Origin of the sequence: Canicola haemoglobinophilus (assembly GCF_002015075.1) — a bacterium.
GTDB classification, from domain to species: Bacteria; Pseudomonadota; Gammaproteobacteria; order Enterobacterales; family Pasteurellaceae; genus Canicola; species Canicola haemoglobinophilus.
On the sequence record NZ_MUXZ01000041.1, the window covers coordinates 1 to 57671 of the forward strand.

General features: G+C 36.1%; 53 protein-coding genes and 3 pseudogenes (1 of these 56 running past the window's edge). 30 read left to right on the forward strand and 26 right to left on the reverse strand.

Going from position 1 to position 57671, the window contains the following annotated elements; translation table 11 throughout:
• The 3 genes and pseudogenes from B0186_RS09835 to B0186_RS09845 all read right to left on the reverse strand — a co-directional run.
• On the reverse strand, positions 1–978 hold a 978-nt coding region (locus B0186_RS09835), incomplete at its 3' end, for an ATP-binding cassette domain-containing protein (protein ID WP_143411960.1).
• A gap of 9 nt (positions 979–987) precedes the next feature.
• Positions 988–2150, reverse strand: a pseudogene (locus tag B0186_RS09840) (efflux RND transporter periplasmic adaptor subunit).
• A gap of 48 nt (positions 2151–2198) precedes the next feature.
• A complete protein-coding gene (locus tag B0186_RS09845) occupies positions 2199–2741 on the reverse strand; it encodes a hypothetical protein (protein ID WP_143411962.1) in 543 nt (180 codons plus the stop codon).
• 563 nt (positions 2742–3304) lie between these two features.
• Here B0186_RS09845 and rplM point away from each other — a divergent pair.
• The 7 genes from rplM (at position 3305) to B0186_RS09880 (ending at position 7433) form a co-directional block, all read left to right on the forward strand.
• The gene (rplM, locus tag B0186_RS09850) at positions 3305–3733 is read left to right on the forward strand and encodes a 50S ribosomal protein L13 (RefSeq protein WP_078219204.1); all 429 of its coding nucleotides are present in this window, start codon (positions 3305–3307) and stop codon (positions 3731–3733) included.
• A 16-nt stretch (positions 3734–3749) separates the two neighbouring features.
• Positions 3750–4142 carry a 30S ribosomal protein S9 gene (gene rpsI / locus B0186_RS09855; protein WP_078219205.1) on the forward strand — a complete coding sequence of 131 codons (393 nt, stop codon included), beginning with the start codon at positions 3750–3752 and terminating at the stop codon, positions 4140–4142.
• 161 nt (positions 4143–4303) lie between these two features.
• Entirely contained in the window at positions 4304–4942 is a 639-nt protein-coding gene (gene sspA / locus B0186_RS09860) for a stringent starvation protein SspA (protein WP_078219206.1), read from the forward strand.
• 7 nt (positions 4943–4949) lie between these two features.
• A complete protein-coding gene (locus B0186_RS09865; RefSeq protein ID WP_078219207.1) occupies positions 4950–5408 on the forward strand; it encodes a ClpXP protease specificity-enhancing factor in 459 nt (152 codons plus the stop codon).
• Between the two features lie 105 nt (positions 5409–5513).
• On the forward strand, positions 5514–5804 hold the full coding sequence (locus B0186_RS09870) for a YcgL domain-containing protein (RefSeq protein WP_078219208.1): 291 nt from the start codon (positions 5514–5516) through the stop codon (positions 5802–5804).
• Between the two features lie 32 nt (positions 5805–5836).
• Complete coding sequence (gene xthA, locus B0186_RS09875) at positions 5837–6640, forward strand: exodeoxyribonuclease III (RefSeq protein WP_078219209.1); 804 nt, start codon at positions 5837–5839, stop codon at positions 6638–6640.
• 10 nt (positions 6641–6650) lie between these two features.
• On the forward strand, positions 6651–7433 hold the full coding sequence (locus tag B0186_RS09880) for a TIGR01619 family protein (RefSeq protein WP_078219210.1): 783 nt from the start codon (positions 6651–6653) through the stop codon (positions 7431–7433).
• Positions 7434–7488: 55 nt separating this feature from the next.
• Here the strand turns inward: B0186_RS09880 and prlC are convergent, their stop codons facing one another.
• The gene (prlC, locus tag B0186_RS09885) at positions 7489–9528 is read right to left on the reverse strand and encodes an oligopeptidase A (protein WP_078219211.1); all 2040 of its coding nucleotides are present in this window, start codon (positions 9526–9528) and stop codon (positions 7489–7491) included.
• Positions 9529–9669: 141 nt separating this feature from the next.
• On the opposite strand from prlC, the gene B0186_RS09890 reads away from it, so the two are divergent.
• The gene (locus tag B0186_RS09890) at positions 9670–10032 is read left to right on the forward strand and encodes a YbaN family protein (protein WP_078219255.1); all 363 of its coding nucleotides are present in this window, start codon (positions 9670–9672) and stop codon (positions 10030–10032) included.
• Positions 10033–10096: 64 nt separating this feature from the next.
• Here B0186_RS09890 and B0186_RS09895 read toward each other — a convergent pair whose 3' ends face one another.
• The 5 genes from B0186_RS09895 to B0186_RS09915 all read right to left on the reverse strand — a co-directional run bounded on the left by B0186_RS09895 (position 10097) and on the right by B0186_RS09915 (position 16550).
• A complete protein-coding gene (locus B0186_RS09895; RefSeq protein ID WP_078219212.1) occupies positions 10097–11326 on the reverse strand; it encodes an aromatic amino acid transporter in 1230 nt (409 codons plus the stop codon).
• Positions 11327–11393: 67 nt separating this feature from the next.
• On the reverse strand, positions 11394–12809 hold the full coding sequence (tnaA, locus tag B0186_RS09900; RefSeq protein ID WP_078219213.1) for a tryptophanase: 1416 nt from the start codon (positions 12807–12809) through the stop codon (positions 11394–11396).
• A gap of 60 nt (positions 12810–12869) precedes the next feature.
• Entirely contained in the window at positions 12870–12959 is a 90-nt protein-coding gene (tnaC, locus tag B0186_RS12240; protein ID WP_078219214.1) for a tryptophanase leader peptide, read from the reverse strand.
• A 189-nt stretch (positions 12960–13148) separates the two neighbouring features.
• Positions 13149–15287: a phosphate acetyltransferase gene (gene pta, locus B0186_RS09910; protein ID WP_078219215.1), complete on the reverse strand. Its 2139-nt coding sequence runs from the start codon at positions 15285–15287 to the stop codon at positions 13149–13151.
• Positions 15288–15353: 66 nt separating this feature from the next.
• Positions 15354–16550, reverse strand: a complete 1197-nt coding sequence (locus B0186_RS09915) for an acetate kinase (protein WP_078219216.1) — start codon at positions 16548–16550, stop codon at positions 15354–15356.
• A gap of 370 nt (positions 16551–16920) precedes the next feature.
• Between B0186_RS09915 and B0186_RS09920 the strand changes: the two genes are divergently transcribed.
• The 7 genes from B0186_RS09920 (at position 16921) to B0186_RS09950 (ending at position 22196) form a co-directional block, all read left to right on the forward strand.
• The gene (locus tag B0186_RS09920) at positions 16921–17244 is read left to right on the forward strand and encodes a hypothetical protein (protein WP_078219217.1); all 324 of its coding nucleotides are present in this window, start codon (positions 16921–16923) and stop codon (positions 17242–17244) included.
• Entirely contained in the window at positions 17245–17700 is a 456-nt protein-coding gene (locus tag B0186_RS09925) for a hypothetical protein (RefSeq protein WP_078219218.1), read from the forward strand.
• Between the two features lie 128 nt (positions 17701–17828).
• Complete coding sequence (locus tag B0186_RS09930) at positions 17829–18878, forward strand: DUF6396 domain-containing protein (protein ID WP_078219219.1); 1050 nt, start codon at positions 17829–17831, stop codon at positions 18876–18878.
• Between the two features lie 113 nt (positions 18879–18991).
• Positions 18992–19426 (forward strand): terminus macrodomain insulation protein YfbV, encoded by a 435-nt coding sequence (gene yfbV / locus B0186_RS09935; RefSeq protein WP_078219220.1) that lies wholly within the window; start codon positions 18992–18994, stop codon positions 19424–19426.
• Positions 19427–19600: 174 nt separating this feature from the next.
• Complete coding sequence (locus tag B0186_RS09940; protein ID WP_078219221.1) at positions 19601–20101, forward strand: CvpA family protein; 501 nt, start codon at positions 19601–19603, stop codon at positions 20099–20101.
• A 12-nt stretch (positions 20102–20113) separates the two neighbouring features.
• Positions 20114–21628, forward strand: coding sequence for an amidophosphoribosyltransferase (gene purF / locus B0186_RS09945; RefSeq protein ID WP_078219222.1), 1515 nt, complete (start codon positions 20114–20116; stop codon positions 21626–21628).
• Complete coding sequence (locus tag B0186_RS09950) at positions 21618–22196, forward strand: UbiX family flavin prenyltransferase (RefSeq protein ID WP_078219223.1); 579 nt, start codon at positions 21618–21620, stop codon at positions 22194–22196. Before purF ends, B0186_RS09950 begins: the two co-directional genes overlap by 11 nt.
• Positions 22197–22243: 47 nt before the next feature.
• Here B0186_RS09950 and B0186_RS09955 read toward each other — a convergent pair whose 3' ends face one another.
• Positions 22244–23140, reverse strand: coding sequence for a LysR family transcriptional regulator (locus B0186_RS09955; RefSeq protein WP_078219224.1), 897 nt, complete (start codon positions 23138–23140; stop codon positions 22244–22246).
• Between the two features lie 99 nt (positions 23141–23239).
• Between B0186_RS09955 and topA the strand changes: the two genes are divergently transcribed.
• The gene (gene topA, locus B0186_RS09960; protein ID WP_078219225.1) at positions 23240–25846 is read left to right on the forward strand and encodes a type I DNA topoisomerase; all 2607 of its coding nucleotides are present in this window, start codon (positions 23240–23242) and stop codon (positions 25844–25846) included.
• 51 nt (positions 25847–25897) lie between these two features.
• Here the strand turns inward: topA and moeB are convergent, their stop codons facing one another.
• Entirely contained in the window at positions 25898–26626 is a 729-nt protein-coding gene (gene moeB, locus B0186_RS09965) for a molybdopterin-synthase adenylyltransferase MoeB (protein WP_078219226.1), read from the reverse strand.
• Between the two features lie 8 nt (positions 26627–26634).
• Positions 26635–27849 carry a molybdopterin molybdotransferase MoeA gene (gene moeA / locus B0186_RS09970; protein ID WP_078219227.1) on the reverse strand — a complete coding sequence of 405 codons (1215 nt, stop codon included), beginning with the start codon at positions 27847–27849 and terminating at the stop codon, positions 26635–26637.
• 146 nt (positions 27850–27995) lie between these two features.
• On the opposite strand from moeA, the gene folE reads away from it, so the two are divergent.
• Positions 27996–28652 (forward strand): GTP cyclohydrolase I FolE, encoded by a 657-nt coding sequence (gene folE, locus B0186_RS09975; protein ID WP_078219228.1) that lies wholly within the window; start codon positions 27996–27998, stop codon positions 28650–28652.
• A gap of 62 nt (positions 28653–28714) precedes the next feature.
• On the opposite strand, the pseudogene trpA reads toward folE, so the two are convergent.
• The 7 genes and pseudogenes from trpA to trpE form a co-directional block, all read right to left on the reverse strand.
• Positions 28715–29517, reverse strand: a pseudogene (gene trpA / locus B0186_RS09980) (tryptophan synthase subunit alpha).
• Positions 29517–30713, reverse strand: coding sequence for a tryptophan synthase subunit beta (gene trpB / locus B0186_RS09985; protein ID WP_078219229.1), 1197 nt, complete (start codon positions 30711–30713; stop codon positions 29517–29519). Before trpB ends, trpA begins: the two are co-directional and overlap by 1 nt.
• Positions 30714–30722: 9 nt before the next feature.
• The gene (trpCF, locus tag B0186_RS09990) at positions 30723–32141 is read right to left on the reverse strand and encodes a bifunctional indole-3-glycerol-phosphate synthase TrpC/phosphoribosylanthranilate isomerase TrpF (RefSeq protein WP_078219230.1); all 1419 of its coding nucleotides are present in this window, start codon (positions 32139–32141) and stop codon (positions 30723–30725) included.
• A 12-nt stretch (positions 32142–32153) separates the two neighbouring features.
• Positions 32154–33158 (reverse strand): anthranilate phosphoribosyltransferase, encoded by a 1005-nt coding sequence (gene trpD, locus B0186_RS09995; RefSeq protein WP_078219231.1) that lies wholly within the window; start codon positions 33156–33158, stop codon positions 32154–32156.
• Between the two features lie 36 nt (positions 33159–33194).
• Positions 33195–33581, reverse strand: coding sequence for a tautomerase family protein (locus B0186_RS10000; protein WP_078219232.1), 387 nt, complete (start codon positions 33579–33581; stop codon positions 33195–33197).
• A 1-nt stretch (position 33582) separates the two neighbouring features.
• Positions 33583–34173: an aminodeoxychorismate/anthranilate synthase component II gene (locus B0186_RS10005; protein ID WP_078219233.1), complete on the reverse strand. Its 591-nt coding sequence runs from the start codon at positions 34171–34173 to the stop codon at positions 33583–33585.
• 9 nt (positions 34174–34182) lie between these two features.
• Positions 34183–35724, reverse strand: a complete 1542-nt coding sequence (gene trpE / locus B0186_RS10010; protein WP_078219234.1) for an anthranilate synthase component I — start codon at positions 35722–35724, stop codon at positions 34183–34185.
• Positions 35725–35929: 205 nt separating this feature from the next.
• Between trpE and B0186_RS10015 the strand changes: the two genes are divergently transcribed.
• Entirely contained in the window at positions 35930–36178 is a 249-nt protein-coding gene (locus tag B0186_RS10015; protein ID WP_078219235.1) for an AbrB/MazE/SpoVT family DNA-binding domain-containing protein, read from the forward strand.
• On the forward strand, positions 36178–36516 hold the full coding sequence (locus B0186_RS10020; RefSeq protein WP_115072918.1) for a type II toxin-antitoxin system PemK/MazF family toxin: 339 nt from the start codon (positions 36178–36180) through the stop codon (positions 36514–36516). Before B0186_RS10015 ends, B0186_RS10020 begins: the two co-directional genes overlap by 1 nt.
• Before the next feature lie 83 nt (positions 36517–36599).
• Here the strand turns inward: B0186_RS10020 and B0186_RS10025 are convergent, their stop codons facing one another.
• Positions 36600–37190, reverse strand: coding sequence for an FMN-dependent NADH-azoreductase (locus tag B0186_RS10025; protein WP_078219237.1), 591 nt, complete (start codon positions 37188–37190; stop codon positions 36600–36602).
• Positions 37191–37377: 187 nt separating this feature from the next.
• Between B0186_RS10025 and sohB the strand changes: the two genes are divergently transcribed.
• Positions 37378–38436 carry a protease SohB gene (gene sohB, locus B0186_RS10030; protein ID WP_078219238.1) on the forward strand — a complete coding sequence of 353 codons (1059 nt, stop codon included), beginning with the start codon at positions 37378–37380 and terminating at the stop codon, positions 38434–38436.
• 183 nt (positions 38437–38619) lie between these two features.
• The gene (locus B0186_RS10035; RefSeq protein ID WP_078219239.1) at positions 38620–39441 is read left to right on the forward strand and encodes an OmpA family protein; all 822 of its coding nucleotides are present in this window, start codon (positions 38620–38622) and stop codon (positions 39439–39441) included.
• 53 nt (positions 39442–39494) lie between these two features.
• Here the strand turns inward: B0186_RS10035 and B0186_RS10040 are convergent, their stop codons facing one another.
• The gene (locus tag B0186_RS10040; RefSeq protein WP_078219240.1) at positions 39495–40376 is read right to left on the reverse strand and encodes a fructosamine kinase family protein; all 882 of its coding nucleotides are present in this window, start codon (positions 40374–40376) and stop codon (positions 39495–39497) included.
• A 173-nt stretch (positions 40377–40549) separates the two neighbouring features.
• Here B0186_RS10040 and grxB point away from each other — a divergent pair, with 173 nt between their 5' ends.
• Positions 40550–41197, forward strand: coding sequence for a glutaredoxin 2 (gene grxB / locus B0186_RS10045; protein WP_078219241.1), 648 nt, complete (start codon positions 40550–40552; stop codon positions 41195–41197).
• A gap of 187 nt (positions 41198–41384) precedes the next feature.
• Complete coding sequence (gene thrS / locus B0186_RS10050) at positions 41385–43313, forward strand: threonine--tRNA ligase (RefSeq protein ID WP_078219242.1); 1929 nt, start codon at positions 41385–41387, stop codon at positions 43311–43313.
• Positions 43314–43399: 86 nt separating this feature from the next.
• On the opposite strand, the pseudogene B0186_RS12060 reads toward thrS, so the two are convergent.
• Positions 43400–44002: pseudogene (locus B0186_RS12060) on the reverse strand (FkbM family methyltransferase); the annotation flags it as partial.
• 61 nt (positions 44003–44063) lie between these two features.
• Positions 44064–44912 carry a co-chaperone YbbN gene (locus tag B0186_RS10060; protein WP_078219243.1) on the reverse strand — a complete coding sequence of 283 codons (849 nt, stop codon included), beginning with the start codon at positions 44910–44912 and terminating at the stop codon, positions 44064–44066.
• A 164-nt stretch (positions 44913–45076) separates the two neighbouring features.
• Between B0186_RS10060 and B0186_RS10065 the strand changes: the two genes are divergently transcribed.
• The 6 genes from B0186_RS10065 to B0186_RS10090 all read left to right on the forward strand — a co-directional run bounded on the left by B0186_RS10065 (position 45077) and on the right by B0186_RS10090 (position 51907).
• Positions 45077–45430: a YgiW/YdeI family stress tolerance OB fold protein gene (locus B0186_RS10065; RefSeq protein ID WP_078219244.1), complete on the forward strand. Its 354-nt coding sequence runs from the start codon at positions 45077–45079 to the stop codon at positions 45428–45430.
• Positions 45431–45623: 193 nt separating this feature from the next.
• Positions 45624–46934 (forward strand): NCS2 family permease, encoded by a 1311-nt coding sequence (locus B0186_RS10070; RefSeq protein ID WP_078219245.1) that lies wholly within the window; start codon positions 45624–45626, stop codon positions 46932–46934.
• An 86-nt stretch (positions 46935–47020) separates the two neighbouring features.
• On the forward strand, positions 47021–47557 hold the full coding sequence (locus tag B0186_RS10075) for an elongation factor P hydroxylase (protein WP_078219246.1): 537 nt from the start codon (positions 47021–47023) through the stop codon (positions 47555–47557).
• Positions 47558–48487 carry an ABC transporter ATP-binding protein gene (locus tag B0186_RS10080; protein WP_078219247.1) on the forward strand — a complete coding sequence of 310 codons (930 nt, stop codon included), beginning with the start codon at positions 47558–47560 and terminating at the stop codon, positions 48485–48487. It abuts the gene before it with no gap.
• Positions 48487–49251: an ABC transporter permease gene (locus B0186_RS10085; RefSeq protein ID WP_078219248.1), complete on the forward strand. Its 765-nt coding sequence runs from the start codon at positions 48487–48489 to the stop codon at positions 49249–49251. The genes B0186_RS10080 and B0186_RS10085 overlap by 1 nt, the downstream gene beginning before the upstream one ends.
• 76 nt (positions 49252–49327) lie before the next feature.
• Positions 49328–51907, forward strand: a complete 2580-nt coding sequence (locus tag B0186_RS10090; RefSeq protein WP_078219249.1) for a TonB-dependent receptor domain-containing protein — start codon at positions 49328–49330, stop codon at positions 51905–51907.
• Between the two features lie 80 nt (positions 51908–51987).
• On the opposite strand, the gene B0186_RS10095 is transcribed toward B0186_RS10090, so the two are convergent.
• The 3 genes from B0186_RS10095 to ttrB are packed head-to-tail and all read right to left on the reverse strand — an operon-like array spanning position 51988 to position 56832.
• The gene (locus B0186_RS10095; RefSeq protein WP_078219250.1) at positions 51988–55077 is read right to left on the reverse strand and encodes a tetrathionate reductase subunit A; all 3090 of its coding nucleotides are present in this window, start codon (positions 55075–55077) and stop codon (positions 51988–51990) included.
• Complete coding sequence (gene nrfD / locus B0186_RS10100) at positions 55070–56098, reverse strand: NrfD/PsrC family molybdoenzyme membrane anchor subunit (RefSeq protein WP_078219251.1); 1029 nt, start codon at positions 56096–56098, stop codon at positions 55070–55072. Before nrfD ends, B0186_RS10095 begins: the two co-directional genes overlap by 8 nt.
• Positions 56095–56832 (reverse strand): tetrathionate reductase subunit TtrB, encoded by a 738-nt coding sequence (gene ttrB, locus B0186_RS10105; RefSeq protein ID WP_078219252.1) that lies wholly within the window; start codon positions 56830–56832, stop codon positions 56095–56097. The genes nrfD and ttrB overlap by 4 nt, the downstream gene beginning before the upstream one ends.
• A gap of 211 nt (positions 56833–57043) precedes the next feature.
• Here ttrB and B0186_RS10110 point away from each other — a divergent pair, with 211 nt between their 5' ends.
• Positions 57044–57671 carry the start of a sensor histidine kinase gene (locus B0186_RS10110; RefSeq protein WP_078219253.1) on the forward strand. 1070 nt of this gene lie beyond the right edge of the window, so the window shows 628 of its 1698 coding nt (coding positions 1–628); the start codon lies at positions 57044–57046; its stop codon lies beyond the right edge, outside the window.

Consider the following 57671-nt stretch of genomic DNA (forward strand, 5'->3'; position numbering starts at 1 on the left):
GGTTTCGAACAGGTGTGGTCTATCACCAAATCCAGTTCCATTATAAATATCCATTGTATTGGTTCCCAAGGAATTGATATTTGCCAAGATTTTTTGTTGTGAACCGTTGCCTAACGCAACCACAGAAACCACAGAAGTTATAACAATAATAATGCCTAACATGGTGAGCAGCGCACGCAATTTATGCGCAATGATAGCTTGAATAGACATTTTAAAAGCTTCAATAAATTGGTCTTTGTAGTAATAAAAAGGATCTTTTTTTACTTCGGGAAACTCAACTTTGGCGGATATTTGTTCTGATTTTTTGGTATCAGCAATAATGCGTCCATCTTTAATCTCAATAATACGATTTGCAAAATTAGCCACTTCTTTGTCATGGGTCACTAAAATAATCGTATGTCCCTCATGATGTAATTGTGTCAGGATCTCCATGACCATTTTGCCACTTTGGCTATCAAGAGCGCCTGTAGGCTCATCGGCTAAAATGATTTCACCACCGTTCATTAACGCACGAGCAATACTCACTCGTTGCTGTTGCCCACCAGAAAGTTGGTTAGGTTTATTTTGGATACGTTCTGCCAGCCCTAATTTTTCTAATAAAAGTGCGGCTCGTTTTAAGCGAGTTTCTTGATCTATGCCTGCATAAATTGCGGGAAGCGCTACATTTTCAAGTGCGCTCAAGGTTGGCAGTAAATTATAACGCTGAAAAATAAAGCCAAATTTTTTCTGGCGTAAATCAGATAATTGTTCATTATTTAATAAACTGGCTTCTGTTTGCGAAATTTTATATGAGCCAGAAGTGGCATTGTCTAAACAACCAATAATATTCATCAAAGTAGATTTACCTGAGCCTGATTGTCCAATAATGGCAACAAAATCACCTTTTGTAATTTCAAGGTTAATATCTTTTAAAACTTGGCTCCGATTTTCATTTTTACCAAAGAATTTATTGATATTGTGCATTTCAATAATGTTCATATCATTTCCTTAAAACATTCTTGGTTTGCGTGTATTACCAACTTTTTCGCCATTTTCTAATTGAGAAGATATGACTTTTTCGCCTTCTTTTAAGCCCGATAAAATTTCACTGTACGTATCATCATTTAAACCAATTTCAACTTCACGTTGCTCAACTTGATTATCATTATTCAGCACATTGACGAAATAAGCATGATTTTGCTTTTGTAATGTGATAGTCGGAATAACCAGAGCATTTTGCACTTCTGTAATGCTAATGGTATTTTGCGTTGTCATACCGAGGCGTAACTTTTGATCCTGATTATCAATAATCACATTGGCATAATAATAAATAGCTTTGGTATCAGAAATACTTTCTGAATATTCATTATCTGTAAGCGTTGTTGGCGCTGGATCGACAGATGATATAACCCCTTGGTAAAACGTATCGGGTTCGGCAAGAGTGCTAAATTTGACCTTCATTCCCGACCGCACTTTACTTATATCGCCCTCGGATATTTCAAGTTTGATTAATAATTTTTGTAAATTAGCGACTTGTACGATTGTGGGCGTAGTTTGGTTAGCATTGACAGTTTGTCCTTCGGATACAGGAATAGAAATAATGGTTCCACTAATAGGCGACAGAATTTTGGTGTAAGCCAAATTTGTTTTAGCATTATTCACATCGATTTCTGCTTGTTTAATAGATGCTTGGATAGCTTGAATTTCAGCCTCAGCAATGGCAAAGGTATTTTGAGCATTGTTCAATTCATCTAAACTTGCAGATTTTTTGCATATAAGTTTGCAATTCGATTATGTGCAGATTTAGCAATATCATAAGCAATTTGTTTAGCTTTAAATTGTGCTTGATAAGAAGCAAGTTGTGCTTGGGCAGTATTTAAGTGATTAAGTTAGGTTGTGGAGTCAATTTCAGCAATAAGATCGCCTCGTTGAATTTCTTGTCCCAAAGTCACATGCATTTTCTCGATTTTTCCAGAGACTTGCGCCCCCACTTCAACTCGATTGTATGCCCTAATTGTGCCAGTTGCGATAACAGAGCGTTGTAAATCCTGACGTTTTACTGTTTCAGTGAGATAAATAATATCTTTTTGCTTAGAATAAGAGAGGTAAAAGTAACTAGAGATAGCAATAAAAGAAATAAATAAAAGTATTAAAAAGGTTTCGACGCCTATGGATAGATAATAAAAAAATCCCTATTGGAAGTCAATAGGGTTTTTAGCCTAGTTATAAATTGATGTATCTACGTGTTTGAATTGACCATTTTTAAATTTTGTTAAGTCTTCAATGATACGCTTAACATTGGTAACATCAAAAGTAATGCTTTCTATCATACAAAATCCATTCTCACCTAATACAAAACACACATCTAAGAAATTTGAATGTTGGCTTCCTGAATGGAAAGTATAAACAGAATAACCATTTATTGTTTTTGCTCTACCAATTTCTTTATCAAATTGCTCTGATCTTGACTTTGCTTTTATATCCCAATCAAGGAATTTATTCAACAAAACTAAATGTTGCTCTAATGATGTATCAGGGATAGTTACATTTGCAGTTTGAATATTGCCATAGTTATCACGTTTATACGTCTCCATTTTATAATGAATAGCTTTAGAACCATCATCAAAATCCAAAAGAGAGGCTGTAGTAAACATTGGTGTGTAATTAGATGCAACAGAATTGTATGCAAGCCCCTGTACATTAGAACTAACTTTTGTAAGTTTGCTTGCTGTTGTACACCCAACCAATAACCAATAACACACTAACCAAACCAACTAAAAATAACTTTTTCATATCGTTCTCCAATTTTATAAATAAGGAATAACATTCTACCAACTCCCAAAATTATTTCTGTGATCTATATCTAGATTATAAAATCTATGCATAAAAATACGCCATAATTTCCGCCCCATCAATCGCCCCCTCAACGTAACTTTTCGCCCTAGCAAGCTCTCTAAAATAAAAGATTTGGTTTTCATAAAGCTAATTGTATGTAATTCATCAAGAGCGCAAATTTTAAAATGATTTTATTAAGAAAATATTAAGTAAAAATGAATGAAAGTTCGTTCATTTTTGCAAATTCTAACATTTCTTTTTGCAGAAACGAAAGTTTAATTTTGTTTGAGTAAATTATTTTAATTAATCAGTACAAAAAATTCGCTTTTATAAAAAATCTCTTGTATAATCGCCCGACCCTGTGAATGTGTCGGATTTCCCACCGCACATTATTTTATCGAGATCGCACTCGAAGGGGTGAAGATTAAGATTGATGGTTGTGCTTAATGTAAGCACTGGGTATTAATATTATTTTATTGGTAATTAATTAATGAAAACTTTTGTAGCAAAACCAGAAACGGTTAAACGCGACTGGTATGTAGTAGATGCGACAGGTAAAACTTTAGGTCGTTTAGCGACTGAATTAGCACGTCGCCTTCGTGGTAAACATAAAGCTGAATATACTCCACATGTTGATACAGGTGATTATATCGTTGTTATCAATGCAGAAAAAGTTGCAGTAACTGGTAACAAAGAAAGCGATAAACTTTACTACTGGCACACTGGCTATGTAGGTGGTATTAAACAAGCGACTTTCAAAGAAATGATCCAACGCCGTCCTGAAGCAGTGATTGAAATTGCGGTTAAAGGTATGTTGCCAAAAGGTCCATTAGGTCGTGCAATGTTCCGTAAATTAAAAGTGTATGCTGGTTCAGAACATAACCACGCAGCACAACAACCACAAGTTTTAGATATTTAATCACGAGGTTAGGAAAATGGCAGAGAATCAAAACTACGGTACAGGTCGCCGCAAAAGCTCTTCAGCTCGTGTATTTATCAAACCGGGCAGTGGTAAAATTGTTATCAACCAACGTGAATTAGACGTATATTTCGGTCGCGAAACATCTCGTATGATCGTACGTCAACCATTAGAATTGGTTGAATTAACTGATAAATTAGATTTATACATCACAGTTAAAGGTGGTGGTATTTCTGGTCAAGCGGGTGCAATCCGTCACGGTATCACTCGTGCGCTAATTGAGTATGATGAAACATTACGCCCTGTATTACGTGCAGCTGGCTTTGTTACTCGTGATGCTCGTCGTGTTGAACGTAAAAAAGTTGGTTTACACAAAGCACGTCGTCGTCCACAATACTCAAAACGTTAATTTTATTTTCGTTTTATATACAGAATTGCAAGTCAAATGGCTTGCAATTTTTTTTCTTTTTTTATGGGTAAATTCCCATTGAAGTTTATGTATTACCCTATCATTTATGGTAGAATAAGCGACCTTTTTATCAATTTAATTTTTGGTCGTCGGAGGAAAAGATGACAAGCGCTGCAAATAAACGTTCAATAATGACTCTTTTTTCAGATAAAGTTGATATTTATTGCCATCAGGTTCGTATAGTTTTAGCTGAAAAGGGCGTTGCCTATGAAACAGAAACTGTGGATCCGAGTTCTATCTCTGAAGATTTAATGGAATTAAATCCTTATGGCACAATTCCTACTTTAGTTGATCGTGATTTAGTTTTATTTAATTCTCGCATTATTATGGAATATTTAGATGAGCGTTTTCCATATCCTCCATTAATGCCGGTTTATCCTGTTGCACGTGGTAAAAGCCGCTTATTAATGTTACGTATCGAACAAGATTGGTATCCAGTATTAGAAAAAGCAGAGAAAGGCTCAGAGAGTGAAAAAGCTAATGCATTGAAACAATTAAAAGAAGAAATTTTAGCAATAGCACCAATTTTTAGCCAAACTGCTTATTTTATGAGTGATGAATTTAGCTTAGTTGATTGTTACATCGCTCCATTATTATGGCGTATGCAACAACTTGGAGTTGTATTTACAGGCACAGGCAGCAAAGCGATTAAAGCTTATATGGAGCGAGTTTTCCAGCGTGATTCTTTCTTACAATCTGTTGGCGAAGCGACACCTAAAAATTTAATGGATGACAAATAGGATCGATATGTCGCAAAAAACTTTACCTAAACGCCCATATTTATTGAGAGCATATTATGACTGGCTTGTTGATAATGATTTCACGCCTTATCTCGTTGTAGATGCAACTTATTCAGGTGTAAATGTTCCTGTTGAGTACGTTAAAGATGGTCAGATTGTTTTGAACTTGTCTGCTAATGCAACGGGTAATTTCGTATTAAATAATGAAGCTATTCAATTTAGTGCTCGTTTCCAAGGTGTACCTAGAGATATTTATATTCCTATGGGGGCAGCGTTAGCTATTTATGCTCGGGAAAATGGCGATGGCGTAATGTTTGAGCCTGAAGCTATTTATGATGAATTAAATACAACTAGCATAGACGAACAGCCTTTGAGTTTTGCTGAGGCTGTCGATCAAAAGCAGCAACCTAAAAAGACTAAATTAAAAGAAAAAAATGCTGCACCTCATTTACGTATAGTGAAATAGGGCAAAATGATTATCTTTTTGAACCGCACTTGAAGTGCGGTTTTGTATTTTCTAGTTATTGAAGTTATTTTATTAGACACGGTTAAATTATATAAAAGGTGTTTTATGTTATGTGCAATTTATAAAAGTAAAAAAAAGGAAGGAATGTATCTTTACGTTGCTAAAAGGGATTTTTTTGATGATGTTCCAGAGGAGTTATTGTTTGTATTTGGAGTACCTATTTTCGTTATGTTGTTTAATTTAAATGGCCATAAATCTTTAGTTAATATTGACAATAAAACGGTTCAACAACAAATTTTAGAAAAAGGTTTTTATTTACAAATGCCAAAGCAAGAAGAAAACTTATTAGAGAAATTTAGGCAACAAAATTTTGGTAAGTTTGAAAACAATGTATAATGATCCCTCTTTTTAATCTTTTAGGAAGATACATGAAATTTATTTCATTCAATATTAATGGGCTACGAGCTCGACCTCATCAATTAGAAGCAGTTATCAATAAATATCAACCTGATGTTATAGGACTACAAGAAATTAAAGTCGCTGATGAAGACTTTCCTTATCAATTGGTAGAACACTTGGGATATCATATTTATCACCATGGACAGAAAGGGCATTATGGTGTTGCATTGTTGTTAAAACAAGAAGCAAAAGCCATTCGTAAAGGATTTTCAACTGATGATGAAAATGCGCAAAAACGTATTATTATGGCTGATTTAGAAACAGAGTTTGGACTGTTAACTGTGGTTAATGGATATTTTCCACAAGGTGAAAGTCGTCAGCATGAAACAAAGTTCCCAGCTAAAGAAAAATTTTATGCTGATTTACAGTATTATGTTGAGCAAGAGCACGATAAGCATAATCCTCTTTTAATTATGGGTGATATGAATATTAGTCCAACTGACTTAGATATTGGTATTGGTGAAGAAAGTCGAAAACGTTGGCTACGCACAGGAAAATGTTCCTTTTTACCAGAAGAAAGAGAGTGGATTAACCGTCTATATAATTACGGATTAACCGATACATTTCGTCATAAAAATCCAATGGCCCATGATAAATTTTCGTGGTTTGATTATCGTTCTAAAGGTTTCGATGATAATCGAGGTTTGAGAATAGATCATATTTTAGTAAATTCAATATTGTTAGATCGTTGTATTGATACTGGTATTGCATTGGATATTCGCGCAATGGAAAAACCTTCAGATCATGCTCCGATCTGGGCAGAGTTTAAATAAGGAAATATAAATGGAAATTGAACAAGATTGGCAAAGCTACCGCTCAACGATTAATGAGAATGCGGCTATTTTTTCGGTAAATTTAGGACTTTTTGAGCAATTTCCAGCCGTTAATCATATATGTGAAATTATTGTTCAATTTGATGTCCCTTATCTTTCGGATGACACAGGATTACCTCAATTAGAAACCTATGTGGATTTACAGCAAAATTTATTAAAAATCTCCACTCTAATTTCAGCGCAACCTAATGTTTATTATGCGGGAAATATCCTTTGTAATGGCAATGCTACACTCTATTTTTATTGTAATGATGCTCTAGATGTTACTGATGTTTTGGATTCGAGTTTCCCACAAGCAACTCATATTCAAAAGCAATTTGATCCTACCTGGGATTTGTATTTTGATTTTCTTATAATTTCTCCTTTAGAAATGAAATTAAACGCTACAACAGAGTTATTAAATACATTGAAAAATAGTGGTAAAGATCTCTCCAATAATTATCAAATTGAGCATAAATTTCATTTTTTGAATGAGCAGAATCTTTCTTCATTCCTTGAATATATATCGACAAAAGCAATGCCGCTTGGTGATATAAGACTTTCATCGGAAACTATTTCTATTCATGAAGAAGAGGAAGGTTATACTGTTAAATTAGTACAAGAACTCAGCTTGGATAATTCTTATATTTTCCAATTAGTTAAAGAATTTGATGCGTTAGCCTTTCAATATGAAGGTGATTATATTGGCTGGGAATGCTTGGATGTGTTAATTGATAAGCCACAGCTAAACTAGCTTTATTAGTAACAAAAAGCAGATCAATTGTGATCTGCTTCTTAATTTTATTACATTAGTTCATAATACCCTTATGGCGTAGCAAGGCATCTAACTTCGGTTCACGACCTCTAAAGCGTTTGAATAATGTCATCGGTTCTTCTGAACCACCGCGAGTTAAGATTTCATCTAAAAATGAATGCCCCGTTTCTGCATTAAAAATACCTTCTTCTTCAAAACGAGAATAGGCATCAGCAGATAAAACTTCAGCCCAAAGATAGCTGTAATATCCTGCCGAATATCCGCCAGCAAAAATATGACTAAAGCTATGAGGGGTTCTCGCCCAATCGACACCTTTAATGACTGCCACTTCAGCTTTAACTTGTTTTAATGTATCTAAGATTTGATTTTGTTTACTCGCATCAAAATAGTGATGTAAACGGAAGTCAAACAAGCCAAACTCTAACTGACGTAAAACAAATATTGCAGCTTGGAAGTTTTTGGCTTTCAATAATTGCTCTAATTTTTCTTTTGGTAATGGCTCTCCTGTTTCATAATGACCAGAAATAAATGCTAGCGCCTCTTCTTCCCAGCACCAATTTTCTAAAAATTGACTTGGTAATTCCACTGCATCCCAAGGAACACCATTAATTCCCGCAACATCAGCCACATCAATTTGAGTAAGCATATGATGAATACCATGTCCAAACTCATGGAATAAGGTTGTGACTTCATCATGGGTAAATAGCGCAGGTTTATCCCCAATTGGCGCATTGAAATTACAAGTAAGAGAGGCCACAGGTTTTTGAATTGTTCCATCAGCTTTACGCTTGCGACCAATACAATCATCCATCCAAGCGCCACCACGTTTATTTTCTCTTGCATAGAGATCTAAATAAAAACTTCCTCTGATTTCATTGGTTTCATCAATTAAATCAAAGAAACGCACATCTTTATGCCAAGTTTCTACATCAAAACGCTCAACAGCACGAATATTGAAAATACGTTTCATTAATTCAAATAATCCAGAAATGACTTGATTTTCAGGGAAATAAGGGCGAAGTTCCTCATCGCTAATTGAATACAAATGTTGTTTTTGTTTTTCGCTATAGAAGGTAATATCCCAAGGCTCAAGTGCGGTGATATTATAATTTTTTTCACAAAATGCTTGTAATTCAGCTAATTCTTTTTGTCCTTGTGCTTTTGAACGCTGTGCTAAATTATCAAGAAAATCTAAGACTTGCTGAGGATTTTCTGCCATTTTTGTGGCAAGAGAGAGCTCAGTATAAGTATCAAAACCTAATAGGTGAGCAAGCTCAACACGCAAGGTCAAAATTTCTTGCATCACATCTGTATTATCCCATTTCCCTGCATTTGGTCCCTGTTCGGATGCTCGAGTAACAAAAGCACGATACATTTCTTCACGTAACTTTCTATTTTCACAATAAGTCATAACAGGCAAATAACTTGGAAACTCAAGAGTAAAGCGATAACCTGTAAGCCCCTTAGATTGTGCAGATTGTTTTGCTGCTTGTAATGCACTTTCAGGCAAACCAGTTAATTCCTCTTCGTTTTCAACAATCTTCTCCCAGCCCATTGTTGCATCCAATACATTATTACTGAATTGGGCATTTAGTTCAGATAAGCGAGCAACAATTTCGCCATATCTTTGTTGTTTTTCTTTAGGTAGAGAAATTCCAGATAATTCAAAATCACGCAACGCATTTTCTATCGACTTTTTTTGCGCTACGGTATATTGTGCAAATTCTGGGCTATTTTTCAGTTGCATATAGGCATTATATAAACCTTCATGTTGCCCTAGCCAAGTGCTGTATTCGGAAAGAAGAGGTAAGCAAGCCTGATAAGCATCACGCAATTCAGGGCTATTTTTTACCGCATTTAAATGAGAAACAGGCGACCAAGCACGACTTAGTTTTTCCCCTTCATCACTTAACACTTGAATAAAATTATCCCAAGTGAAGTGCGGTTGCTTTAAGACATTTTCTATTTTTTCACGATTTTGTTGAATTAAGGTTTCAATTGCGAGTTGAATATGTTCTGGCTTAATTTTTGAAAATTGTGGTAGTTCTGAATAGGTTAATAATGGGTTAGACATAAAAAATCCTTAAATAATAGCTAGCTATTTTGAGTAAAAAGTTCTGAATAGATTGGGAATCATTTTACAAAATCAAGGTTGAAAAATCTAAAAAAAATGCGCATAATTGAAAACTATTTTTATTTTTTATTAGTTGGCTATATGAAAATTGTTTATTTAGGCTTTGGTTTTATTTTTCTAGCATTAGGTATCCTTGGTATTGTTATGCTCGGACTACCTGGTTTCCCTTTTTTATTGTTGACTGTTTTTTGTTTTAGTCGAGGTTCAGATCGTGTACATAACTGGTTTCTACAAACAGAAATATATAAAAAACACGTTCTACCTTTTAAAGAAAACAGGGGAATGTATAAGAAGACCAAATACAATATTTTGATTTTTGCCACTATTATGATGGCAATCGCTTTTTACTTTACGCCGAGTATGGTTGGAAAGGTCGTTATTCTGATAGCTTTAGTTATTAAATATTGGTATTTCTTTTTTAAAATTAAAAATTTAGAAAGTTGATTAGTCTTTAAAAAAAGAACCGCACTTTGTTGTGCGGTTTCTTTTTTGAACTTCTAAACATTATTTATCCTTTGAAAGCCGGTAACATACCAAACATGGATAGGAAGTGGAATAGTGCGGTAACTATACCAAATAGAATCACTAATAAAATAGTGACATTTCCCCCTCCAACCATAAATCCTTGTTTACCATTAGCTAATTTGCGAGATTTATAAGCTAATAATGCAGGGATAATGCAAGCCCAAATCGTTGCTACAGCTCCAGCATAACCAATGGCTTTTAAGAAACCTAATGGGAATGCAACAGACAAGATTAATGGCGGAAGGAAAGTAACAGCCCAAGATTTCGTTCTTCCAACTTTGCTATCATCAAATTTAAATAGGTCAGCTAAGAAGTCAAATACGCCCAATCCTACGCCAATAAATGAAGATAAAATGGCAGCAATAGAGAAGGCATTAATAGCTTGTTTGACTGAAGCTGATTCAATTACATTGCTTAATGCGCCTAATAACACATCTAAATTACCATCGCTGGCAATAACTGGTGCAAATTGATCTCTTGGTAAATTGCCAAAAATAGATAGAACCCAAAGTAAATAAAGCGCTAAAGCAATAGTGGTTCCACCTAAAATAGCTAGTTTAGCTTTATTTTCATTTTTATAGTAGGCTCTCATTGTGGCTACGGAGTGATGATAACCGAAGGAGGTTAAAGCAACTGGTAATAAACCCATTGCGTAAATTGCGTAGCTATTTTCAGTGCTGGAATTTGTATTAAGCAACACGGCTAAATCAATGTTTTTGGTTAAGCCAAATACGCTAAATACAAAGGAGAGTGCCATAAAAATAATTAAGATAACGGAAATACGATCGACGATACGAGTTGAATGCCAAACAAAGAAAGAGAAAACCAAGACGAAGATAATTGACCAAACTCGAGAGTCAAGGCTAATCATTTCACTTGTCAGCCCACTTAAGATACTGCCTGATGCTGTGGTGTAGGCGTAAAGGAGAATACCGCCTACAAAGTAAACAGATAAGTTATTTATAATGTTGACATTATTACCCAATAAGTTTTTGGTTACCGTATTAAAAGAAGCACGGAAATCAAAATGTTTATATGCTTCAAGTAATAACCAACCAGATAATGTCATACAAAGCATGGTAAATCCAATTGTCAAAATTGACCAAATAGTCCATGCACCAGCGCCTGATGTAGGTAAACCTAACATACCTGCACCGACACAGATACTCGCTATAATGCAAGCGCCGCCGAAAATAGAAGGTGTCTTTTGCATAATTTAGAACCTTTAAAAAATCTATAAAAAAACACCGCACTTTTAATTCAAAGTGCGGTGTCAAATTTTAAACTTCTTTCAATCTAGCCGTGAAATGACGCAATACTTTTGGCTCATAAGTAAAATCTAAGCCTTTAATATTTTTTGCATTCTCTTTCACTTGTTTAAATGCTTCGATAATGAAGTCCATGTGTGTTTGCGTATAGGTTGCACGAGGAATAGTTAAACGTAACAATTCCGCTGGGCAAGGTAATTGTTTACCTGTTTTTGGATCACGACCTAATAGGAAAGAACCAATTTCTACCGCACGGATACCTGCTACTTTATATAGTTCACAAGCTAAAGCTTGAGCAGGGAATTGTTCCGCTGGAATATGTGGTAATAATTTACCTGCATCCACAAAGGCAGCGTGTCCACCCGGTTGCTGGCAAACAACACCAATTTCTTCTAAACCTTGCACAAGGTATTCAATTTGGTTAATACGATAAGCTAACCAGTCTTGACGCATACCATCACGTAAACCAACAGCTAGACGTTCCATAGCCCCACCTTCTAAACCACCATAGGTAGGGAAGCCTTCTTGTACTACGCAAAGCGTGCGGCATTCGTTATAAACATCCTCCATTGAGCTATCTTTAAAGCAGAGTAATCCGCCCATTGGTACCATAGCATCTTTTTTCGCTGACATAGCTAAGGCATCTGCATATTTATAGCTTTCGTAAGTGATTTGCTCAATTGTCCAGTCTTTATATTCTGGTTCACGTTGTTGAATGAAGTAAGCATTTTCAGCAAAGCGAGCAGAGTCCATTACTACAGGAATGTCATATTTGCGAGCGATCTGATACATGGCTTTCATATTAGCAAGAGAAACTGGTTGCCCGCCTGCAGAGTTACAAGTAATAGTACATACAATGTAAGGAACATTATTTGCACCTACTTCTAAGATGCCTTGTTCTAATTTTTCTAAATCAAAATTACCTTTGAAATCATGTTCAACACCAGTATCAAAAGCTTCTTTAATATAAGTGTTACGAACAGTTGCGCCATTCAATTGGCTATGACCTTGTGTAGTATCAAAGAAGTAGTTAGAGAAAACCACCATTTTGCTACGATCTAAGCCTTTTTCTTGTTCACGCTTTTTGATCAAGACAGGAATATAAACTTGCTCAGCTCCACGACCTTGGTGGGTTGGAATAGTATATTCATAACCAAAGATTTCTTTAACAGCATTAGCAAGTGCGTAGTAGCTGCGGCTTCCACTATAAGCCTCATCACCTCTTAACATCGCAGCTTGCATATCTTGAGTAACGGCACCTGTGCCACTATCAGTTAATAGATCGATAAAAATATCTTCACTGTCTAATAAAAATGGGTTCATCCCCGCTTTTAAAATAGCTTCTTCACGATAAGCTCTTGTAGTACGTTTTACAGGTTCAATAACGCGAATACGGAATGGTTCTGGTAAGTGTTTAAAATTTTCCATGATGAGATCCTCAAATAATAATTGATAAAAAATGAATGTGTCTTCCCGAATAGGAACTGATTATTTGTATTGAGGAATTATGGGAAAGTAGAGGGAGAGTTTAGGATCTATCAGTATCCAAACTTGATTTGGCGATAAAACTGTTGTCACGGCTTATCCCTCTTTGTAGACATGAAATATAACTTATTTCTAACAGTAGAGATGATAATTTAAGCAAGTTTTTTGTCATCTAAAAAATGTCAAAGTTGTGATCTCAGTCAAATTTTTCAGCAAAAAAATAGGGCTCAACAAAATAGAGCCCTATAAGTGCTAAAAGTGCGGTGTTATTTTACGATGATTTTATTGTGTTGCTTGGATTGCAGTTAATGCAATGGTGTACACAATATCATCAACTAATGCACCACGAGATAGGTCATTAACTGGCTTACGCATACCTTGTAGCATAGGACCAATAGACACTAAGTCTGCAGAACGTTGCACCGCTTTATAAGTTGTATTACCTGTATTTAAGTCTGGGAATACAAATACTGTCGCTTTACCTGCAACTGGTGAGTTTGGTGCTTTAGATTTCGCCACATCTTCCATTACCGCAGCATCATATTGTAATGGGCCATCGATTAATAAATCAGGACGTTTTTCTTTAGCTAAACGAGTTGCTTCTTTTACTTTCTCAACATCAGCACCAGAACCTGAAGTGCCTGTAGAGTAGGAGATCATCGCTACTTTTGGCTCAATACCAAATGCTTTGGCAGAATCTGCAGATTGGATTGCAATCTCAGCTAATTGTTCTGCCGTTGGATCTGGGTTAACTGCACAGTCACCATAAACAAGCACTTGATCAGGTAATAACATAAAGAAGATTGAAGAAACAATCGAGTTACCTGGCGCAGTTTTAATGATTTGCATTGGTGGGCGAATTGTATTTGCTGTAGTATGTACCGCACCTGAAACAAGACCATCTACTTCATTAGCTTCAAGCATCATAGTCCCTAATACAACAGCATCTTCTAATTGCTCACGAGCAGAAGTTTCAGTCATACCTTTCGCTTTACGCAACTCCACTAAACGAGCTACATAGTTTTCACGCACAGAGGCTGGATCAATAACAGTAATACCTTTACCTAACACAACGCCTTGAGCTTCCGCAACACGTTTAACATCTTCAGGATTTGCTAATAGGATACATTCTGCGATACCACGCTCAGCACAAAGGCTAGCTGCTTTAACTGTACGAGGTTCGTCGCCTTCAGGTAATACAATACGTTTTTTCGCAGCACGAGCTAATTCCGTTAATTGGAAGCGGAATGCTGGTGGCGATAAACGGCGGGTACGAGTTGATGCGGCAACTAAATTCTCAATAAAGGATGCCTCAAATTGCTCACTAGTATATTGTTTAATATTTTCAATACGTTCTTTATCATCAACAGGCACTTCAAGATTGAAACTTTGGAGTGCTAAAGCTGTCTGCCATGTATTGCCTTCAATGCGGAAAATTGGTAAGCCGGTATTTTCAAATGCAGGTTGGCATAATTTTTTGATTTGGCTATCAATTTTATAACCGCCAGTTAATAAAATACCACCTAATTCAATACCGTTAGTTGCAGCAAGTGCTGAGGCGGCTAGTACATCTGGACGATCCGCAGAAGTAACCAATAGGCTACCTGTTTTGAAGTGTTCAACCATATTTTGTAATGAACGAGCACAGAAAGTAATACCACGGATACGGCGAGTTTTAATATCGCCTTCGTGTAAAATAGATGCACCTAAATGGTTAACTAAATCAATTACTCGAGTAGCAATCAATTCTGCATTCCATGTTACACAAGCAAGCACTTTAATTGGGCTCTTTTCAAATAGTTTATAAACTTCTTGAACATTGTTATGGCTATGTTGATAAGCATCAAAAATTTCACTCAAGTCTGGGCGAGTACGTCCAGATTCATCAATTGGTGCATTAAATTTATTAATCACAACGCCAAGTAAATTTGGATTGTGTTTTCCACCAAATTGAGATGCTGCCGCTTCGATACGCTCTTTTAATTCAGCTGGCGTTTCGGTTGCAGGCGCTGCAACTAAGACGATTTCAGCATCTAATGCTTGTGCAATTTCGTAGTTAATGCTATTTGCATAACCATGCTTACGTGTTGGAACTAAGCCTTCAACAATAATTAAATCATTGTTTTTCGCTAATTGTTGATGATTTTCAACGATTTTTTCCAGTAATACATCAGACTGATTTTGACCGATAAGATTTTCAGCAACACTCAACATAAATGGTTCAGCTGTTTCAAGTGTTGTACTTGTACGAACAATAGATGTAGTGCGGTCTAATTTATCTTCGTCTGTGCTTGGTTGTGAAATTGGTTTCATAAAACCAATTTTTGCACCTTTTTGCTCAAGAGCATGGATTAAACCTAGACTGACACTGGTTAAACCAACACCAGCACTGATAGGAATAAGGATAATAGTACGTGACATAATAAGCCTTAAATAATGTTGTTAAAAAAGAAACTGCCGAATTTATCGGCAGCTTGTGAATTTAAATTAGAAACTTAAACGAGCAGTATCTTGTGCAATAACAAGTTCTTCGTTTGTTGGGATAACCATTGCGACTGGGGTATTGTCAGCTGTAATTACACCTTCATTACCGAAACGAGCAGCTAAGTTTTTCTCATTATCAACTTTATAACCAAATAGTTTTAAATGATTTAAAGTATTTTGACGAACTAAAAATGAGTTTTCACCGATACCGCCAGTAAAGACAATCGCATCTAAATTTTCACCAATAACAGCCATGTATGAACCGATATATTTTGCTAAACGATAGCAGAACACATCTAATGCACGTTTTGCAGCATCTTCTTTGTCATAATTATCTTCAGAATAACGACAATCGCTTGTTACTTCAGTTAAACCTAATAAACCTGATTTTTTAACTAAAGTTTCTTCAATCTGAGCAACTGACATACCTAACGTATTGTGCATATAGAAAATAATTGCTGGATCAAGATCGCCAGAACGTGTGCCCATGACTAAACCTTCTAATGGAGTAAAGCCCATTGAAGTATCAATACATTCACCATGACGAATAGCCGCAACAGATGCACCGTTACCTAAATGGCAAGTAATTACATTAACTTTATCTTCAGCTACATTTAAGCGTTTTGCAGCTTCACGGCTTACAAAGTAGTGGCTAGTTCCGTGCATACCATAACGACGAACACCATGCTCTTTGTATAAAGAATATGGAAGAGCATATAAGAATGCTTCTTCTGGCATTGTTTGGTGGAATGCAGTATCAAATACGGCTACGTTATTCTCTTTTAAATGAGGGAATGCTTTAAACGCTTCTTCGATACCGATTAAATGAGCTGGGTTATGAAGAGGAGCAAACTCAGCTGCATCTTTAATACCTTGAATAACTTCATCAGTAATCACAACAGATTTAGTATATTTCTCGCCGCCGTGAACAATACGGTGACCGATAGCTGCGATTGAGTTTTTAAGATCTTCAGTTAAGATATTTGAAACGATAAAGTTTAATGCTTCACTGTGTGCTGCACCGGCACCTAAATCTGCATTACCTTTCTCACCGTTAAGTTTCCACTTAATGCGAGCATCTGGTAAGTAGAACGCTTCTGCTAAACCTGATAATTTTTCATCACCTGAAACAGGATCAAGGATAGCGAATTTTAAAGATGAACTACCGCAGTTAAGGATTAGGACTAATTTTTGAGACATACGTGACCTATCTTGAAAGTTAAGTTAAAAAAGAAATTCATTTGCTCAAAAAACACACTAAGCAAATGAATTGACATAAAAGTCTTTGACTTGCATAGAATACACTTTTCAGCTAATAAAATAAATTAGCAAAATTAAAAAATGCGACTTTAATCAAAAAAAACTGCAAATTTTCAAAAAAAATTGCTATGTAACCTCGGTTAAAAATAAATAACCTCCCTATTGCTAAGTCTTGCTAAATGATGCAAATTGCTCTAAAACTACTGGATAGATTGTCTTTTATCCCTGTAAGAATGAAATCTAATCTATATCAGCTAACTTTTCAATGACTTAAGAACCATAGATAAACTGCAACTTCGGAGGTATAAAAATGACTAAAAAATGCTATCAACACATTATTTTACTGTTATGTATTTGTAATGCTTGCTTAGTAGGCGTTATCTATTTTTTTACTAGTGAAATTGGAGTCGTGAGAGTAACAACGGAATTTGGTGTGGATTATGGAATATTTGACAAGAAAAAAGATATGCACAGAATTTTTTATATTGAACCAGTTGGAGAAAGGGATTTAAATCAATTATTAGAGGAAGCATTTAATGATTTATTAGAGTTTTGCTCTGCTGCTAGAGAAGATACAAGCATATATAAAGTGTCTTGTGGTACAGAATTGAAAAATATATTTTTGGGCAAGTAAATGAAAGCATATAAATTAATATTTTGTTTTTTAATAAGTAATTTTCTATATGCCAATGAAATTGATGATATAAAGAACGATTATTATATTGATAATGAATCATATATTCAGTTCTTGGATTTAGGGAAAAGTATTTGTTTAGATAATGTTTTAAAAAAACAAATTGGTGATGAATTTAAAAGCGATTACTTTTCTGAAAAACACTATCAAACATTGTTTTCTTTAAACTCTAAACTTAAGCGATATTACAAATGGCGAGATTTGAAAATAATACTAGATGATTTCTATAAAAAAAATATAGATAACCACATAAAAAAATACAAGACAAAAGATGAGTATTTTAAATTAAGTTATAGCTCGCCTTTGTTTATATGTAATACATTGTTCTCAGAAAGTGCTGAGTTGAAAAACTTGTATAATGAATTTATAGATAAGTATAACCTATTGAATAAATGAGCATACAGTACGTAATGGAGGGAAGATAGAGTGAGTTGCAAAGTCATTCGCCATTGCAAAAATAATGAAAAAATTGACCGCACTTTTATGCTTAAAAAGCAAAAGAGCGGTTGATTTTAGGGGAAAATATGCAAAATAAAATCAAAATCTTACCGCTTGTAACAATGCTAGCCTTAACAGCTTGTGCAGCCCAACCTCAACCCAGCGTGGCACAATCAAATCCACAATGGAAAAACCTCGAAATCCAATGTGTTCACGAAAAACGCCCAGCGATTTCGCCTGAAACCAAACAGCTCTATGATTATGCCCTTTATCAAGACTTGCATAATATGTGGAGCGGTAAAAAGGGAGATGTCATTTGGCAAAGTATCTTACCTTATTACCGCATAGCGGCAGCCAATGGAGATTATAAAGCTAATATCCGTTTACAATATTTATTAAAAACGCAACGAATAAAAACAGATAATAACATTAACGAAGTATTGGCGTTGAATGAAATGCTATCCCAGCAATTACCTGCAACAGCCTATTACAATACCTATCTCTATTTGCAATTAGGCTATGGAATCAAAACAAAAGAAAAGTTGGGGCGTTTTGCGTTTTTACGAAAAGCGGCTGAAATGGGAAGTCGAGAAGCTCAATTTGAGTTGGGAAATCTCATTTTATCAATCAAGGATGACAACAGCTTTAATGATAGAATGAAAATCTGGGAAGTACTATTGAGTTGCTCGTCAAACCAAGGCTTTAGTGAGGCTGGTGAATCGCTCGGTATCCTATATCAAGATGATAAAAAATACTTAAAGGCAATCCAGTATTATCATCAAGGAGTAAAGAATGGTAGCAGTATTGCGGGCAGAATGTTAAAAAAAGGATTTAGCGGTAAATATCCTAAAGAACACTACGATTATTTGGGGAATATCCGAGATTTAGAGCGTGCCAAACGCTATGAAATGATCGAAGATTTCCTTTTCAGCTATGATTATTTATTTCCAACCGTTCCTGATTTAGATGAAATCGTTCCTCTGCCTCCAGCTAAACTACCACCTTGGGACGGAAAAATCGCTTTCCAACGTTGGTTTGAAGGCCCGCCCCCAGAAAAACCAAGTGATGAACTAATGCAGAAATTAGCTAAACAAGCAGGATTAGATTGGCAAACTGGTTTGCCATTGAAAAAATAATGGAAAATTGCACCGCACTTTAGAGGGATTTATTAAAGTGCGGTGTGATAAAATTTATAATAAATCACCGTTCCCCTTGTTTTTGGTTTCCTTATTAAAAATTATAAATATTTATGTATAAAACATTAAAATTAGGTCAGTACTATTTAAAAACTTGGCCTTCAATACCTAAACTGAACATTATTTTCCCTGAGCATAGAGTGATTAAAGTTACTTTGTTTGGGCAACGATTTATGCCGTTTTTAGCGGTGTTTTCATTAGTTTGGCAACAAATTTATGCAAAGCATGATATTGTTGCGCTAGCTATTGCAGTATTAACCGCATTATTTGCGCTTAGTCTGCCATTGCAATGTCTATATTGGCTTGGCAAACGAGCAAAATCGCCTTTACCAGTACAAACAAAAATTTGGTTTGATAAAATAGTCGAGGCGTTACAACAAAAAAATATGAGTGTTATGCCTGTTGAAAACGCAACATACCAAGATTTAGCTGAGGTATTGCGTAAAGCTGAACAGAAGTTAGATGCTGAGTTTTGGCAAAATATTTAATTTTTATTCATGGATTACTTGTCATGAGCAATTTTCATCTTTGTTATGTCATAGTAATCCTTTTTCTTTTGGTTAAAAAATTTATATAAAGCGCAAATTTAAACTACGCAAACGTTTTCCTTTTTTGCTAGAATATGCGCCGTTGTAAATTGATAGGATTTTAGAGGTTATCTAATGAACAATTATCTTGATTTGGTTATTATCGGAATCGTTTTATTCTCTATTGTTATCAGTTTATTACGTGGATTTGTCCGTGAGGTTATGTCGCTAGCGAGTTGGGTCGCTGCTTTTCTAGTAGCAAGTAATTTTTATCCCTACTTAGCCAATTATTTAACTCAATTAGAGTCACCTTATGTTCGTAATGTAGTGGCAATTGCGATTTTATTTATCGCAACTTTGATTGTTGGTGCAATGGTTAACTATATTGTGGGTCAATTAGTTGATAAAACGGGCTTAACTGGTACAGATCGTGTTTTAGGTGCTTGCTTTGGATTATTACGTGGCGTATTGATCGTTGCAGTATTGCTGTTTTTTATTGATTCTTTCACAAACTTTGCGCAGAGTGATTGGTGGAAAACATCAAAATTAATACCGCACTTTAGCTTTATTGTGGAATGGTTTTTTGAACAAATACAAGCAAATTCAAATTTAATAAATTCAACATTGAATAAATAAGGATCGCAAAATATGTGTGGAATTGTTGGCATTGTGAGCCATAGCCCTGTAAACCAATCTATTTATAATGCACTTACAGTATTACAACATCGAGGGCAAGATGCTGCTGGGATTATTACAGTAGATGAAGAAAACCGTTTCCGCTTACGCAAAGCAAATGGTTTAGTAAGTGATGTGTTTCAACAAGTTCACATGTTACGTTTACAAGGAAATGCAGGAATTGGGCATGTTCGTTATCCAACAGCAGGAAGTTCTAGTGTTTCAGAGGCACAACCTTTTTATGTAAACTCGCCTTATGGTTTAACTTTAGTTCATAATGGAAACTTAACTAATTCAGAAGAATTAAAACAAAAACTTTTTAATTCAGCCCGCCGCCACGTTAATACCAATTCTGACTCTGAGATTTTATTGAACATCTTGGCACATCATTTAGATCAAACAGCCCATCCTTTATCGACACAAGCTATTTTTGATGCCGTTAGTGCTACTCACAAAGATATTCGTGGTGCTTATGCTTGTGCAGCGATGATTATTGGTTATGGTATGGTGGCATTCCGTGATCCTAATGGTATTCGTCCGTTAGTGTTGGGAAAACGTGAAGATGAAGTGAGCGGTAAAACAGAATATATGTTTGCTTCTGAAAGTATTGCTTTAGATATTGCGGGTTTTGAGTTTGTTCGCAATGTTGAGCCGGGTGAAGCGGTTTATGTGAGTTTTGAGGGGCAATTATATGCGCAGCAATGTGCCGAAAATCCTAAATTAACCCCTTGTATCTTTGAATATGTTTATTTCGCTCGTCCTGATTCTTATATTGACGGTGTTTCTGTCTATGCGGCTCGTGTCCACATGGGAGAACGTTTAGGACAAAAAATTGCAAAAGAATGGCAAGATTTAGATATTGATGTGGTTATTCCAATTCCTGAAACATCTAATGATATTGCTTTACGAATTGCGCATATTTTAAATAAACCTTACCGCCAAGGTTTTGTGAAAAATCGTTATGTAGGACGCACTTTTATCATGCCGGGACAAACTCAACGTGTAAGTGCGGTGCGCCGTAAGCTCAATACTATATCTTCTGAGTTTAAAGGCAAAAATGTATTATTAGTTGATGATTCTATTGTACGTGGCACCACTTCGGAGCAAATCGTAGATATGGCAAGGGCAGCAGGGGCAAATAAAATTTATTTTGCTTCAGCTGCACCAGAAATTCGTTATCCAAATGTATACGGTATTGATATGCCAACTAAAAATGAATTAATTGCTTATGGACGAGATGTTGATGAAATTGCTAAACTAATTGGCGTTGATAAACTTATTTTCCAAGATCTTGATGCTTTAACTGGCGCTGTTCAGCAAGAAAATCCAGCGATTAAAGATTTTGATTGTTCTGTGTTTACTGGTGTTTATGTGACTGGTGATATTACCGCAGAGTATCTTGATCACATTGCTGATTTGCGCAATGACAAAGCCAAGAAAAAGCGTGAAAAAGATGCAACTAATCTCGAAATGCACAATGAGTCTTAAAAAACAACGTTTAATTATCGGCATAACTGGCGCTTCTGGCGCCATTTATGCTATTCGCTTACTGCAAATTTTAAAGCCACTTCCATATATCGAAACTCATCTTATTATTAGCCAAGCGGCAAAACAAACTATTGCACTTGAAACAGAATTTAGTGTGCAACAAGTCAGAGAATTAGCCGATCAAGTCTACGATATTCGTGATATTGGCGCACCAATTTCTTCTGGATCTTACCGCACTTTAGGCATGGTAATTTTACCTTGTTCAATTAAAACCTTATCTGGCATTGCGCATAGCTATACTGATGATTTAATCACAAGAGCAGCTGATGTGTGCTTAAAGGAACGTAAGCCATTAGTTTTATGTGTACGAGAAACACCATTGCATTTAGGGCATTTACGTTTAATGACACAAGTCGCAGAAATCGGTGCACAAATAACCCCTTTGATGCCTGCTTTTTACCATAAGCCAACGAGCTTAGATGATATTATTAATCAAAGTGTAAATCGCTTATGTGATCAATTTGGCATTGAGCTAGAACAAGATTTATTTCTCCGTTGGGGAAGCTGAAAATAGAAACTAAAATGAGGCAATTTTATGCCTCATTTTTTTAGTTTTTATAATGTTGTACGACACAAATGTAAGCCAACAATAAAATCAATAAATGCTCTTACCTTGGCAGATAAATGGCGGCGGTGTGGATAGACAATATGTAAATCTAATTTCTGCTGATGATATTCAGGTAAAATCTCCACTAATTCGCCAGAGGCTAATTCATCTTCAATAAAGAATAACGGTGTATTTATAATACCAAGTCCATTTTTGGCTAATTCAGCCAAGGTTAAGCCATTATTTGAAATCAGTTTTGAACGCATTTTGATACGTTGGATTTTATTTTCTTTTGCAAACTCCCAGTAAACTTGGTTTCCGGTGGTTTTATAAAGAAGGCAATCATGATTTTCTAAATCTTCAGGCGTTTGTGGTATACCATGTTGTTTTAAATAATCAGGTGAGGCAACAAAATGCATGGTAGAGGAGGCGATTTTTTTTGCCACTAAAGAACTATCTTGTAAAGATCCAATGCGTAACGCAATATCAACACCTTCCGCCACTAAATCCACCATACGATCATTAAATTCAATTTCAATATGTAAATTAGGATGAGCTTTTATAAAGGTTGGTAAATTAGGGGCAATAAAACGTAAGCCAAAATCACGAGGGACAGAAATACTTAAATTCCCTTGTAAGCTCGTGGCAAAGTTACTAATACTTGTCTCCGCATCTTCCAATTCAGCCAAAATAGGTTGGCAACGTTGGTAGTAAAGTATACCAGTTTCAGTGGGTACGGTTTTTCTTGTGGTACGTTGTAACAAACGAGTTTTTAACTGTTCTTCAAGTTGCGCAATTAACTTACTTGCCATGGCAACAGAAATATTTTGCTGTGCCGCAGCTTGTGTAAAACTCTGTGTTTCAACAACTTTGCAGAAGATTGAAATTGCATTTAGTTTATCCATTTATGCCTCTTTTGATAAAAAATTGTTGACCTGATAAGCGATAGTGAGCAATATAGCGGGCAATTTTACAAAAATACAGTGAATTAGGTAAATAAAAATATGAGTAAATCCTTGGTAATTGTTGAGTCGCCAGCAAAAGCGAAAACCATCAATAAGTATTTAGGTAGTCAATATGTGGTTAAGTCAAGTGTGGGCCATATTCGTGATTTGCCCACAATTGGTTCAAGTAATGGCGAAAAAGCTAAACCCGTATCAACAAAAGGATTAAGTGCGGAAGAAAAACAGCGCATAAAAAAGGAAAAAGAGCAGAATGCATTGGTAAAAAGAATGGGAATTGATCCTTATCATAATTGGGATGCTAATTATCAAATCTTACCTGGCAAAGAGAAAGTAGTTTCTGAATTAAAATCTTTGGCTAAAAAAGCGGATCATATTTACCTCGCAACCGATTTGGATAGAGAGGGAGAGGCAATTGCTTGGCATTTGCGTGAAGTGATTGGTGGCGAAAATAGTCGTTTTAGTCGTGTTGTTTTTAATGAAATTACTAAAAATGCCATTAAACAAGCTTTTGAAAAACCTGAGCAACTCAATTTAGATCGTGTTAATGCGCAACAAACTCGCCGTTTCTTAGATCGTGTTGTTGGCTTTATGGTTTCTCCATTATTGTGGAAAAAAGTGGCGCGTGGCTTATCTGCTGGGCGAGTACAATCCGTAGCGGTGAAATTAGTAGTTGAGCGAGAGCGTGAGATCAAAGCTTTTCAACCACAAGAATATTGGGAAATTGCTGTTGATAGCAAAAACAGCCAAAAAGCCCCTATTCGTTTAGATGTTGTGCAATTTCAAGGGAAAAAATTTGAGCCTAAAAATGCCCAACAAGCGCAAAGTGCGGTGGATTTTTTACAATCTTCTGATTATTTCGTTAAAGATTTAGAAACAAAGCCAACGACTTCAAAAGCAAAAGCACCTTTTATTACTTCCACTTTACAGCAAAGTGCCAGCACAAAATTAGGTTTTGGTGTGAAAAAAACCATGATGCTAGCACAACGTTTGTATGAGGCTGGTTATATCACTTATATGCGTACAGATAGTACCAATTTAAGTAAAGATGCCTTAGTTATGGTGCGTGATTATATCGCCCAGCAATTTGGACAAGCTTATTTACCTGAAAAACCAAATTTTTATTCTAGTAAAGAAAATGCACAAGAAGCGCATGAAGCAATTCGTCCATCTGATGTGAAACAGCTAGCAGATAATTTAGAAGGAATGGAAAAAGATGCCGTGCGTTTATATGATTTGATTTGGCGTCAATTTGTTGCGTGCCAAATGCCAGCAGCTAAATACGATAGTACGACGTTAACCGTGCAATCTGGGGAGTATGAACTAAAAGCCAAAGGCCGTATTTTACGTTTTGATGGTTGGACAAAAGTGTTACCTCAATCAAGTAAAAGCCCAGAAGATCAAGAGTTGCCAGCCGTAACTATTGGAGAAAAATTAGCATTAGTTAAAGTTGATCCACAACAGCATTTTACTAAACCACCAGCACGTTTTAGCGAAGCGGCTTTAGTAAAAGAATTGGAGAAACGTGGCATTGGGCGCCCTTCTACTTATGCCGCAATTATTTCCACCATTCAAGAACGAGGTTATGTTCGAGTTGAAAATCGCCGTTTTTATGCAGAAAAAATGGGGGAAATAGTCACAGATCGCCTAAATCAATCTTTTGCTGATCTAATGAGCTATGACTTTACGGCAAATATGGAAGATATTCTTGACCAAATTGCAGAAGGTAAGAAAAACTGGAAAGAAGAATTAAATCAATTTTTCCAAGACTTTAGCCAGAAATTAACGCAAGCAGAGCTAGATGAGTTAGAAGGTGGCATGAAACCAAATAGCTTGGTAGCAACAGATATAGATTGCCCAACTTGTCAACGTAAAATGGCAATTCGTACAGCCAGCACAGGCGTTTTCTTAGGTTGTTCTGGTTATGCTTTACCGCCAAAAGAGCGGTGCAAAACCACGATAAATTTAATTCCAGAAGCTGAATTATTAAATGTTTTAGATGAAAGCTCTGAAACAAAAGCCTTAATGGAACGTAAACGTTGTCCGAAATGCGATACGGCGATGGATAGTTATGTAATTGATGCTGCACGAAAATTGCATATTTGTGGTAATAATCCAAATTGTGATGGCTATTTAATTGAACAAGGCGAATATAAAATTAAAGGCTATGATGGTCCAATTGTGGAATGTGATAAGTGTGGTGCTGATATGCACTTAAAATTAGGGCGTTTTGGCAAATATATGGGATGTACAAATTGTGATAATACTCGCAAGATTTTAAAAAGTGGGGAAGTGGCGCCACCTAAAGAAGAACCTGTACATTTTCCAGAACTTAAATGCGAAAAATCAGATGCTTATTTTGTATTGCGTGATGGTGCGAGCGGGGTGTTTATGTCTGCCCATAATTTCCCGAAATCTCGTGAAAGCCGCCCAGCAAAAGTGGCTGAACTTGCACAATATCGAGATCGTTTACCTGAAAAACTGCGTTATTTGGCAGATGCGCCTGTTGTTGATCCTGAAGGGAATGAAGCAATTATTCGTTTTAGTCGTAAAGAAAAACGCCAATATGTCACTTCAGAAAAGAATGGAAAAGCAACGAAATGGATAGCTAATTTTATTGATGGTAAATGGATTGAGAATGGTAAATAACTGAATCATTTAGTCAAAGATAAAATTCCCCCTTATATCAGGGGGAATTTTTTATGCAGCAGGAATTTTCATTTCTCTGATTGCCATATTTAGACCATCGATCATCAATAATCGCCCTGCTAAAACCTTGCCAATTTGCAACCGCACTTTTATTGCTTCTAAGGCTTGAATGGAACCTACAAGACCGACGATTGGAGATAGTACGCCAGCTTCGACACAACTTAGCGTGTTTCCGCCAAATAATCGGCTTAAATGTTGATAAGTTGGCGTGTTATCTGTATAGGTAAATACAGAAACTTGCCCTTCCATACGAATTGCTGCACCAGAAACAAGAGGTGTTTTAGCCGCTAAACAACAACGATCTAACTGATTACGAATTTCTACGTTATCGGTACAATCTAAAACCACATCAAAGTGCGGTGTTATTTCAGCGAGTTTTTCTTCCTCTAACTTTTCTGCAATACATTGAATGTCAATGTGAGGATTGAGTTGTTGTAAGGCAATTTTGGCAGATTGTACTTTCGACATATTTAAACGTTCATCATTGTGTAAGACTTGTCTTTGCAAATTTGACAGAGAAACCACATCGAAATCCAGCAAAGTTAAATGTCCAACGCCAGCACAAGCAAGATATTGCGCTGCAGCACAGCCCAATCCTCCTAAACCGACCACAAGCATTTTTGAGCCTTTGAGTTTTTCTTGTCCATCAAAATCAATTTGTCGCATGATAATTTGGCGGTTATAGCGTAATTCTTCTTCTGCAGTAAGTTCAATTTGCATAGAAAATCCTAATTTAGAATATCGCCGAAAGGCTCTATCGTGACAATGTCACCGATATTAACATTCCCTCTTTCTTGCTCTAAACGAATAAAACAATTGCTACTAATAAATGCACCAAATAAGTGGGAGCCTTGCTGACCAACTGGAGAAACTTCAATTTGTCCTTGCGCGTTAACTTGATAAAAACCACGTTGAAAATCAAGACGTCCAGCCGATTTTTTCAAGTTTTTTGCAGCGATAGCTTTTAATTGTTGTGGCGCTTGCCATTGGCTATAACCACTTAATTTTGCGATAGCTGGTTGTACAAGTTGATAGAATGTCACTAAAGCTGACACAGGATTACCCGGAAGCCCGCAGAACCAAGCATGATTTAATTTACCAAAAGCAAAAGGTTTGCCCGGTTTCATCGCAATTTTCCAGAAATTAATTTTGCCGCACTTTTCTAAAACCGCTTTGGTAAAATCTGCTTCGCCCACGGAAACTCCGCCACTAGTAATGACTAAATCGGCTTGTTCTTGGGCTTTAAGGAATGTTTGCTCAAAGATTTTTTCATCATCAGGAAGAATACCAAAATCTAAGACTTCGCAAGGTAATCTTTCGAGCATTAATTGTACTGTAAAACGATTACTGTCGTAAATTTGCCCTTGTGCTAAAGGTTGCCCAACGGATACAAGTTCATCGCCCGTTGAAAGTAAAGCAACTTTGAGTTTCTGGTAAACTTTGACTTGGGCAACACCTAAAGAAGCTAAAAGTGGTAGAGAAAGTGCGGTCAATTTTGAGCCCATTTTTAAGGCAACATCGCCCACTTTTATATTTTCTCCCAAACGACGAATATTTTGGTTTAGCTTTGGTATTTCATTAATGGTTACAGTGCTGTCTTCATTAACCGTGACATTTTCCTGCATCACAACCGCATCAGCGCCCTCTGGTAGCATTGCGCCTGTCATAATACGAATAACGCTTTTTTCTTTCCATTCTTCTTTAAATGGATTTCCAGCGAAAGATTTTCCGCATACCGCAAGAGTTGTTGAATGTTGCAAATCGGCTAAACGCACCGCATAACCGTCCATTGCTGAATTATCAAAGGCTGGCACATTAATTGGCGAAATAATATCTTCTGCACAAATACGAGCAACAGCCTGTTGCAGAGGTAGAATTTCGGTTCTATTTATTGTTTCTAATTGAGAGAGCATTTGTTCGATTGCTTGTTCAAGAGGTAACATAAAAAATCCTTGTAATCATGCGAAAAAATTGCCCACATTTTACGTTAAATTCAACAATTGTTATAGCTAATAAATAGAGATCTCAACTTTTATTTGCTAGAATGTTCGGCATTTTTGAACGATATAACAATTTATGGGAAGTAGTGATGAGTAATTTATCTCCTGAAGCGATTAAAGTCCGTAATGCCTTAATTGAAAAAGGAATTGAAACGCCAATGATTGATGTTACACAGGATAAAGATCAACGCCGTCAAGGCATTGAGCAACATATGCGTGAAGTGATGAAATTAATTGGTTTGGATTTATCCGATGATAGTTTAGAAGAAACGCCAGGGCGTTTATCAAAAATGTTCATTGATGAGATTTTCAGCGGCTTAGATTATACAAATTTCCCTAAAATTACCAATATTGAAAACCGTATGAAAGTCAGCGAAATGGTGTTAGTCAATGACGTGACGTTAACCAGCACTTGTGAACATCATTTCGTTACCATTGATGGTAAAGTGTCAGTGGCTTATTATCCGAAAAAATGGGTAATTGGATTATCAAAAATTAATCGTGTTGTGGCATTTTTTGCTCAACGCCCTCAAGTTCAAGAACGTTTAACTGAACAAATTTTATTAGCATTTCAAACGATTTTGGAAACGGAAGATGTGGCAGTTTATGTGAAAGCAATACATTTTTGTGTGAAGTGTCGTGGAATTAAAGACACTAATAGTTACACTGTGACATCTGCTTTTGGAGGCGTCTTCCTAGACGATAGAGAAACCAGAAAAGAGTTTTTAACTTTGATAAATAAATAAGATATTATTGTTTTATTGAAAAAAGTGCGGTAATAAAAACCGCACTTTTTGATCTTTTCTTTTTAAGCTGAAGTCGCCTTTTTCATTTGTTGGCAGAAATTTGCTAATTCTATAAGGCATTGAGCATAGTTATCTAAATTCTGCTCAATAATTTTTACCGTAGCTGACCCAGAGATCGCTCCAGCAACGCCCATAGAAATTGCAGCTTTTACTTGATGGGGTTGAGAAATACCGAATCCTTGTAAAATTGGTGGAGCATTATGAGCTTTGAGACCTTGTACCAAATTATCTAAATTCGTTGCCTGTTGTTGATTTTCTGCACTGGTCACGCCTGCACGAGAGACTAAATAGGTATATCCCTCGCTGTTTTCCGCCACAGCTTTAATAGTTTGTTCATCTGCATTAGGTGGGCAAATAAATACAGGTTGAATACCATATTTTTTTGCGGTTTGAATATAGGGTTCTGCTGCCAGCAACGGAATATCCGCCACTAATACCGCATCAACGCCCACTTCTGCACAGCGAAATTATCGAGCCCCTGTGCATAGATTAAATTGGCACAAAGTAATAAGCCTATGGGAATCTCTGGATATTTTGACCGCACTTTAGCAATCAGCTTAAAACTTTCTTTGCTGCTACAACCAGCTTGTAATGCACGGTTATTTGCCGCTTGAATAACGGGGCCATCTAATAAAGGATCTGAAAAAGGAAAGCCTAATTCTAATGCGTCAGCACCATTTTCTACTAGGGTGCAAATAATCTCAAAAGAGCGGTCAAAATCTGGATCACATAAGGTGACAAAAGGAACAAAAGCACCTTGATTTTGTGTTTGTAATTGTGCGAATTTTTGTGCGAAACGTCCCATTAGATCACTCCTTTTTTAGTTAAAATTTTATCTACAGTAAAAATATCTTTGTCGCCACGCCCTGATAAATTCACCACTAGCAATTGTTCTTTGTCTGGATTTTGTGTAATAAGTTTTAAGGCATAGGCTAAAGCGTGCGAACTTTCTAAGGCTGGAATAATGCCTTCATGTTTAGCGAGAGCTTGGAAGGCATCAAGGGCTTCATCATCAGTAATACTTTCATATTCAGCTCGTCCAATGGCGTGCAAATGCGCATGTTGTGGACCAACAGAAGGGAAATCTAAGCCTGCGGAAATGCTGTAGGATTCCTCAATTTGTCCGTCCTCGGTTTGCATAAGGGGCGATTTCATACCGAAATAAATACCTACTGAACCATGGCGAAGTGGTGCACCATGTTCTCCCGTTTCAATGCCTTTCCCTGCAGGCTCAATGCCTATGAGACGAACATTTGGTTCATCAATAAAATCAGCAAACATACCAATGGCATTTGAACCACCGCCCACAGCAGCAATCACCGCATCAGGCAAGCGATTTTCCTTGGCTAAAATTTGCTTTTTGGTTTCTTCGCCAATCATTTTTTGGAATTCTCGCACAATGGTTGGGAAAGGATGAGGACCTGCGGCAGTACCCAATAAATAATGGGTTGTTTCATAGTTCGCCGCCCAATCACGCATTGCTTCACAGCAAGCATCTTTTAAGGAACAAGAGCCTTTTTCAACAGGCACAACTTCCGCTCCCATTAAACGCATACGAAAGACATTAGGCGATTGGCGTTCAACATCTTTTGCCCCCATATAAACTCGGCAGGGCATATCCAACATAGCACAGGCTAACGCTGTTGCTACACCATGTTGTCCTGCACCTGTTTCGGCAATAATACGGTTTTTTCCCATACGTTTCGCTAGCAAAATTTGCCCTAAAACTTGGTTGGTTTTATGTGCACCACCATGCAATAAGTCTTCACGTTTTAAATATAATTTAGTTTTTGTGCCTTTGGTCAAATTTCGGCACAAGGTTAATGCAGTTGGGCGACCAGCATAATTTTTCAATAAATCATTAAATTCAGTTTGGAATTCAGGATCTTGTTGTGCTTCAACAAAGGCTTTCTCTAATTGTTTTAGTACAGGCACTAAAATTTCTGGCACATACATACCGCCAAATTCGCCGAAGTAGGGGTTTAAAAGGGTATCTGTCATATTCTGTCCTTATTGATGTTGGATTTTGTCAAAAATTGTTTGTAATTTTGTGTGATCTTTGATGCCTTTGGCGCTTTCTACACCTGAATTTAAATCAATGCCGAGGCAATTTTGTTGTAATGCTTGATCGATATTTTGTTCATTTATTCCACCTGCAAGCATAACCTTATGTTTAATTGAAGGGGGGATATGATCCCAGTTAAATATTTGTCCTGTACCGCCTTGTTGAGTAGCTGTTTTGCTATCAAATACATAGCGATCCACATAAGGAATTTCTGCAAAATCCACCGCACTTTTTCTTTGTTTAGGTTGTTCACTGATTTCAATTGAAATCGCTTTCCAAATTTGAGATTGCGCAGGTAAGATTTGACGAAGTGCGGTGATAAATTCTGGCGTTTCATCACCATGTAATTGCACCGCAAATAATTGCACTTGAGCAGCGATTTTATGGATAAATTCAATAGATTGATTTTGGAAAACTCCAACAAAACGCAAAGGTGCTTGCACCACTAATTCTTGTGCTTGACGGAGGGAAAGTTGGCGAGGGGAACCTTCAGCAAAAATTAAACCACCATATAAGGCACCAGCCGCATAGCTTGCTTTTACATCTTGCACACGAGTTAAACCACAGACTTTGTTTTCGCCAAAAATCACGGCACGAGCGGCATTATTGAGATCTTTATTGCCCATTAAGCTACTACCAATTAAAAAGCCGTGCACATAAGGCTTTAATTGTTGCACTTGCTGATGAGAATAAATACCAGATTCGCTGATAATAATGCGATCCGCAGGGATTTGTGCTGCCAGTGGAGGAGTTCGGTTCAGATCAACAGAGAGATCATGTAAATCTCGGTTATTAATACCGATAACTTTTGCACCTAGCTTAATAGCTCGTTCTAATTCTTGCTGGTTCGCGGTTTCGGTTAAAACCCCCATGCCAAGTTGATGCGCAAGATCCGCTAAAGTACAGTAAGTTTCATCATCAAGTACAGATAACATCAGTAAAATAGCGTCAGCTTGATAATAACGAGCTAAATACACTTGATATTCACTGATCATAAAATCTTTGCACAGAATAGGCTGAGTGACTAATCCTCGCACCACAGGCAAATAGTTAAAATCGCCTTGAAAATATTTTTCGTCCGTTAATACAGAAATGGCTGAGGCATAATCTTTATAAATATGGGCGATTTCCGCTAAATTAAAATCAGCTCGAATTAGACCTTTCGATGGCGAGGCTTTTTTACATTCTAAAATAAAGGCTGGGCGTTGATGCGTGCCTTGACTGAGCGCTTGATAAAAAGAGCGGTCAGATTTTGTGATGTTTTGTTGAAATTGAGCAAGAGGAAATGCCGCTTGTTTTTCAGCGATCCGTTGTTGCTTGTCTAGCACAATTTTTTGCAAAATCGTTGGCGTATTAGGTTGCATAGAAATTTCCATTTATTGATAAGTTTTTAATTGTTGCAATGTTTCAAATGCTTGACCAGTTGCCATGATATTTAAGGCTTGTTCTGCGTTGGCTTTGAGATCTTCATGACCAAATAATTTCATTAATAACGCGGTGTTCATGGCGACAGCTTGATTATGTTCATCTTTGCCTTTGCCTTGTAAAAGTGCGGTTAGCATTTGGGCATTTTCTTTCGCCGTACCACCACGCAAACTTTCTAGTGGTTTAGGATGAAAGCCGAAATCGTAAGGGGTTAGCGTATAATATGCAATTTGTCCTTGGCGAATTTCGGCAATATCTGTTTTGCCATGAATTGCCACTTCATCTAAGCCCGAACCATGTACTACAATGCTATGCCGATGCCCTAATCTTAACGCACTTTCTGCATAGGTTTTGAGTAAGTGCGGTGCATAAACGCCGAGTAATTGATGTTTCGGGCGTGCTGGATTGCATAAAGGTCCTAAAATATTAAAAATCGTGCGAGTTTTTAAGATTTGTCGAACGGGTGCTACATGTTTAAATCCAGGGTGATATTGTTGTGCCCAGAGAAAACAAAGGTTGAGCTTATCTAGTGCTTGCTTGGCATTTTCTGCGGACAAGTCAATTTTTACCCCTAAAGCGCTCAATACATCACTAGAGCCACTTTGACTGGATACACTGCGATTACCATGTTTTGCTACTTTGTATCCTAATGCCGCAGCAACAATAGCGGATGCTGTGGAAATATTGATCGTGTTAGCGCCATCGCCCCCCGTACCAACAATATCTGCAAAAGGGTAGTCAACAAAAGGAAAAGGCTTTGCATTGGCTATAATGGCATTGACAGCGCCACTAATTTCATCGGCTTGTTCACCACGGATTTTTAGTGTCATCAGCACAGCTGCAAGTTGTTCATGTGCAAGTTGCCCTTGAATAATATGATGAAATAATTGTTGTGCTTGCTCTTGGTTCAAAGATTGCCCATCGAATAGTAGGCTAAGTAGTTGTTCTGTTTGCATATTGTCATCCTTGTTTTATTTTTTATTTTCTAGGTTTTAACGATATAAGTCATAAGTTAAGTCATGAGCTTCATCGCCTGTCATTCCTCTAAATCCCCAACAATGTGCAGGCTGTTCTTTGATGGTAATTTCGATATCAATAGGGGAAATACCCAATTTATTTTCCAACTCAGAAAAAAGCATTTTTATTAGGCGTTTTTTAGTAAATTCTGTTCGCCCTTGCATTAAATTAATTTCAATCACGGTAAAAGCATCACTACGACCTTCAGGGTAAAAATAATCTTCTGGTTCTAACCCAATAAAGCGTAAAGCATGCTTTCTTGGCGGAATACCGAGTTGTAAATGTAAGCAATGAAAAATAATTTCCATAATATTTTGCTTACGAGGGATAAGATGTTGTTTTAATCCATAGACAATAATCATATTAACCTCTGCTTCTATCGAGTAACCACTGAATACTTTGTGCTAATAGTTGTGAGCCTTGCACTGTTAAAATACTTTCAGGATGAAATTGAAAACTACAAATAGGCAAGGTTTTGTGGCGGATTGCCATAATGATGCCGTTGTATTCCGCATTAACCACAAATTCTGCTGGAAGATCTATGCCCATTAAAGAATGATAGCGAGCCACTGGCATTGGATTTGCTAAGTCTTGAAACATCATTTGGTTGTCATGCTGAATATTGGAAACTTTGCCATGTAAAATTTCGCCTGCATGAACCACTTTACCGCCAAATGCTTCAATCAATGCTTGGTGCCCTAAACAGATGCCGAGCATTGCGACTTTACCTTTTAATTTTTCAATTAAAGGCAGCAAAATCCCAGCTTGTGCTGGATTTCCTGGCCCCGGTGAGAGCGCTAAAATTGTATTTTTTTCTGCTAAGGTTACTTGAGCTAATAAATTTAAGTCACAGTCATTACGGAAAATTTGTACCTGATGTCCTAAACTGCGAAATTGATCTACAAGGTTATAAGTAAAGGAATCAAAATTATCTAAAAATATAATTCTTGCCATAGTCTGTCCTTAGATTTGCGCATTGGTTTGTAGAATTGCATTAATTACCGCCTTGGCTTTATGGCGAGTTTCGTCAGCTTCCATTTGCGGATCAGAATCTAAAACTTCACCACAACCAGCCTGAATATAGGCGATACCTTGTTGTACAAAAGCAGAACGGATAACGATACAAGTATCAAAATGACCGTCAGATGTTAAATATCCTACCGCACCGCCATAGCTGTGACGTTTTTGTTTTTCTACTTGATAAATTAATTGCATTGCTTTGATTTTTGGTGCACCCGTAAGGGTTCCCATATTCATACAAGCCTGATAAGCATGAAGCGCATCAAGCTCAGGGCGCAATTTGCCAACAACTCGAGAAACAAGGTGCATAATGTGGGAATAGCGATCCACTTGCATTAAATCTTTGACTTGTCTTGTACCACTTTCACTTACTCGGGCAATGTCATTACGTGCAAGGTCAACTAGCATAAGATGTTCAGCAAGTTCTTTTTTATCTAAACGTAATTCTAATTCCAAACGAGCATCTAATTCAGGATCAATATTTCCTTGCTGATCAAATCCACGAGGACGAGAACCAGCAATGGGGTAGATTTCCACTTGGCGATTTTTTGGATTATATTTCAATGCACTTTCTGGAGATGCACCAAATAAGGTAAAGTCTGCATCTTGCATAAAAAACATATAAGGGCTTGGATTGTTTTGTTTTAATTGGCGATAGCTCGCTAGCGTATTGGGACATTCCAACATAAAGCGGCGAGAAGGCACAATTTGGAAAACATTGCCCATATAAATATGTTGTTTTAGTTGCTTGATAATAGCTTTAAAAGCTTCATCTTCTAGATTGGTTCGTACTTCTGTGCTGGCGTTTGTAATGCTTAAGTGCGGTTCAATTTTTGTGAGTTTTTGACAAATTGCTATCGCACTTTTTTGTACATTCTTCAACTCTTGAGCCTGAAAACAGAAGGATTGCAAAGTCGCTTGTTGTAATTGATGATCGATCACCAATAAATTTTCTGCTAAATAAAACACATAATCTGGGCAAGTTAATCCATCATCTTCTAAGTGAATATTTTCCATTGGGATAAAGTTAGCCACTAAATCATAAGCAAATAATCCACCTAAAAAAATGGGCGTTGACGCTTGAGCATAAAGATCAGTCAAGCAACGTAAGCCATCAAAAACCGTTGTAGCTTGTAATTTGCTGTCTTCATCAAGATTTGAATTAAGCGGGTAAATTGCAATTTCTAAGTTGTTCTCAGTGCTGGAGAGGATTTGTGCTTTTGTTTGTAATTGTTCTTGAATAAGAGGTAATACCACTTTGCCATTATTACTTAATGCCTTAAATGTAATTTTGTTACCTAAACAAGAAATTTTAACGGCGGTGTTGACTAGCAATAAACTTTTTAAACTATTTTTGCTAGAAATCTCCGCACTTTCTAATAAAAGTGTATGAGCTTGTTGCTTACAAAGCGTGGCAAAAATTGCCGTAGGATCTTTGTAATAAGGGACTTGTTGAGTGAATACTTCAATAAAGGGAGAAGGCATAATGAATTCCTTTTCTATGACAATATTTAATTGTGTACTATTAAACTAGTGCGGGATATTTTTGTCAATAGGGGGAAAGGAATTATTCCAAAAGAATGATGATTTTATGCAAATTAAAATGCTTAGATAATAAATTACGTCTTGTTTTTTTAATTTGGTTGTTTATATTATGTATCTACATTTGGTTGAAAAGGAGGAGAGTGAAATGCAACTATGTATCAAAAAGTGGGGCAATAGTGCAGCAATACGCATACCACAAACGATTTTGGCTCAATTACATTTGAAAGAAAACGATCTCTGTTCTGCTGAGATTATTGACAACAGTCTAGTACTACGTCCTGAAAAACCAAAGAAAAAATATGATTTAAAAACTTTATTAGCTGAAATGCCGCAAGATTTACCTAGGGTTGATGCTTGGGATGAATTATCCAATGTGGGATTGGAGGAAAGTTGATGTATATACCTGAACGTGGCGATATTATTCATTTACAATTTGATCCTGCCAGCGGGCAAGAAATGAAGGGAAACCACTTTGCATTGGTAGTAAGTAGTAAATCATTTAATCAGCGAGGTTTAGCTTTTGTGTGTCCAATTTCACAAGGTGTTCATTCTCGTTCATTTGGCACTGTTGTAAGCCTGATGGGGACAGGTTTGCATACACAAGGTGCGGTACATTGTCATCAGTTAAAATCTTTAGATTGGAAAATCCGTCAAGCTAAGTGTAAAGAGCAGGTTCCAGATTTTATTGTGGAAGACGTATTGCTCAGGATAGAAGCAATTTTATCCGATTAAAAAGAGTAAAATTTTGGAGGATTTTAAAGATGAAAAAATGGCACAGTATTTAGTTGCGCCATTATTTTGTATAAAAGAGTAAATTATAGTGTAGCTACAATTTCATCAATTTTTGCTTTAGCACCAGCTTGTGCTTTTTCAATGTATTCTGGACCGTAGCCGATAGCTTCTGCGTAAACAAATTGAACATCAGTGATGCCGATAAAGCCTAGGAATGTTGTTAAGTAAGCAGTGATAGTGTCAGTTGCTTGACCTTGGTGGAAACCACCGAATGCACATAATACGATAGCTTTTTTGCCTTTTACTAAACCTTCTGGACCATTTGCACTGTATTGGAAAGTTACACCTGGGCGAGCGATGAAGTTGATGTAGCTTTTTAATTGTGTTGGAACGCTGAAGTTGTACATTGGTGCATTAATAACGATAGTGTCCGCATTTTTTAATTCATCTACTAATTCGTTTGATAAGGCTAATAGTGCTTTTTCTTGATCATTTTGTGGCTCGCCACGTAATGCACTTACTGCTGTCAAATCAAAGTGCGGTAATGGATTTGCTGCTAAATCACGCTCAACAACATTTGCGTTGTTTAATTTAGATACTAAGTAGTTAGATAATTGATTGGTTTGAGAGTTATCAGCTAAGATGCTTGATTTTAATACTAATACATTGCTCATTGTGTTTTCCTTTTTGAATGGGGTTAAATAAAGACTGTTGCATTATAAAAGCTATTTTTTTCAAGTAAAGTTGCATTTTAGAAAAAGATTGTTTCCTATTAGTAAATAATAAGCAATAAAATTGCACTTTAAAATAAATTCGCTATGATAACCAGTTTGTAATTTGACTTAGATAAGGAAAGAAAAAATGTGGTCTGAATTATTCATGGGCTATGGCTTATTTATTTTAGAAATCCTCACAATTTTGTTAGTTATTGCAGGGTTCGTGATGATGGTTATGACATTGAAAGAACGTAAATCACATCAAGTGGGGGAGTTAGTTATTACAGATTTATCGGTGGAGTATGAAGATAATAGTAAAAAACTACGAGATTTTCACCTTAGCGACGACGCGCTAAAACAAGCTGAAAAAGCCCAGAAAAAAGCCGATAAAATGAAAGCAAAAGAAGAAAAAGCTAAACGTAAAAAAGGCGAAATTATCAATGAAGAACGGAAACCTCATCTTTTTGTGTTGAATTTTAAAGGCGATATTTCTGCTTCAGAAACCACCGCACTTAGAGAAGAAATCAGTGCCATTATTGCAGCAGCTCAAGCGGATGATGAAGTTTTACTGCGTTTAGAAAGCCCGGGTGGTGTTGTACATGGTTATGGATTAGCCGCATCTCAGTTGGCTCGTTTAAAACAACATAATATCAAGTTAACTGTAGCAGTTGATAAAGTGGCAGCAAGTGGTGGTTATATGATGGCTTGTGTAGCAGATAAAATTATTTCTGCGCCTTTTGCTATTATTGGTTCTATTGGGGTTGTCGCACAAATTCCTAATATTCATCGTTTGTTAAAAAAACATGATGTAGATGTTGATGTAATGACGGCTGGTGAATATAAACGTACTATGACGATTTTGGGGGAAAATACCGAAAAAGGAAAAGAGAAGTTCCAGCAAGAGTTAGAAGAAACTCATTTGTTATTTAAACAATTTGTGTCGCAAAATAGACCGCACTTGGATGTTGAAAAAATTGCCACTGGTGAGCATTGGTTTGGTCAACAAGCATTAGAGTTAAATTTAGTAGATGAAATTGCTACAAGCGATGATTTATTATTGCAAGCAATTAAAGATAAAACGGTGCTTTCTGTGAAATATGTAATGAAGAAATCACTTATTCAAAAATTAGGTAAACAAGCGGAAGAAAGTTCGGCGAATATGCTATTACGCTTGTTAAAACGTAACGAGCGAGCTTTCATGTAACTCTTTACAAAACTTGACAAAAAGTTAGCAAAATTTAGTTTACATTTTTACTATTTGATATTAGTATTTCGAGCAATATTGGCGTAATTTAGAGCGACAATATTATTGCAATAATAAAAGCGCTAAGCTAATTAAGCTATTTGGCATGAATTTAAAAAACTTATTATAAATTAAGGTAAAATAATGAAACTATCACGTCTTGTATTATCTACTGTTGCTGTCGCAACATTAGCTGCTTGTGGTAACCTAAGTAATGTAACCGATGAAGGAACATCAGATAATTTAGTATGGCCAAAAATTGATCAGTCAAGATTCAATCATGATGGTAGCCAATTTGGCTCTTGGCCAAATTGGGATAATGTTCGTATGGTTGAGCGTGGCATGAATAAAGATCAACTTTATAACCTATTAGGTCGTCCACACTTCGCAGAAGGCTTATATGGCGTTCGTGAATGGGATTATGCTTTTAACTATCGTGAAAATGGTGTGCATAAAATTTGTCAATACAAAATCTTATTTGACAAAAATATGAATGCACAAAACTTCTACTGGTTCCCTAATGGTTGTAATGGAAATTCATCATTCAGCTTAAGTGGTGACTTCCTATTTGACTTTGATAAAGATACGTTAACAGCTAAAGGCGTTGAAGTTGTTGATAACGTTGCGGCACAGTTAAAATCGACAGGTGCTAAAGATGTTAAAGTTGCTGGATTCACAGATCGTTTAGGTTCAGACTCTTATAACTTGGATCTTTCTCAACGTCGTGCAGATCGTGTTAAAGCTCGTTTGATCCAGCAAGGAGTTAATGCTCATATTACTGCGATTGGTTATGGTAAAAAACAACAAGTTAAAGCTTGTAACAATGAGTCTGGCAAAGCATTAAGAGATTGTTTACGTCCAAACCGTCGTGTTGAGATCTCGGCATATGGTACATTGTTGAAACAATATAATGGTGGCGAAATTAAAGGTGGTACAACAGGTCCAGCGCCATACTACCAAAAATAATCTATTCTAAATAGTTAAGGGCATCGTTATTGATGCCCTTTATTTTTTATAACTTATTGATTATTTTTATTCAAAATCTGATTAACCAATTTTTGCGTTAGATGAACATAATTATGTTGGCTACCATAAAAACGATGACTAAAGTTAAGCAGATAATAGAGTTGATAAATAGATTTCCTTTCTGCATAACCCTCATCTAATGGATATATTTCATTATAGCGTTGGTAAAAATTCTCTGGGAAGGGCTCAAACAAAGCAGAAAATGCTAGATCACATTCTCTATCTCCCCAATAACAAGCAGGATCACAAGTAAAAATTCTATCATTAACTTGAATACAGTTTTCTATCCACAAATTGCCATGTAGTAAGGCTGGTTTAGGGTTATGCTTATTCAAAATATTTGCAACAGCTTGTACTATTACGTCTATTTCTCCAAATATCAGCCCTTTTTCCTTACAAATTTGTAATTGCCAACCTATACGATTTTCACTGAAAAACTTAGCCCAATTTGTATTCCAGTCGTTTGGTTGATAAACAGGTCCTAACCAGGTATCAAAATCTAATCCATATTTATCAGGACCTTGTATTTGGTGCAATTTTGCTAATTTCTCAGCTAATAAGGTAAATGCAGCTTCCTTTAGGGGACTGCTATCTAAGGCTTCCAAAAGCAAAAAACTATGTGCTTGTGAATTACCTACACCATAAACCATGGGGACATCAATAGAGTTTGTTTTGGCTAAAAGTGCTAATTGTTCTGCTTCTGTACGAAACATTGAACGATAGCTCTTTTCGTTAACTTTAACAAAAACAGATTGAACATCATCATTAATTAGCCAAGTTTCATTCATCTCACTAGAATGTAATTTCTCTTTATGCTTAATAAAATAATAAGCACCAAATTGCTCCGCTAATACTTGAGAAATAGATTTCCACATAGTTCCTCCGATATTATTCAAGTCAACTTGCTTGGATAATAATCTTAATATCAATATCAACAATATTCTGTGATAGTCGTCAAGTTTTAATAAATATCTTGTTTGCAGCTTGAAAATTAAGTCACAGATCAGCTAAATTAGCTCGCTCATCTAGGATAAAACAGGAGAAAATAATGAAATTATATATTTATGACCATTGTCCATTTTGCGTTCGTGCACGCATGATTTTTGGCTTAAAAAATCTTGATGTAGAGAAAATTGTTCTTTTAAATGATGATGAAGATACGCCAATTAGTTTAGTTGGTAAAAAAGTTGTACCTATTTTAATTAGAGAAGATGGCACAGCAATGCCAGAAAGTTTAGATATTGTGCATTATATTGATGAACATTATGGAGAGAAAATTTTATCCTCTGATATTCGTCCGGAAATTAATGATTGGGTTAAACAAGTCAGCCAATATTATAATCGCCTGACCATGCCTCGCTTCATTGAGCTTAATTTACCAGAATATTCAACACAAAGTGCGGTGGATTATTTTGTCAAAAAGAAAACAGAAAGTATCGGAGAGTTCAATGAAAACCTTGCAAATACTGCACAATATTTACAACAACTTCAGCAAGATTTAGCAACATTAGAGCCTCTTGTATTATCTTCTGAAACACTCAATGGAAAACTTTCCTTAGAGGATATTATTGTCTTCCCAATTTTGCGCAATTTAACCTGTGTAAAAGGTTTGGTTTATCCAGCTAAAATCCAAGATTATTTGGTCAATATGGCAGAGAAAAGCAAGGTTGATTTATACTCAGACAGAGTTATTTAGTTTTAGCTGATGACATAAAGGAAATAATACGTTTTTTACTAAATTTCTGATAAAATGCACCGCACTTTTATTGTACAGGGTAGGTATAAATAAAAGTGCGGTGCTTTTTTTAGCACTTTTTTATTTTATGTTTAACTCAATTCACAAGTAACCTTTCGTATGGGTTACCACTGTATAAGGATTAACAATGCCAATTATTACTTTACCTGACGGTTCACAACGTCAATTCGATAATCCCGTTTCTGTCTTAGAAGTTGCACAATCAATCAGTGCTGGACTTGCCAAAGCGACGATTGCTGGTCGTGTGAATGGTGAGCGCCGTGATGCTTTCGATATTATTAGCGAAGATGCAAGTTTGGAAATCATTACTGCTAAAGATGAAGACGGTCTAGAAATTATTCGTCACTCAACAGCGCATTTATTAGGTCATGCGATCAAGCAGCTTTTTCCAAATGTGAAAATGGCAATAGGCCCAACTATTGACAATGGCTTCTATTATGACATTGATTTAGATCGCTCTTTAACGCAAGAAGATATTGATGCTTTAGAAAAACGTATGTTAGAGCTGGCGAAGACGAATTATGACGTGGTAAAAAAACGTGTCAGTTGGCAAGAAGCAAGAGATACTTTTGAAAGTCGTGATGAGCCTTACAAAATGGCGATCTTAGATGAAAATATTGCTAAAGATGATCAGCCAGCACTTTATCATCACGAAGAATATATTGATATGTGTCGTGGTCCACATGTACCAAATATGCGTTTCTGTCATCATTTCAAATTAATGAAAGTGGCTGGTGCATACTGGCGTGGAAATAGCGATAACAAAATGCTACAACGTATTTACGGTACGGCTTGGGCTGACAAAAAACAATTAGCAGATTATTTACATCGTTTAGAAGAAGCAGCAAAACGCGATCATCGTAAAATTGGTAAAGCATTGGATTTATATCATATGCAAGAAGAAGCACCGGGAATGGTGTTCTGGCATAACGATGGTTGGACAATTTTCCGTGAACTTGAAACCTTTGTGCGTACAAAATTAAAAGAATACGATTACCAAGAAGTAAAAGGCCCATTTATGATGGACCGTGTACTTTGGGAGCGTACAGGTCACTGGCAAAACTATGGTGATCTAATGTTCACTACACAATCAGAAAATAGAGAATATGCGATTAAGCCAATGAACTGCCCTGGACACGTTCAAATTTTTAACCAAGGATTAAAATCTTATCGTGATTTACCAATTCGTATGGCGGAGTTTGGTTCTTGTCACCGTAACGAACCATCAGGCTCATTGCATGGTTTAATGCGTGTGCGTGGCTTTACCCAAGATGACGCACATATTTTCTGTACTGAAGATCAAATTGAGTCTGAAGTAACTAGCTGTATCAAAATGGTTTATGACATTTATAGTACATTTGGTTTTACTAATATTTTTGTCAAACTTTCTACACGTCCGGAAAAACGTATTGGCGAAGATGCCATGTGGGATCGTGCTGAACAAGGTTTAGCAAACGCCCTTAAACACAATGGTCTTGAATATGAAATTCAAGAAGGGGAAGGCGCATTTTACGGACCAAAAATTGAGTTTGCTTTAAGAGATAGCTTAGATCGTGAATGGCAGTGCGGTACAATTCAGTTAGATTTTGCTTTACCTGGACGTTTAGATGCGACTTATGTAGCAGAAGATAATGCTCGCCGTACACCTGTCATGATCCACCGTGCGATTTTAGGTTCAATAGAGCGTTTTATCGGTATTATCACTGAAGAATACGCAGGTTTCTTCCCAGCATGGTTAGCACCAACTCAAGCTGTTGTAATGAATATTACAGATAGCCAAGCAGATTATGTGCAAAAAGTGGTAAAACAATTGTCTGATGCCGGTTTACGTGCAAAAGCGGATTTACGTAATGAAAAAGTTGGGTTCAAAATCCGTGAACATACCTTACGCCGAGTTCCTTATATGCTCGTTTGTGGTGATAAAGAAATTGCTGAAGGTAAAATCGCTGTGCGTACGCGTAAAGGCGCAGATTTAGGCACATTTAGCGTGGAAGAATTTGTTGAAATTTTAAAACAACAAGTAAGAAAACGTGAGTTGAGCTTGTTAGGCGAATAGTCAGTGAATAATAGGAAAATCGGCACATTTAAGTGCCGATTTTCTTGATAGCGATCAGAAATAAACCAATAACATTCATAATCTAACGCATTTAAATAATGGATTAATTCTTGAGATTGATGAATATGTGCTTCAACAAAAATAACAGGAAGGTATTTAGCAATTGTTGATCTTGCACCGTGCAAAACATTTAATTCAAAGCCTTCAGCATCAATTTTGAGTAGTTTTAATGAAGGAAGTTTTTGGATTTCTGGATGATTATCTATGCTTGTTAGATAAATATATTCTTTATGTATAATTCCCTCAAATTTATTCTCAGTATCAAAACCTTTATCAAGAGAAAAACTGCCATAGTTCCAATCCGTATTATAATCTGATGATGGAATTTCAATCAGACTTTGTTCATGGCTTACTCCCTGATTATATGCATGTACATTAGTAAGATTATTAAGGGCTAGATTGGCACATAAAGTTTGGAAAATAATACGTTGGGGTTCAAAGCAGAAGAGCTTGCCTTGTGGAATTTTCTTCGCAATAGGAACAGCATGCATGCCAATATTTGCACCAACTTCAATTACATTACTATCATTGCTTAAGATTGAATGAAAAAAGCTTACTTCAACTTCTGACCATTCCCCATAGGTTCTAGCAAACTGGCTAATAAAATCTCCCTCGATAAGAGTAAACAGCCCCCATTTTAAGTTATGTAAGAAGTGCGCATAAAAAGTCCTAAGTTATTTAGTGGATTGATTAATATAATAGTGAATACAACAAACGACGATATTTATTGGTTATAGGATCGTTGTTACCAATAGCCGCTAGAATAGATAAAAATTGCTGTTTAACTTCACCATTTAAGCTATTAAGATCTTGTTTCAAAATATCAAAAAGTAAATTTAAAGCTTCTTCATTGCGATTAGCTTGGTGCAATTGCAAAGCTAATTTTAAAGCAATTTCTGCGGTTGGATTTTTCGCAAAATCAGCTTGTAATTGTTGAATTTCTGGTGTATCGGCAGCCTTTATTAAAAGCTCAATTTGAGCGGTTAGGCCTTGCCATCGACTATCACGATCTTGTAAAGGTATTTTATTTAAAATTTCTTGCGCTGGCTCAATGCGTTTCATTGCAATATAGGTTTCGGCATAGAGTAGAGCAATATCACTATTTTTTTTATCAGATAATTCCCACGCTTCTTTAAGCAAAGGTAGAGCATCATCATATTGTTCTTGCTCCAATAAATTTAAGGCTTGATTAAATTTAATTTCTTCTTCCTTTGGCAAAATAATAGATAAACGTTGTTGTAACGTTATTTCATCTAAAGGTCCTTGGAATGCATCGAATGCCTGACCTTGATTGAATAAATAAGTGGTTGGTAAAGCCTGAATACGAAATTGTGCTGCGATCATTTGCTCTGTTTCACAATTAACTTTCCCTAATAAAAATTGACCTTGATATTTTTCGGCATAGCGAGTTAAAAGAGCGGTAAATTCTAAAGAAGTTTTATCACTTGAGGCATAAAAAACTAAAACGAGAGGTGCTTGAGCAGAACTTTGTAAAATACTTGTTAGATTTTGTTCATTAATATCAATAATATAAGACATAAATATTCCCAGTTTTATTTAAAAATAAAGCGGGCAAATTGTAACAAACTAACCATTTATTTGGAAAATATTTCTCGAGCTTAAGATTTTCTTAATATTCTCTCAATATAATGTGCGCCGTCACAGAGACAATACAATTTATTTTTTAATCTTAGGAGCTTATTATGAAAAAATTAACTTTATTAGGAACTTTATTATTCGCATCATCTGTTGCAATGGCTGGTTTTCAACAAAGCCCAGCAGTTAGCCAAGGTGCAAATGTGATTTCTGTATCAAAAGCATTATCTGCAAAAGATAAAAGCGTTATCGTTTTAGAAGGAAACATTCAAAGACAAATTGATGAAGATGAATTTATTTTTACTGATGGAACTGCAACAATCAAAGTAGAAATTGATGAACATGTTTGGCGTGGTGTTGATGTTTCATCTCAAGATAAAATTCGTTTAATCGGCATTGTTGATAAAGATATTGGTAGAAATGCTGAGTTAGAAGTTACAGAAGTACAAAAATTAAGATAATTAATTTATAAAAATAGCTAACCCCGACAATGTTCGGGGTTAGTTTTTTTAAAGAGATGACTGCTAGAAAAAGTCATTATAAATTTTCTAAAATCTCGTCGCTAAAAAATAAGATCTTTGCTAAACTCTGCACGAAAAACACCTCTCTCATGTTTTTCATTTTGGTTATTAAATTAATTTGGAAACACACATAATGGAAAATCAATCTTTTCTACAAAAATACTTTAAGTTCAATGAAAAAAATACTACAACAAAAACAGAGATCATCGCTGGAATTACCACATTCTTTACTATGGTTTATATTGTTTTTGTTAACCCATCGATTTTAGGTGATGCTGGAATGGATAAACAGGTTGTATTTGTTACAACTTGTTTAATTGCTGCATTTGGTACTATTGCGATGGGGTTATTCAGTAACTTACCAATTGCGCTTGCGCCAGCGATGGGATTGAATGCCTTTTTTGCTTATGTTGTCGTAGGTAAATTAGGATATTCTTGGGAAATTGGAATGGGGACAATTTTCTGGGGATCCGTTGGCTTACTTTTATTAACTATTTTTCAAATTCGCTATTGGTTAATGGCATCTATTCCACTGAGTTTGCGTGTTGGTATTGGTGCGGGAATTGGCTTTTTTATTGCCTTAATTGGCTTTAAAAACATGGGGTTAGTTGTACCAAATCCTGCTACTTTAGTTGCGCTTGGCGATTTACATAATCCACAAGTATTAATGGGCGTTTTAGGCTTTTTCATTATTGTTGTTTTAGCCGCGCGTAATATTTATTCTGGGGTTTTAGTATCTATTGTGACAATCACTGCACTAGCATTAGCTTTTGATGATACTGTTGTTTTTAATGGCATTATTTCTATGCCGCCAAGCCTTGGTGCAGTGGTTGGGAAAGTAGATGTTTTAGGCGCATTAGACACCGCACTTTTAGGTATTATTTTCTCATTTTTATTAGTCAATTTATTTGACTCCTCAGGCACATTACTTGGCGTAACTGACAAAGCAGGTTTTAGTGATGCACAAGGTCGTTTTCCTAAAATGAAACAAGCGCTATATGTTGATAGTATTAGTGCGGTAACTGGTTCTTATATTGGTACCTCTGCGATCAGTACTTATATTGAAAGTGGTGCTGGTGTTTCTGTTGGTGGACGTACAGGTATGACAGCGGTGGTTGTTGGACTACTGTTCTTACTTACTATTTTCTTTTCTCCATTAGCAGCTATGGTTCCAGCTTATGCAACAGCAGGTGCATTAGTTTATGTGGGGATTTTAATGGCATCTAGCTTAATTCGAGTTGAATGGGATGATTTAACAGAAGCAACCCCTGCCTTTATTACTGCGGCAATGATGCCGTTCACTTACTCAATCACGGAAGGTATTGCTTTTGGTTTCATTAGCTATTGCGTTATGAAAGTTTGTACTGGTCGTTGGAAAGAAATTAATGCGCCTGTTTGGGTAGTTTCATTACTCTTTATCGCCAAATTTGTTTGGGTTGGATAAATCATCACTTTCTATTAAAATAAGTTTTTCTAAAGCGGACATATTGTCCGCTTTGTTGTTAATTTTAGTTACACTTTGGAGTTCCTATGGAACATAAATTAGAAGATATTATTTCCATTTTTAATCAATGTTTTGAGCAAGAATATAATACAAAATTAGTGAAAGGTGGCGATGAGCCGCTTTATGTTCCTGCAAATGAGGATTGTCCTTATAACGCAATTTATTTTGCTCGAGGCTTTTATAGTAGCGCTTTGCATGAGATCGCGCATTGGCTTGTTGCTGGAAAAGAACGGCGGAAATTAGAGGACTTTGGTTATTGGTATGAACCTGATGGACGTTCAACAGAAAGACAGCGTGAATTTGAGCAAGTTGAAGTGAAACCTCAAGCATTAGAGTGGATTTTGGCAACGGCAGCAGGATTTCGTTATTTTGCTAGTAGTGATAATTTGAATGGCAATCCTGGTGATACTGAACCTTTTAAATTGGCAGTTTATGAACAAGTTAAAACTTATGCGCAGAAAGGTTTGCCAAAACGAGCAGAAACTTTGCGTAAGGCTTTAGCAAACTTTTATCAAACTGAAGATAGAATTGACCTGAGTAAATTTGATGTAACGAGAATATAAATGTTAGCGCTAGAAATTAAACAACTAACCAAAGAATACAAAAATGGCGTTAAAGCGCTGTCTGGCATAGATCTAAATGTAAAAGAAGGGGATTTTTATGCTTTGTTAGGGCATAACGGGGCAGGTAAGTCCACCACAATTGGCATTATTAGTTCTTTAGTGAATAAGACAAGCGGAACAGTAAAAGTGTTTGGCTATGACTTGGATCATCAATTATCTCAGTTAAAACAGCATATTGGCTTAGTACCACAAGAATTTAACTTTAATCAATTTGAAAAAATTCAGGATATCTTAGTTAATCAAGCTGGCTATTATGGTATTGAGCGTAAAGAAGCGTTGAAACGTTCTGAAATATGGCTAAAAAAATTAGATTTATGGGAAAAGAAAGATCAGCAAGCAATGCGTTTATCTGGTGGGATGAAACGTCGTTTGATGATTGCACGAGCATTAATGCATAACCCTAAATTATTGATTTTAGATGAGCCAACGGCAGGCGTGGATATTGAACTTCGCCGTACTATGTGGGCTTTTTTAAAAGAGCTTAATCAACAAGGCACAACGATTATTCTCACGACTCATTATTTAGAGGAAGCGGAAAATTTATGTCGTCATATTGGCATCATTCAACAAGGTCAGCTTGTTGTGGATACTTCAATGAAAGCTTTGTTATCACAGTTAGAAACGGAAACTTTTATTTTAGATCTAGCGCCTTTTAGCTCCTCCTTACAAATAAATCATTACAATGTCACAATTATCGATGAACAAACAATTGAAGTTGAAGTTAAGCGTGGGCAAGGATTAAACCAACTCTTTTCTCAATTAAGCGAACAAGGAATTAGCGTATTAAGTATGCGCAATAAGGCTAATCGCTTAGAGGAACTATTTGTTTCTATAGCATTAAATAAACCAAAAACAACAGAGGAAAAATAATGTTAGCTTGGGTTGCATTTAAAACAATTTTAACCAAAGAAATTCGCCGTTTTACTCGTATCTGGGTGCAAACCTTAGTGCCACCTGTAATTACAATGACACTTTATTTCATTATTTTTGGACAATTAATTGGTTCAAGAATTGGTGAAATGAATGGCTTTAGTTATATGCAATTTATCGTGCCGGGACTAATTATGATGTCGGCATTGACGAACTCCTTTGCCAATGTTGCTTCCTCCTTTTACAGCACGAAATTTGCTAAGAATGTAGAAGAGTTGCTTATTTCGCCAACATCTTCACATATTATTATTTTAGGTTATGTGGCAGGTGGAGTAGCTAGAGGATTATGTGTTGGAGCTTTAGTGACAACCGTCTCTATGTTCTTTATTGAGTTGACAATTCATTCTTGGCTGATTATTGCATTGACACTTTTTATGACGACAGCAACATTTGCTTTAGGTGGACTAATTAATGCAGTTTTTGCCCGCTCTTTTGATGATATAAGCATTATTCCAACCTTTGTTTTAACGCCATTAACTTACCTTGGTGGTGTTTTTTATTCTATCTCGTTGTTGCCTACTTTCTGGCAACACTTATCTAAATTAAATCCTATTGTTTATATGATTAATGGATTTAGATATGGTTTTCTAGGTGTAAGCGATATTGCTATTCATTACACTTTTGTCGTTTTAGCCTTATTTATTACCGCACTTTATGGCTTAGCATATTACTTGATTAGCCGTGGAATGGGGTTGAGGAATTAAACTATTAATTAATTGATAATAATTCTCGTTCATATAAAATAAGCGACATAATTTATTTTATGTAAGCGAGGAAAAAATGCAGAAACTTGTTGTTAAAACTTTTGTTATTGCAAGTCTTGTACCAACAATTGCAATAGCAGCTAATAAATCCACTTCTCAATTAGAAGAAATTCGTGTCGAAGATTTATCCTTATCTTATGATAATGAAAATTTAAAAACCTATATTAAACCTGGTTCTTATTCTTATCTAAGCGATAAAGATATAGCCAATTTGCGTGGTAGTTCAGTTGGTGATTTTCTTTCGGGCGTACCTGGTGTTATCGTGGGTAATAAACGTAATAGTGGTGCTTTATCTATTAATATCCGAGGTATTGCTAATGAAGGTCGTGTTCCTGTTATTGTGGATAATTCGGAACAAGCTATTCCTTCATGGCAAGGTTACGCAGGCTCATCAACTCGTACCTATATTGATCCTGATTTAATCAGTAATGTTGAAGTAGAGAAAGGCGTTTCTTTAGAAAGTGATGGAACGGGTGCAATTGGAGGGGTAGTGCGAATGAAAACTATTGGCGTCAAAGACATTATTCCAGAAGGTAAAGATTGGGGCGTGAGAATTCGTTTAGGTACGATGGATAATACGGTTTCTCCTCCAGCGAATTATACTAAAGGTGGTTATCACGTTAAATATATTCATAGTTGCCGTAAAAATGCTGCAAAAATTTGCGAAAAACAGACTTATCAACCTAATGCTCGTTATTCTAGTCATAAACCGCAGTTCAATTCTTACAATATGAGTTTGGCTTTGGCAAAACAATGGCAACATGCAGATGTAGTATTAGCCTATGCAAGAAAAAAACAAGGTAACTATTTTGTAGGGCGTCATGGTAAATTACCAGAAATTATTGGTCATGAAATTGAAAGAGATGAAACCTTAAATCTTGAAGGACAAGATATTGCCATTGCTTTATCTAAACTAGGGAGAAATTCAATAAATGAACTTACTCAAGACGATAAAGACAATAATGATCTAGATAGTTATTCCGCCCCTGGTTTTACTCGCCTTTACAAAAATGTTGATGTAGGAAAAATTACCTTAAAAGACAACAACAGTACATTATATCGAGCTGGAGAAGAGGCCTTAAACACTTCCCAAGATAACCGCACTTATTTAATTAAAGTGAATTTCTATAATCAAGATCACCGCTTAGGACTTGGTTATAATCGCTACCATAGTCAGTTCGGTGAAATAATGAGTTCAATTCTGAATTTTAGAGCTTTTGGTGCCTTGCAAGGCGAAGGGACGGAAGTGAAAGTCGATAACTATACGCTTTCTTATCAATATAATCCAAAATCGCCTTACATTAATTTGCAACTGAACGGCTACTATAACAAAGTAGATAGTTCTAACTTTACGCCTTTTATTGAAGAATATGGCTATTCATTAGATAGCCGTCATGCACATTTCACGGATTATAGAAAGAAAGGCTTTAGCTTAAAAAATACTTCTATATTTGAGTTGAACAACAAACCGCTGAAATTAACTTACAGTATGGGTTATACCAAAGAAACTATTGGTATGCCCAAAGATGCCCAAGCTAGAGTAAAAGCTAAAGGTTACCCTGAAAATGCGATTGCACCATTGTATGTAAGAGATGGCGAAAAAGATGAAAAAAATCTATTTGTTTCTTTAAATTATCCAGTGCTTAAAAAGCTAACTGTGGACTTGGGTTTACGCTATACCAAAAGTGTTAGTAAAGATAATAAAGTAAAAAAAGAGCAGATAGTAGGTTCAAATCCACCTGAGTATGTTGAACAAGTTCAAAAGCCAGTCAAAACAGATGGTTATAGCCCTATTGTAATGCTTACTTATAAACCAATTGATGCGATCCAAATTTATGGAAAATATGCTCAAGCCATACGTTCTCCAAGTCTTTTTCAAAGTACAAGAGGTTGGAGTATGCAAGAAACGAGTAATAATTTAGAAGCATTACGACCTGAAAAAACGAAAAGCTGGGAAGTTGGTATTAATGCATTTTTTGAAAATGTAGGTCATTTTGACAATGTGGTTGGGTTTAAATTAGCTTATTTTGATAATTTTATTGAAGATTATCTGGCAAGAACCACAAATAAAGATGGAAAAGCACAAACATCTAATATTGCTTCAGCACAGTTTAAAGGTGTTGAATTTGCGGGCACATTTGATATGAAACGCTTTTATACCAAACTAGCAGGTAGCTATTATACTGATGCAAAATTCTGCTTATATCCTCACCAAGGTGATTTGAAATATGGAGGATGTGATACTGAGGTATTTCGTAGTAATTTGAATAACCAAATTCCACCTAAGTTAAACCTAAATCTGACCCTTGGATCTCGTTGGTTAAATGAAACTCTAGATATTGGTGCAAGATATAGTTATTACAGTAAAAGACTTGTTCCAGTAAACAGTGCTTATCGCTTTGTAAATACATCAAGTATTGATTGGAATGCTTATTCTTTAGTGGATATTTATGTGAATTATCAAGTGAATAAAAATCTAAAATTGTTATTTAACATCGATAATGTGTTCAACCGTTATTATTTAGATGCCAATAACATGGGATTAAATACTGCACCTGGTCGTACCATGAGATTTTCTATTGATTATCGCTTCTAAAGTCGATTAACGACATAACGAAAAAGTCCCGAAATCCTTTTATATTTCGGGACTTTTTCGTATTTCCAATTACTTTTTATTTAAGCAACTTTGACCAATTTAGCTGGGATGCCTTGTCTAACTGCAGAACCGCATACCCAATCAACCCATGGGGAAACAATTTCTTTAGTACTGTCTAACAAACCAAGATCATTGATATTAATTCCAGATTTAATCTGCTCATTTCCCTCAATTAATTTGCCATTAATTGTGTAGCTTGTCGCACCTAATTGTTTATGTCCATAACCATGTTCAATAGCAATAGTGCCTTTAATCACACCATTCATTACCACTAATTGAACAAAGGCTTGTCCACCTGGTGTGTTTAATTCCACAAGATCACCATGTCGCAAACCATATTCATCAGCATCTTGTTGATTAATCGCTACAATGCCATTAGGTTTAATGCTATGCAATCTCAGTAAAGGCGCTGTGATACTGCTCATTAAATTAGATTTAAAAGACATTAATTTAAATGGCCAATTTGCTTTAGGGTAATGACTTTCAACTGTACTATTATCAGCAAATTGAGCTTCAAAATAAGTTGGACAGCCATGATAATTTTTACCCGTTTGAGCATGTTTGGCTTTTGCGACATTTTCATTCCAAATTTGCAAACAATTTTTCCAACGAGCTTGCATATTATCTTCTTGCCATGCGCTACCATGAGGTGCAAAGCGTCCACCTTTACAGTAAATTGTTGCTACTTTATTGATTTCTTCAGGTTTTAAAACTTGCTGTAAACTAGGCATCAAACGCTGGACACCTGTTAATAATAAATCTTCCTGAGTGGCATCTTGCACAGGCTGTTTCCCATCGTAAGCAACATTTGCCGCAGCACGTAAAAAGAAATCTTCGCTACGATGTAATGGATAGGCATTATTTTGTTTGTCTAAAATTGCATTTTCACCAAAACCAGGTAATTGCATCATTTTAGCGATAGCAATAATAAAGGTTTCCATACAAATAGTATCGCCTTGTGCTGTTTTTTCATTTGGAGATTGTATTACAGGCCAACGTGCGGTACTGGTTTTTGTCGGTACGCCAGCCCAAGGGGTAGTAAATCCCCAGCTCTCAAAGTTATGAGTATCAGGCACAATATAATCAGCAAGTGCAGTAGTTTCATTCATAAAGGCATCGATAGAAATAAAGAGCGGTAAGATTTTCGGATCTTTTAATTTTTCTTCAGTTATATGATGAATACCTGTCATTCCATAAATTGGATTTCCCATATGATTAATCCAAGCTTTTAAGGAATATGGATAGCCTTGTAAAGCAGAAGTAATCATTTCTGACATCTGCCCACCGACAAAAGGATACCAAGCAGCTTTAGCAGGGTATGGAGAAATACCTTGAGCCACTTTTTGTTTAAACTCACTGGATTTTTCATAGGCTTTTTTACTACGAGCTAAATTGGTTCCTTTTGGTTTAACCATGTTTGGAAAAGTAGCAAGATCATAACGAGGACCAGCGGCAAAATCTTTAAATTTACCGCCACTCATACTCATTCCGCCTTTTTTATTCATATTTCCGACCATGGCATTGAGTAACAATATCGCCCAAGCGGTATAGAAACCATTGCTGTGCATAGTGCCACCATGGGTAATCACAGCGGAACGATGACCATGAGAGGTAAATTCTTTGGCGAGTTGAATAATAGTTTCAACAGGTACACCACATTGCTCTGAATATTGTGCAATGGAATAAGAAAAGCACGACTCTTTGAACAATTGTAAAGCGGATTTAACTAAAACCTGTGAACCATCTTTGAGAGTCAACATTTCTTCCACAAAAAGCACCGCACTTTGACAGTCTTTTGCAGTGATGACTTCGCCTGTTTGCTGATCTTTCACCAAAATATCATTGTCATTCGGCTTTTCTGGCTCTGCTAAATCTGATATATGGAAGTTTCTAATTGCTTGACCATAGAGCTTGTGTGTTGGATCGGCAATAAATAAATGTGTTGCATTACAAAAACTGACGCCATTTGCTTGTTGCATTGCAGCTTCACTTGGAATAGATAAATAATCTTTGTTGTAACGTTCATTTTCAATTATCCAGCGCAACATAGCTAATGCTAAAGAAAGATCTGTTCCTGGAATAATTGGCACCCAACGATTTTTATTTTGTACTGCAGTGGAGGTCAGTTCTAGACGAGGAGCTACTACCACATATTCAAAATTATCCTCTGTACGCTTTTTAGTAAGCTGACGAGATTGGCGTTTAAATGGATTTCCCGCTTGAGCAGGGGATGTTCCCATAAATAAGATAAATTCTGCATTATCCCAATCTGGTTTAGCATGTGCATTATTAGCGAAGTCATTCATAAATGCACCAGACCCAGCACGATAAGATAAGCCACAGAAAGAACCATGAGAGGCAAAGTTGATAGTGCCAAAGCTGTTATTGGCAAAACGTTTGAGAATAGGCTGTCTTCCTTCAGGACCTGCGAAAGTGACCATAAGCTGATTGACTTTTGCCCCGAAATCTGGGTGTTTATCATTTACTGGAGTTTGCAAATCACGAATTGCCTTTAATCCATCAACATGACCTTCACCAAATAAATCGCCACCATTTACCACTTCATCAATTAATTGCTCAAAACTGATAGTTTGCCATTTTCCTTCTCCACGCTTGCCGACACGTTTAAGTGGCTGGGTAATGCGATAAGGGCTATTAATTCCTTCTAAAAATGCAGCGCCACGAGCACAAGCAGTAGAGCGCTGCTGCAAGCCATTTTCTCCAGCTACGCTTAATTCAGCTTGTTTAATAGATTGGTTGTAATCAAGATAATGATCGGAAGAAAGAGGATGATAAGGATTACCATTAATACGCAATACTTTATTTTTTTCTAAATCTACTCGAACACGTAAACCGCATAAAGTCCAGCACCCCATACATTGAGTATTACAGACCATTTGCTGGCTATTGGTTAATAAATTTCCTTCTTTTACTTGATATTCTGGCAATAAAGAATTTCCATTAATAGGGTCAATTGTCTTTTGTCCTGAAGAACATTCAATTACGCCCTTTGCAATTTCTTTTACTTTAGGAGAGTAGCCCACAACAAAAGCTGTAGCGGCGGTTGTAGCCAAAGCCCCTTTCACTAAATTACGTCTTTGCTTATTCATGATTTTTTCTCTCCCAATTTGATTGCAATAATGTATGAGATAGTAATTGCCAAAGAGTAATACCTACCAATAACCACAAGCTAAATACAGAGATAATGCCAATTAATCCATCTACGCTCCAATTCAAGTTATATGGATTTACCAAGGCGTTGTATTTTGCGATTTGCTGTACTTCAATTAATAAAATCCAACGAGTAAGCCAAGCAACACAAAGTGCGGTCAATATTCGTAATAAATTGATCAAAGTTGAATTAGGTAATAACAATAATACGAATAACAGAATTATTCCAAACAACAATAGTGTTGGGGAATAGCTAATTTGCCACAGCTTTATTAAGTGAATAGCAGTTTGTTCAGAGAATAAATAAATTCCCCAGATAGATCCTATTAACCCTAATAAACTAGCCATAGTAAAATATCTGAGTGCACCAATTTGATACATAAAATAATGACAAACTGACAAACTCACAGGTAATGCACTAAATATAAGTAGAGGCAAAAGCCAAGGTTGATGCCATAAAGGGCGAGCTTGTACAGTAAAGACCTCCATTGTTGTGTACATTAAAATCAATATTGTCATGACAAGAGAAAACCAGACAAAAACGATTTTTGCGAAATGAATATTGAATTTTCCCCAGTAAAGCCAGTGAAAATATTTAGGAATAGATTGAATCTGTATATTTTGACACAATGAGCAAATAAAATAGCCCAAAACAGAGAATACAAATAGTGGTAAAAACCACGAACCCCAATACATCCAAGACCATATTGTTGAATTTAAATAAAAATTCATGATGCGAGCAGGCTGATGTAAATCTGCAGTTAAGGCTACGGGCGCAACAATGGCACAACTTAAAGCCAAGCTAAGAGCAATTAGTTCAAAGCGTGATTTTTTTATGAAATGAAAGAAAAGTGCGGTCAAAACAGAGCAACAAGCTAAGCCAATAAAGAAAAAGTAGCTGACTGCCCATGGTAGCCATGCGATTGCTTGAGGTTCTACTAAGATTTCACGAATTATCATTCTGTTTTCTCCTTACCTTGCCAGAGCATCGGTTGACCATTGACTTCATTCACAAAAGCATCATCTAAACCGAGATAAAATACATGTGGAATAGTGCCATCATTTGGTTTTAATACTTTTAATTCCTCTTTAAATTCATTCATCATTTTGCTAATAGTGCTTGTTGGATCTCGTAAATCACCAATAATACGAGCACCACCCACACAACTTTCTACACAAGCAGGCAATAAGCCAACCTCTAAGCGATGAGTACAGAAAGTGCATTTATCTGCAGTTTTCGTTTCTGAATTAATAAAACGAGCATCATAAGGACAAGCTTGTACACAATAAGCACAACCAATACAACGTTCATTATTAATTACAACAATGCCATCTTTACGTTGATAGGTCGCTTGTACAGGGCAAACTGGCACGCAAGGAGGGTTATCGCAATGATTGCATAAACGAGGGAGCAGAACATTATTAGTAATATTCTGTTCATTGGTCACTTCATATTGGCGAACTGTCGTACGAAATTCACCAAGAGGTGTTTGATTTTCTACGGAGCAACTGACTGTACAGGCTTGACAGCCAATACAACGACGTAGATCAACTAACATGGCATAACGAAGGTTTTCATCTCCATCTCTTCTGTCTGGCTGAAAGTTTGTTTCAGCTTGAGAAAATGGGATAAAGGCTTGCCCCACTGTTAATGCCGATAAGTTTTTTAAGAAATTTCTTTTACTTATTTGCATAATTACTCCTACATCTAACAAAGATTGCGCATGCTGATCATTAATATTGTATGAACAATGCTTAATCTTCCCACTTACAAATAAAATTTTGAACAAAATTGAGTTGTTACCTCATTTAGCGTATTGTTAAGAAATCTTGATAAAAAAACCATTGTGGTTTTCCACATAAAAAGCATGGGAATATTGATCTTCATCAACAAAAGGAAATAAAGTGAAAAAGTGCGGTCATTTTTTGAAAATTTTTATCTTAATCATAGCTTTATTGCCGAGTCTGGCTTTCTCACAACATTGGAAAATAGGCATTTTAGCTCAAAGGGGAATCACTGAAGCACATGAACGTTGGCAACCTTGGATTGATTGGTTAAATCAACAATTTGACGAGTCAATTCAATTTTCATTAGTGACTCTTGATTTAAATGATTTAGAAACCGAACAAGCACAGGGAGTCGATTTTATTTTAAGTAATCAAGCACAGTTTTTTTATTTAAATAATAAAGATGTACGCTGGTTAGTGACATTAAAATCCTCTAGACAAATACAAGATGACAGCGCTGGAATAATTGGTAGTGCTATTTTCGTTCGTAATGAAAGTCAGTTTAATCAATTAAAAGACTTAAAAAATAAACGTATAAGTGCGGTAGGAAAGAAAGCATTTGGGGGGTTCTTATTAGGATATAACGAATTATATAATCAAGGGTTGGTTGAAAATAAAGACTTCAATTTAGTTTTTACGGGTTTCCCCGTAGACAACACATTATTTTTATTGGAGAAAAAAAAGGTTGATGCTGCTATTGTGCCTGTCTGTATTTTTGAGCAACTAGTAGAAGAGGGAAAAATTA

What these genes read in the sequence shown, in the direction of transcription:
- B0186_RS10095 (WP_078219250.1), bottom strand. Translation starts at nt 55,077, where the DNA reads ATGAATAAGCAAAGACGTAATTTAGTGAAAGGGGCTTTGGCTACAACC.
- prlC (WP_078219211.1), bottom strand. Translation starts at nt 9,528, where the DNA reads ATGTCTAACCCATTATTAACCTATTCAGAACTACCACAATTTTCAAAA.
- B0186_RS10060 (WP_078219243.1), bottom strand. Translation starts at nt 44,912, where the DNA reads ATGTCTTATATTATTGATATTAATGAACAAAATCTAACAAGTATTTTA.
- B0186_RS09950 (WP_078219223.1), top strand. Translation starts at nt 21,618, where the DNA reads ATGAGTCTTAAAAAACAACGTTTAATTATCGGCATAACTGGCGCTTCT.
- rpsI (WP_078219205.1), top strand. Translation starts at nt 3,750, where the DNA reads ATGGCAGAGAATCAAAACTACGGTACAGGTCGCCGCAAAAGCTCTTCA.
- B0186_RS10005 (WP_078219233.1), bottom strand. Translation starts at nt 34,173, where the DNA reads ATGGCAAGAATTATATTTTTAGATAATTTTGATTCCTTTACTTATAAC.
- B0186_RS09865 (WP_078219207.1), top strand. Translation starts at nt 4,950, where the DNA reads ATGTCGCAAAAAACTTTACCTAAACGCCCATATTTATTGAGAGCATAT.
- B0186_RS09895 (WP_078219212.1), bottom strand. Translation starts at nt 11,326, where the DNA reads ATGCAAAAGACACCTTCTATTTTCGGCGGCGCTTGCATTATAGCGAGT.
- B0186_RS10065 (WP_078219244.1), top strand. Translation starts at nt 45,077, where the DNA reads ATGAAAAAATTAACTTTATTAGGAACTTTATTATTCGCATCATCTGTT.
- trpD (WP_078219231.1), bottom strand. Translation starts at nt 33,158, where the DNA reads ATGCAAACAGAACAACTACTTAGCCTACTATTCGATGGGCAATCTTTG.
- sohB (WP_078219238.1), top strand. Translation starts at nt 37,378, where the DNA reads ATGTGGTCTGAATTATTCATGGGCTATGGCTTATTTATTTTAGAAATC.
- B0186_RS10070 (WP_078219245.1), top strand. Translation starts at nt 45,624, where the DNA reads ATGGAAAATCAATCTTTTCTACAAAAATACTTTAAGTTCAATGAAAAA.
- B0186_RS09915 (WP_078219216.1), bottom strand. Translation starts at nt 16,550, where the DNA reads ATGTCTCAAAAATTAGTCCTAATCCTTAACTGCGGTAGTTCATCTTTA.
- trpCF (WP_078219230.1), bottom strand. Translation starts at nt 32,141, where the DNA reads ATGCAACCTAATACGCCAACGATTTTGCAAAAAATTGTGCTAGACAAG.
- B0186_RS10015 (WP_078219235.1), top strand. Translation starts at nt 35,930, where the DNA reads ATGCAACTATGTATCAAAAAGTGGGGCAATAGTGCAGCAATACGCATA.
- B0186_RS09925 (WP_078219218.1), top strand. Translation starts at nt 17,245, where the DNA reads ATGAAAGCATATAAATTAATATTTTGTTTTTTAATAAGTAATTTTCTA.
- nrfD (WP_078219251.1), bottom strand. Translation starts at nt 56,098, where the DNA reads ATGATAATTCGTGAAATCTTAGTAGAACCTCAAGCAATCGCATGGCTA.
- B0186_RS10090 (WP_078219249.1), top strand. Translation starts at nt 49,328, where the DNA reads ATGCAGAAACTTGTTGTTAAAACTTTTGTTATTGCAAGTCTTGTACCA.
- pta (WP_078219215.1), bottom strand. Translation starts at nt 15,287, where the DNA reads ATGTCACGTACTATTATCCTTATTCCTATCAGTGCTGGTGTTGGTTTA.
- B0186_RS09955 (WP_078219224.1), bottom strand. Translation starts at nt 23,140, where the DNA reads ATGGATAAACTAAATGCAATTTCAATCTTCTGCAAAGTTGTTGAAACA.
- B0186_RS10040 (WP_078219240.1), bottom strand. Translation starts at nt 40,376, where the DNA reads ATGTGGAAATCTATTTCTCAAGTATTAGCGGAGCAATTTGGTGCTTAT.
- purF (WP_078219222.1), top strand. Translation starts at nt 20,114, where the DNA reads ATGTGTGGAATTGTTGGCATTGTGAGCCATAGCCCTGTAAACCAATCT.
- B0186_RS10035 (WP_078219239.1), top strand. Translation starts at nt 38,620, where the DNA reads ATGAAACTATCACGTCTTGTATTATCTACTGTTGCTGTCGCAACATTA.
- B0186_RS09940 (WP_078219221.1), top strand. Translation starts at nt 19,601, where the DNA reads ATGAACAATTATCTTGATTTGGTTATTATCGGAATCGTTTTATTCTCT.
- ttrB (WP_078219252.1), bottom strand. Translation starts at nt 56,832, where the DNA reads ATGCAAATAAGTAAAAGAAATTTCTTAAAAAACTTATCGGCATTAACA.
- B0186_RS10075 (WP_078219246.1), top strand. Translation starts at nt 47,021, where the DNA reads ATGGAACATAAATTAGAAGATATTATTTCCATTTTTAATCAATGTTTT.
- topA (WP_078219225.1), top strand. Translation starts at nt 23,240, where the DNA reads ATGAGTAAATCCTTGGTAATTGTTGAGTCGCCAGCAAAAGCGAAAACC.
- B0186_RS10085 (WP_078219248.1), top strand. Translation starts at nt 48,487, where the DNA reads ATGTTAGCTTGGGTTGCATTTAAAACAATTTTAACCAAAGAAATTCGC.
- B0186_RS10025 (WP_078219237.1), bottom strand. Translation starts at nt 37,190, where the DNA reads ATGAGCAATGTATTAGTATTAAAATCAAGCATCTTAGCTGATAACTCT.
- sspA (WP_078219206.1), top strand. Translation starts at nt 4,304, where the DNA reads ATGACAAGCGCTGCAAATAAACGTTCAATAATGACTCTTTTTTCAGAT.
- B0186_RS09870 (WP_078219208.1), top strand. Translation starts at nt 5,514, where the DNA reads ATGTTATGTGCAATTTATAAAAGTAAAAAAAAGGAAGGAATGTATCTT.
- thrS (WP_078219242.1), top strand. Translation starts at nt 41,385, where the DNA reads ATGCCAATTATTACTTTACCTGACGGTTCACAACGTCAATTCGATAAT.
- B0186_RS10080 (WP_078219247.1), top strand. Translation starts at nt 47,558, where the DNA reads ATGTTAGCGCTAGAAATTAAACAACTAACCAAAGAATACAAAAATGGC.
- trpE (WP_078219234.1), bottom strand. Translation starts at nt 35,724, where the DNA reads ATGCCTTCTCCCTTTATTGAAGTATTCACTCAACAAGTCCCTTATTAC.
- rplM (WP_078219204.1), top strand. Translation starts at nt 3,305, where the DNA reads ATGAAAACTTTTGTAGCAAAACCAGAAACGGTTAAACGCGACTGGTAT.
- B0186_RS09890 (WP_078219255.1), top strand. Translation starts at nt 9,670, where the DNA reads ATGAAAATTGTTTATTTAGGCTTTGGTTTTATTTTTCTAGCATTAGGT.
- B0186_RS09880 (WP_078219210.1), top strand. Translation starts at nt 6,651, where the DNA reads ATGGAAATTGAACAAGATTGGCAAAGCTACCGCTCAACGATTAATGAG.
- moeA (WP_078219227.1), bottom strand. Translation starts at nt 27,849, where the DNA reads ATGTTACCTCTTGAACAAGCAATCGAACAAATGCTCTCTCAATTAGAA.
- B0186_RS09930 (WP_078219219.1), top strand. Translation starts at nt 17,829, where the DNA reads ATGCAAAATAAAATCAAAATCTTACCGCTTGTAACAATGCTAGCCTTA.
- tnaA (WP_078219213.1), bottom strand. Translation starts at nt 12,809, where the DNA reads ATGGAAAATTTTAAACACTTACCAGAACCATTCCGTATTCGCGTTATT.
- B0186_RS09920 (WP_078219217.1), top strand. Translation starts at nt 16,921, where the DNA reads ATGACTAAAAAATGCTATCAACACATTATTTTACTGTTATGTATTTGT.
- folE (WP_078219228.1), top strand. Translation starts at nt 27,996, where the DNA reads ATGAGTAATTTATCTCCTGAAGCGATTAAAGTCCGTAATGCCTTAATT.
- trpB (WP_078219229.1), bottom strand. Translation starts at nt 30,713, where the DNA reads ATGACAGATACCCTTTTAAACCCCTACTTCGGCGAATTTGGCGGTATG.
- B0186_RS10000 (WP_078219232.1), bottom strand. Translation starts at nt 33,581, where the DNA reads ATGATTATTGTCTATGGATTAAAACAACATCTTATCCCTCGTAAGCAA.
- xthA (WP_078219209.1), top strand. Translation starts at nt 5,837, where the DNA reads ATGAAATTTATTTCATTCAATATTAATGGGCTACGAGCTCGACCTCAT.
- moeB (WP_078219226.1), bottom strand. Translation starts at nt 26,626, where the DNA reads ATGCAAATTGAACTTACTGCAGAAGAAGAATTACGCTATAACCGCCAA.
- yfbV (WP_078219220.1), top strand. Translation starts at nt 18,992, where the DNA reads ATGTATAAAACATTAAAATTAGGTCAGTACTATTTAAAAACTTGGCCT.
- grxB (WP_078219241.1), top strand. Translation starts at nt 40,550, where the DNA reads ATGAAATTATATATTTATGACCATTGTCCATTTTGCGTTCGTGCACGC.
- B0186_RS10020 (WP_115072918.1), top strand. Translation starts at nt 36,178, where the DNA reads ATGTATATACCTGAACGTGGCGATATTATTCATTTACAATTTGATCCT.